The following is a 57,671-nucleotide window of genomic DNA, read 5'->3' as shown; positions in this document are numbered from 1 at the left end:
CGGGGTGGCGCAGCTGGGCCGCGCTGTTGGCGCAGTGGGTGGTGCCGGTGTCGTGGCCGTGGGCCCGCAGGGCTTCCAGGGTGCGCACAAACAGGGCGTGCTGTTCCTCGGTGTAGCTTTCGTCGTCGGGCTCGGTGCTGTCCGCCACCGCAAAGTGCTGGAACACCCCGGTGATGTGCAGCCCGGGCAGAGCGTAGCAGCGCTCCATCTCTTCCAGAGCCTGTTCAAAGCCCGACCGCACCGCAAAGCCGATGCGTCCCATGCCGGTGTCCACCTTCAGGTGGCAATCCACCGTCACCCCGGCATCCACCGCCGCCTGGGACAAGGCAACGGCGTATTCATGGGAGAACAGCGCCTGGGTGATGTGGCTGTTTGCCAGGTCGGCGGCAAAGGCCGGGGAGGTGTAGCCCAGGATCATCACCGGGCGGGTGATGCCGTGGCGGCGCAGATGCCGGGCCTCGCCCAGGCAGCTCACCGCAAAACCCGCCACCCCGGCGGGTTCCAGGGCCCGGGCTACGGCCACGGCGCCGTGGCCGTAGGCGTCGGCCTTGACCACCGCGCACACCGGTCCGCCCACCTGACGGTGGATATATTCATAGTTGGCCCGCAGGGCGTCGAGGTCGATCTCGGCCCAGCAGTGCTTTTCAAAACGATCTGTGTTCAACCCTACCACCTCGATATCATCGGGATGCCTGTTTCTGGCCATATACCTTACTATTATATCACATACCGCCCCGTTTGAGAAGTGTGCGGACAGGCAGCTGCAAACCCGAAAATGCCATAAAAGAAAACAGGAGAAAACGAGAGTAAACAAGAGAAAACAAGAGCTACAAAGGAATAAATGAAAAAACGGATCAAAAACCGTTGACTTGCGTCCCCAGGTCTGTTATAATCACTCTTGCGCTAAAAAACGTCCGTCTGGACGTTCCCGATACTCCCTGCGGACCACAAAAGCCAAAGGGCGCGTGAATATACAGTATGGAGGATTCAGTATTATGAGTACTACGCTCGCTAAGCCCGCTGAGATGGCTGACCGCAAGTGGTATGTGATCGACGCTGCCGGCAAGCCCCTGGGCCGCGTTGCCGCCCAGGCCGCCGTTATTCTGCGCGGCAAGAACAAGCCCACCTTCACCCCCAACGTTGACTGCGGTGACCATGTCATCATCATCAACTGCGACGAGGCTGTCCTGACCGGCAAGAAGCTGGAAAAGAAGTTCCATCGCACCCATTCCGGCTGGATCGGCGGTCTGAAGGAAACCCAGTACAAGAACCTGATGGCCGAGGCCAGCGACAAGGCCATGACCTACGCTGTCAAGGGCATGGTGCCCTCCAACACCCTGGGCGCCAAGGCTATGACCCGCCTGCACTGCTACAAGACCGCAGAACACAACCACACCGCCCAGAAGCCTGAAGCGGTCGAATTCTAAGCAAGGAGGCAGCGAATATGTACGAGACTAAAGAATATTTCTACGGCACCGGCCGTCGTAAGCATTCCGTTGCCCGCGTCCGCGTGTACAACGGCACCGGCAAGTTCACCGTCAATGGCCGTGAGCTGGACAACTACTTCGGCCTGGACACCCTGAAGCTGCTGGCTCGCAGCCCCATGGTTCTGACCGGCACCGAAGGCCAGTTTGACGTTGTCGTCAACGTGGTCGGCGGCGGCTACTCCGGCCAGGCCGGCGCTATCCGCCATGGCCTGTCCCGCGCCCTACTGCAGTTCAACCCCGAGCTGCGCACCACCCTGAAGAAGGCTGGCTTCCTGACCCGCGATCCTCGTATGAAGGAACGTAAGAAGTACGGCCTCAAGGCCGCCCGTCGCGCTCCGCAGTTCAGCAAGCGCTGATTTCAGTTCAAAACAGCTCAAAAACCCCGAAACCATGCGGTTTTCGGGGTTTTTCCTTTTCAGATTGTTTGGCCTGTTTTGGCATGGTCTGACCTGTTTTGAACCAATTTTTATGGGTTAAATAAAGGACAACCACCCCTAAAATGAGGGCTAATGGGTTAAATTATAGGACAACTTTTTTGCCCCTGCACCCTCCCATGAGGTCATTTTTGCATTTTTGCCCCTCCGAATTTTTATGCAAAATCGGTTTGGCAGAGTTTGACCAAATCTGAACAAATGAATATGATTTTATTGCGAAAGCGCTCAGTGTTCCTGCTGGGCGCTTTTTGTATTTCCGGGGACTAATGTTCCGGGATCAGAAAAAGCCGTCACTCTTTTTTCAAGAAAGTAGTGGCGGCTTTTTCTATTTCCAGAACCAAACACGACAAACAGAAACGAGGTGAAATACGATGAACCCACAAATCATCGCCGTCGCCAACCAGAAGGGCGGCGTCGGCAAAACGACCACCTGCGCGAACTTGGGCATCGGGCTGGCCCAGGCCGGGAAGAAGGTGCTGCTGCTGGACGCCGATCCCCAGGCCAGCCTTACCATCAGCCTGGGCAACCCGCAGCCGGACAAGCTGCCCTTTACCCTGTCTGACGCGATGGGCCGTATCCTGATGGACGAGCCGCTGCGCCCCGGCGAGGGCATCCTGCACCACCCGGAGGGCGTGGACCTCATGCCCGCCGACATCCAGCTGTCCGGCATGGAGGTATCGCTGGTGAACGCCATGAGCCGAGAAACCGTCCTGCGGCAGTATCTGGACAGCGTGAAGGGACAGTATTCCCATATCCTGATTGACTGCCAGCCCTCCCTGGGGATGCTCACAGTCAACGCCCTGGCCGCCGCCAACAGGATCATAGTCCCCGTTCAGGCGGAGTATCTGCCTGCCAAGGGCCTGGAACAGCTGCTGTCCACCATCAGCAAGGTCAAGCGGCAGCTGAACCCTAAACTCCAGATCGACGGCATCCTGCTGACGATGGTGGACAGCCGAACCAATTTTGCGAAAGAAATCGCCGCCCTGCTGCGGGAGACCTACGGCAGCAAAATCAAGGTGTTCGGCACCGAGATTCCACATTCAGTCCGGGCCAAGGAGATCAGCGCCGAGGGCAAGAGCATCTTCGCCCATGACCCCGGCGGCAAGGTGGCCGAGGGCTACCGCAATCTGACAAAGGAGGTGTTGAAACTTGAAAAGCAGCGCGAAAAAAGTAGAGCTGGCCTCGGTAGATGACTTGTTCTCCACAGAGGAAAGCCGGGCCGACGCCCAGCGGGAGAAGGTTCTGGAAATTCCCTTGTCGGAGCTGCACCCCTTCAAGGACCACCCCTTTAAGGTCAAGGACGATGAGGCCATGATGGAGACCGCCGACAGCATCCGGCAGTACGGCGTGCTGGTTCCTGCCATCGCCCGCCCGGACCCGAACGGCGGCTATGAGCTGGTCGCCGGACACCGGCGTCACCGGGCCAGCGAACTGGCTGGCAAGGATACCATGCCGGTCATTGTCCGTGACCTGGATGACGATCAGGCCACTATCATCATGGTTGACAGCAATTTGCAGCGGGAAAGCCTGCTCCCCAGCGAGCGAGCTTTTGCTTATAAGATGAAGCTGGAGGCCATCAAGCACCAGGGGGCCAGAACAGACCTGACTTCTGTTCAAGTTGAACAGAAGTTAAGCGCCCGTGACCGCGTGGCGAAAGATGCAGGTGAGCGCAGCGGCATACAGGTTATGCGCTACATCCGCCTTACCGAGTTAATTCCCGAACTGCTGGACATGGTGGATGAGAAGAAAATTGCCTTCAACCCGGCCTATGAGCTGTCTTTCCTCAAAAAAGAGGAACAGACGCAGCTTCTGGACGCGATGGACAGCGAACAGGCTACGCCGTCGCTCTCCCAGGCCCAGCGGCTGAAAAAGTACAGCCAGGAGGGCCACCTGACCCTCGACATGATGCGCGTCATCATGGGGGAAGAAAAGAAAAGCGACCTGGATAAGATCACCTTCACCAGCGACACCCTGCGCAAGTATTTTCCCAGGAGCTACACCCCCGCCCGGATGCAGGAGACCATTATCAAGCTGCTGGAAGCGTGGCAGCGCAAGCGCCAGAGAGACCAGGAGCGATGAAAGGAGCGCCTATGAGGGATATTTCAGCCCGTGAGCTGAAAGGACACAACATTCTTGCCGTGGAGCGGTTTCGGGACAATACCCGCTGGATGATCGAGTTTTCCGTCCTGCGCCCCGGTTCCTACGGCAGCCCCGGCGATGAGGTGCGGCTGTTTCTCACCGAGGACGGCTATCAGGCCGCCTTACTCAGCCAGCAGCGCCGGGAGCTCAAAATCAAAAAGTGCGCCCATGTGGTTGAGGGGCACGTCCTGTATGTAAAGAAAAAACGGAGGAAATGAGATGTTCAGAGAAAAAGAAATCTGTAATGCCATTCGGACAGCGTATCTGCACCTGTTTCCTGATAAAAAGGAACGGAAACGGGCGCTTTCCAGATTGGACCTGGAGCTTGTGGCGCAGGGTGTGCGCTATCGTGGGGAAAGCGTCCTTGCCTACCAGACTTCTGGCAGCCATGCGTGCGCCCTGGACTATTACGGGCCGGAATTGTTTCCCCAGCGGGGGTGCTGTATTTACCAAAAAACGGTCCAAAGTCATTCCACCCAGGTGGATGCCGCCTGTATCCGGGAACTGTGGTTTCTGGAGGATGGACGGTTTGTGGAGGTGTCCGGCGTGACTACAAAATACCGTTCGGCATACGAGCGGTTTTCTACCTGCTACCGCACGGTACACCATATCGTCAAGGGCCGGGACTGGCAGGACTATCCGCCAGAGGAGATTGCCGATGCCTTTGAGGACATCAACGACCATCCTTTTGACGGGATGCCCGGAGTTTTCTATGAAGTTTGAGCCGCGTCATAACTGACAGCGGCTTTTTTCATGCCATAAATGCCGAGAGGAGTGATGAAATGGCCGTTTTTCGTATTGAACGGACCCGTGATTATACCGTTATGAGTAACCATCACCTGCGCGACAAGGCGTTGTCGCTGAAATCCAAGGGGCTTTTGTCCATGATGCTGTCCTTGCCGGAGGACTGGAACTACACCACCAGAGGACTTGCGAAAATCTGCAAGGAGGGCGTGGACGCCATCGGCGGGGCACTGCGGGAGCTGGAAAGCGCCGGGTACATCGTCCGCCACCAGCTGCGGGACCGTCAGGGCCGCATCAGCGACACCGAGTACGTCATCTATGAGCAGCCCCAGCCCAAAGCGCCGGATACGCCCCAGCCGGATACGGTTTCACCAGATACGGAAAACCCGTATCTGGCTGACCCGGATACGGAAAAGCCCGCTGAATTAAATATAGAGAAATCAAGGACCCAAAAATTAAATACTCAGGGATCAAGTACCGATTCCATTCCCTTCCGGGGCTTTGCGGCAGCGCAGCTGCCGGAACGGAAAGGACGGGATGCGATGTCGGTGAAAGAAATGCAGAGTTATCGGGATTTGGTGTTGGAGAACATCGAGTACGACCATCTGTGCCGGGAGTTTACCACCTACCGAGAGGATTTGGATGAGATCGTGGAGCTGATCGTGGAGACGGTCTGCGCCAAACGCAAGACCACCCGGATCGCCGGGGCGGACTTCCCCCATGAGGTGGTGCGGTCCCGGTTCTTGAAGTTGGACAGCTCCCACATCGAGTTCGTCATGGAGTGCCTGCACAACAACACCACCGAGGTCCGCAATATGAAGCAGTACCTGCTGACCGTGCTGTTCAACGCGCCTACCACCATGAACAACCACTACACGGCCCAGGTCAACCACGATATGCACGCAGGCGGCTGGTAATGGCCGCCTTTTCTGCTGCACCGCCCAAGGAGGCACGATATGAACCAGATGGAAATTTTCAAAAACCCGGAGTTTGGAAGCATCCGCACTTTTGAGCAGGACGGCAAGGTGCTGTTCTGCGGAACGGATGTAGCAACTGCTTTGGGATATGCCAATCCCCGTAAGGCCGTCCGCGACCACACCCGCTGTGGAACGAAATGTTCCATAGGGGTCCAGACCGGGAAAAAGGCGGATGGCACACCCGCCGTGCAGATGGTGGAAATGCTCTTTATCCCCGAAGGCGACGTTTACCGCCTCATTGTCCACAGCAAGCTGCCCTCGGCGGAGCGATTTGAACGCTGGGTGTTCGATGAAGTCTTGCCCACCATCCGCCAGCACGGGGCTTACCTCACCAGAGAAAAGCTGTGGGAGGTCGCCACCTCGCCGGAGGCGCTGCTGAAGCTCTGTTCCGACCTGCTGGCCGAGCGCGAGAAAAATGCGGCGCTGCGGGAGGACAACGCCCGGCTGCAAGGCAAGGCCGTCTACTATGACCTGTTCATCGACCTGCGACACAGTACCAACCTGCGCACCACCGCCAAGGAGCTGGACGTGCCGGAACGGCGGTTCGTCCGCTTTCTGCTGGAACGCCGGTACGTCTACCGCACTCCGTCGGGCTGTGTGCTGCCCTACGCCAAAGGCAGCAACGAGGGCCTGTTCTGTGTCAAGGATTTTTGCCGCAACGGCCACACCGGCTCCTACACGCTGGTGACGCCAAAGGGCAAGCTGCACTTTGCGGAACTTCGGTCCCTGATTTTGGTGACGGTATGACGGGCCGCCACCTGTTACGGCGGCTGGTGGTCCCGCCTTAGTACCCAAGACCGCTTTCTGCATAACCGACGAAGGGAGGCGAGAAAAATGCAGGAGGAAGTGGAAAACAGGACTTTGACGCTGGTAGTCAGCGGCACAAAGTTCACCGGGCGGCTGTTCAAGGCCGCCATATCCAAGTACATGGCCCACCGCAGGGAGAAGAAGCTGGAAAAGCAGCGCAGCCGGGATTCCCCCGTCACCCCCAAGGGCAAACAGACGGTGAAACAGCTCATCGGGCAGAACCAGGGCGTTTCCAACATTGAGATCAACGACCCGTCCATCCGGGACTTTGAGCGTATCGCCCGCAAGTACGGCGTGGACTATGCGGTGAAAAAGGACCGCAGCACTTCGCCGCCCAAGTACCTGATCTTCTTCAAGGGCCGGGACGCCGACGCGCTGACCGCTGCTTTTTCTGAATACACCCAGAAAAAGGTCAAGAAGGCGGAGCGCAGCGAGTGTCCGTCCGTGCTGGAGAAGCTGGCTCAGTTCAAAGAGCTGGTAAAAAGCGCCGTGGTGGACCGCGCCCACAGGAAGGAGCCGGAGCGATGAAGCAGCTGAATGTGAAAAAGCTGGTCCTTTTGAACCTGCCCTATATCCTGCTGGGCCTGTTTGCCACCAACCTGGGGGAAGCCTGGCGGCTGGCAACCGGAGCGGACGCTTCGGCCAAGATGCTCTCGTTTTTCTCCACCCTGCCGGTGGCGCTGGGGAGCTGGTGGCCCAGCCTGCACCCGCTGGACCTGGCCGTGGGGCTTTGCTGCGGTGCTGCGCTGCGGCTGGCGGTGTACCTGAAAGGCAAAAACGCCAAGAAGTACCGCCACAACATGGAGTACGGCTCGGCCAGATGGGGCACCCATGACGATATTGCCCCCTACATCGACCCGGTGTTCCAGAACAACGTCATTCTGACCCAGACCGAACGCCTCACCATGTCCAGCCGCCCCAAGAACCCCAAGTATGCCCGCAATAAAAACGTGCTGGTCATCGGCGGTTCCGGCAGCGGCAAGACCCGTTTCTGGCTCAAGCCCAACCTGATGCAGATGCACAGCTCCTACGTCGTTACCGACCCCAAGGGCACCATCCTGGTGGAGTGCGGCAAAATGCTCCAGCGGGGCGCACCCAAGCTGGGCAAGGACGGCAAGCCCATGAAGGACAAGCACGGAAAGGTCATTTACGAGCCGTACCAGATCAAGGTGCTGAACACCATCAATTTCAAAAAGTCGATGCACTATAACCCCTTCAGCTATATCCATAGCGAAAAGGACATCTTAAAGCTGGTAACAACGCTGATCGCCAACACCAAGGGCGAGGGCAAGGCCGGGGACGATTTCTGGGTCAAGGCGGAAACGCTGCTGTACTGTGCGCTCATCGGCTACATCCACTATGAGGCCCCGGTGGAGGAACAGAATTTCTCCACCCTCATCGAGTTCATCAACGCGATGGAGGTGCGGGAGGATGACGAGGAGTTCAAAAATCAGGTGGACCTGATGTTCGACGAGCTGGAAGCCAGAAGCCCCAACCACTTTGCGGTGCGGCAATACAAGAAATACAAGCTGGCGGCGGGCAAAACCGCCAAGTCGATTTTGATTTCCTGCGGGGCACGGCTTGCCGTGTTCGATATTGCCGAGCTGCGGGAGATCACCTCTTACGATGAGCTGGAGCTGGATACCCTGGGAGACCGGCGGACGGCCCTGTTCCTCATTATGAGTGATACCGACGATAGCTTTAACTTCCTGATCTCCATGTGCTACACCCAGCTGTTCAACCTATTGTGCGAGAAAGCCGACGATGTGTACGGCGGGCGGCTGCCGGTCCATGTGCGGTGCCTCATCGACGAGTGCGCCAACATCGGCCAGATCCCCAAGCTGGAAAAGCTGGTGGCTACCATCCGCAGCCGGGAGATTTCCGCCTGCCTGGTCTTGCAGGCACAGAGCCAACTCAAGGCCATCTACAAGGACAACGCCGACACCATCATCGGCAATATGGACAGTTCCATCTTCCTGGGCGGCAAGGAGCCGACCACATTGAAGGAGCTGGCCGCCGTGCTGGGCAAGGAGACCATCGACACCTACAACACCGGCGAGAGCCGAGGGCGGGAAACTTCCCACTCGCTCAACTACCAGAAGCTCGGCAAAGAGCTGATGAGCCAGGATGAGCTGGCCGTCATGGACGGTGGCAAGTGCATCCTCCAGCTGCGCGGGGTGCGGCCGTTTCTGTCGGACAAGTACGACATCACCCAGCACCCCAACTACAAGTACACCGCCGACGCCGACCCGAAAAATGCGTTCAGCATTGAAGATTTCCTGCGGGCCAGGTTGAAGCTGAAACCCAACCAGGTCTGCGACGTGTATGAGATCGACGCCGCAGCCGACGATTGATGCTCCGCTATGAAAGGAGGGGTCCTATCTACCCGCCACAACCGCCCCGGACGGGGCCATTGGCGTACAAAGCGGACGATCTCTATCAAAAAATGAAAAAGGAGGAAGGCCGGAATCAAGCCCCCGGAAAGCGGGCGGCGATCATCCGGCTTTTGTATGCCTATGAACCATGACTAAATCAAACTTTTCAAACTGATTCCGGCCAACTTTATTTATGGAATTTTTCAATCAGGCAATCACCGTTCTCCAGACCCTCGTTATCGCCCTCGGTGCCGGTCTCGGCGTATGGGGCGTCATCAACCTGCTGGAAGGTTACGGCAACGACAACCCCGGCGCGAAGTCGCAGGGCATGAAACAGCTGATGGCCGGCGCGGGCGTCGCCATCGTGGGCATGGTCCTTGTACCGCTGCTGTCCGGCCTGTTCACCGTCTGATCGTACCCCGCTGAAATCCTCGCCCCCTCCCGCGCACAGCGGGAGGGGCTGAAAGGAGGTTTGACACCGTATGGATTTCTTATTGGATGCCCTTACCAACTGGCTGAAAGAGATGCTGGTGGGCGGCATCATGGGAAACTTATCGGGGATGTTCGACAGCGTAAATCAGCAGGTCGCGGATATATCCGTACAGGTGGGCCAGACCCCGCAGGGGTGGAACGGCAGCATTTTCAGTATGATCCAGAACCTCTCCAACTCCATCATGGTGCCGATTGCTGGCGTGATCCTGGCTATCGTGATGACGCTGGAGCTGATCCAGATGATTACCGACCGCAACAACCTGCATGACGTGGACACCTGGATGATCTTCAAATGGGTGTTCAAATCCGCCGCCGCGATTTTGCTCGTCACCAACACCTGGAACCTCGTCATGGCCGTGTTCGACATGGCCCAAAGCGTGGTGGCCCAGGCGTCCGGCATCATCGGTTCGGACGCTTCCATCGACATCTCCGCTGTTATGACCGATATGGAGTCCCGGCTGATGGATATGGACCTGGGGCCGTTGTTCGGCCTGTGGTTCCAGTCGCTCTTTATCGGCATTACCATGTGGGCGCTGTATATCTGCATTTTCATCGTCATTTATGGCCGTATGATCGAAATTTACCTTGTCACGTCGGTGGCCCCCATCCCGATGGCGACCATGATGGGCAAGGAATGGGGCGGCATGGGCCAGAACTACCTGCGCAGCCTGCTGGCTCTGGGCTTCCAGGCATTTTTGATTATCGTCTGTGTAGCGATCTACGCCGTACTGGTGCAGAACATCGCCACCGAGGAGGACATCATCATGGCGATCTGGAGCTGTGTGGGCTATACCGTGCTGCTGTGTTTTACGCTGTTCAAGACCGGCAGCCTGTCCAAAGCCGTATTCAACGCACATTGACCCGGAAGGAGGGAATTTACCAATGGCTTATGTACCCGTACCCAAAGACCTGACGAAAGTCAAAACCAAGGTCGCGTTCAACTTAACCAAGAGACAGCTTGTCTGCTTCGGCTGCGGGGCGCTCATCGGCGTGCCGCTTTTCTTTTTGCTCCGGGGTCCTGCTGGCAACAGCGTGGCGGCCATGTGCATGATGCTCGTCATGCTGCCCTTCTTCATGCTGGCGATGTATGAAAAACACGGCCAGCCCCTGGAAAAGATCATCGGCAACATCCTCAAGGTGGCCGTCATCCGGCCCAAGCAGCGCCCCTACCGCACCAACAACTTCTATGCCGTGTTGGAGCGGCAGGCAAATCTCGACAAGGAGGTGTATGACATTGTTCGCGGCAAAGACAAAGCGGCAGGCTGAACCGGCAGAGCCGCAGACCAAACCCCGGCGTAAGCTGACCCGCGCCGAACGCAAACAGATCGAGGCAGCGATTGCCCGCGCCAACCGCACGGGCAAAAAGGAACAGTCCGCCCAGGACAGCATCCCCTATGAGCGGATGTGGCCGGACGGCATCTGCAAGGTGGCGGATGGCCGCTACACCAAGACCATCCAGTTCCAGGACATCAACTACCAGCTCAGCCAGAACGAGGACAAGACCGCCATCTTTGAAGGCTGGTGCGATTTCCTCAACTATTTTGACAGCTCCATCCGTTTCCAGCTGTCCTTTTTGAACCTGGCAGCGTCCCAGGAGACCTTCGCCAACAGCATCACCATCCCGGCTCAGGGAGATGACTTTGACCCCATCCGGGTGGAGTACACGCAGATGCTGCAAAACCAGCTGGCGCGGGGCAACAACGGCCTCATCAAGACCAAGTACCTGACCTTTTCCATCGAGGCCGACAGCATCCGCTCCGCCAAGCCCCGTCTGGAGCGTATCGAGACCGATGTGCTGAACAACTTCAAGCGGCTGGGCGTGGCCGCCGAGGTCCTGGACGGCAAAGCTCGGCTGGCCCAGCTCCACGCCATCTTCCACATGGACGAGCAGGCACCGTTCCAGTTCGAGTGGGACTGGCTGGCTCCCAGCGGCCTTTCCACCAAAGACTTTATCGCTCCGTCCGGCTTCGAGTTCCGCACCGGCAAGCAGTTCCGCATGGGAAAGAAGTACGGGGCCGTCAGCTTCGTGCAGATTCTGGCCCCGGAGCTGAATGACCGTATGCTGGCGGATTTTCTCGATATGGAAAGTTCCCTCATCGTCAACCTGCACATCCAGTCGGTGGACCAGGTGAAGGCCATCAAGACGGTGAAGCGCAAGATCACCGACCTGGACCGCAGCAAGATCGAGGAACAGAAAAAGGCCGTCCGCGCCGGGTATGACATGGACATCATCCCGTCCGACCTTGCTACCTACGGGGCCGAGGCCAAGAAGCTGTTGCAGGACCTGCAAAGCCGCAACGAGCGGATGTTCCTGGTGACGTTTTTGGTGCTGAACACCGCGGACAATCCCCGCCAGCTGGGCAACAACATCTTCCAGGCGAGCTCCATCGCGCAGAAGTACAACTGCCAGCTGACCCGGCTGGACTTCCAGCAGGAAGAAGGCTTGATGTCCTCTCTGCCGCTGGGGCTGAACCAGGTGGAGATCCAGCGCGGGCTGACTACCAGCTCTACCGCCATCTTCGTGCCATTCACCACCCAGGAGCTTTTTCAGAATGGCAAAGAGGCGCTGTACTACGGCATCAACGCCCTGTCCAATAACCTCATCATGGTGGACCGCAAGCTGCTGAAAAACCCCAACGGCCTGATTTTAGGCACGCCGGGCAGCGGCAAATCGTTCAGCGCCAAGCGTGAGATCGCTAACTGCTTCCTGCTCACCAGCGATGATGTCATCATCTGTGACCCGGAGGCCGAGTACGCGCCGCTGGTGGAGCGCCTGCACGGGCAGGTCATCAAAATCTCGCCCACCTCCACCAACTATATCAACCCGATGGACCTGAACCTGGACTATTCGGACGATGAAAGCCCGCTGTCGCTGAAATCCGACTTCATCTTGTCGCTGTGCGAGCTGATCGTGGGCGGCAAGGACGGATTGCAGCCGGTACAGAAAACCATTATTGACCGCTGTGTGCGGCTGGTGTATCAGGACTACCTCAACGATCCGCGCCCGGAGAATATGCCCATTCTGGAGGATCTGTACGACCTGCTGCGGGCGCAGGACGAGAAAGAGGCGCAGTACATCGCCACGGCGCTGGAAATCTACGTCACCGGCTCCCTCAACGTGTTCAACCACCGCAGCAACGTGGACATCAACAACCGCATTGTCTGCTACGACATCAAGGAGCTGGGCAAGCAGCTGAAAAAGATCGGTATGCTGGTGGTGCAGGACCAGGTGTGGAACCGCGTCACCATCAACCGGGCGGCCCGCAAGTCCACCCGCTACTACATCGACGAGATGCACCTGCTCTTGAAAGAGGAACAGACCGCCGCCTATACGGTGGAGATTTGGAAGCGGTTCCGTAAGTGGGGCGGCATTCCCACGGGCATCACGCAGAATGTCAAAGACCTTTTGAGCAGCCGCGAGGTGGAAAACATCTTTGAAAACTCCGACTTCGTGTATATGCTCAACCAGGCGGGCGGTGACCGGCAGATTTTGGCCCGGCAGCTGGGCATTTCCCCGCACCAGCTGTCCTATGTGACCCACTCCGGCGAGGGCGAGGGGCTGCTGTTCTACGGCTCCACCATCCTGCCCTTTGTGGACCACTTCCCCAAGAATACCGAACTGTATCGCATTATGACGACCAAACCCCAGGAAATGAAGGAGGCTGATGGACGATGAAACCCGAAATTCTGCATAACGACCACATGATGTTTCTGGACCGGGCGCTGGAAACCCAGCGCACCGCGCTCCTGACGGCGATGGCGGATGCCGTTTCCGAGTGCCGCACGGCGGCGGACCAGGCCGCTGAACTGACCGAGACCGGCGAGACCGGCCTGCTGCGGCTGGTGGAGATTCTGTGCGCCGCCAAGGTCCAGCGCGGGCAGGCCGGTGAGACTGTGCTGGAGGGCACCGAGGTCCAGATTTTGGCCGACGTGGTGGCCCAGCTCTACGCCTGCCTGACCGAGTGCCGCTTTGTGGGTCCGCTGGGGCTGGCGGCCTATGCGGAGCTTTCCAGCATGGCGGCCTCCCTCATGCTGGGGGAATGGTTTGATTAAGGAACCGCGCCTGCGCTTCACGGAGGAAGAACGGGCAGACCCGGCGCTGGAAAAGCCCATCCGCAAGGCGGAAAAGGCCGCCGCCAAAGCGGACAAGGCGCAGGCAAAAATCCCGAAAAAGCAGGTCAAGCGGGCCGAGGTGGACCCAAAGACCGGCAAGGTCACGACCAAGCTGGTGCTGGAGGATAAGCCCCGGCCGCCCTCCAAACTGTCCCATACGGTGCGGGACGCGCCGGGCAACGCGGTGGCGGGTAAGCTCCATCAGGAGATCCGCAAGACCGAGGACGATAACGTGGGCGTGGAAAGCGCCCACAAGTCCGAGGAAGCCGTGGAGACCGGCGTGCATCTGGTCCGGGAGGGCTACCGCAGCCACAAGCTGAAACCCTACCGCAAGGCCGCCCAGGCCGAGCGGAAGTTGGAAAAGACCAACATCGAGGCGCTGTTCCAGAAATCCGTCTATGAAAACCCTGCGGCGGCCAGCAACCCGCTGTCCCGCTGGCAGCAGAAACAGCAGATCAAGAAGCAGTACGCCGCCGCCAAACGGGCCGCACAGTCTGGCGGGACCGCCGCCGGTGCCGCCCAAAAGACCGGCAAGGCGGCCAAGACGGTCAAGGAAAAAGCCCAGCAAGCCGGGGCCTATGTGATGCGCCACAAAAAGGGCTTTGGCATCGCCCTGGGCCTATTTTTAATCGTCTGCTTGCTGCTCAACACCATGTCCTCCTGCTCTATGATGGCGCAGAGCATCGGTTCGGCGATCTCCGGCACCACCTATCCTTCGGATGACCCGGAGCTGGTGGCGGTGGAAGCCGACTACGCCGCCAAGGAGGCCGCGCTGCAAGCCGAGATCGACAACATCGAGAGCAGCCACCCCGGCTATGACGAATACCGCTATGACCTGGATATGATTGGCCACGACCCCCACGAGCTGGCGGCCTACCTGTCCGCTGTGCTGCAAGGCTACACGCGGGCAAGCGCCCAGGCGGAGCTGGAACGCATCTTTGCGGCCCAATACCAGCTGACGCTGACCGAGGAAGTGGAGGTGCGCTACCGCACCGAGACCCGGACGGACAGCGAGGGCAACGAGTATGACGTGGAAGTGCCCTACAACTACTACATCTTAAATGTGACCCTCACCAGCAAGCCCATCTCCTCCGTGGCGTCGGAACTGCTGACGCCGGACCAGCTGGAAATGTACCAGGTGTACCGGCAGACGCTGGGCAACAAGCCCCTGATCTTCGGCGGCGGGTCCGCCGACACCAGCGATTCTGAAAGTTTGGCCGGTGTGGAGTTTGTAAACGGCACCCGCCCCGGCAATCAGGCGGTGGTGGACATCGCCAAAAGCCAGGTGGGCAACGTGGGCGGCCAGCCCTATTGGAGCTGGTACGGCTTTAATTCCCGCGTGGAGTGGTGTGCTTGCTTCGTGTCCTGGTGTTACGGCCAGATGGGCCTTTCCGAGCCGCGCTTTGCCGCCTGCCAGTCCCAGGGCATCCCCTGGTTCCAGTCGCATGGACAATGGGGCGGGCGGGATTACGCCAACATCGCCCCCGGCGACGCTATCTTCTTCGATTGGGACCTGGATGGCAGCGCCGACCATGTGGGCATTGTTGTCGGCACCGATGGCAGCCGGGTTTACACCGTGGAAGGCAATTCCGGCGACGCCTGCAAGATCAAGAGTTATTCCCTTGATTATCAGTGTATCAAAGGCTATGGCTTGATGAACTGGTGACAAATTTTTATGAAGAATAGGAGTGATTTGACTATGGCTAAAAACAAAATTGAGCGCATCGACCAGGAGATCGCCAAGACCCGCGAGAAGATCGCGGAACAGCAGGAAAAGCTGAAAGACCTGGAAGCGCAGAAAACCGAGGCGGAGAACCTGGAGATCGTCCAGATGGTGCGTGCCCTGCGTATGACACCGGCCCAGCTGTCCGCCATGCTGTCTGGCGGCATGGTGTCCGGCCGGGCGGTGGGTCCCGCCGATTCTGAACAGGAGGAAATGACCCATGAAGAATAAAAAGATTTTGAGAACTTTTGCCGCCCTTTGCACCTGTCTGATGCTGATGGGCGGCTTCTCTGTGACCGCCTTTGCCCAGGGCGCTGACCCTGCGCCTACGGCCACACCGGCGGCGGATGCCACCAACGACAGCAACGTGGTGGTGGAGGAAACCGAGGACAGTCCCGCCCTGACTCCGGAGGGCAACGCCGCCCTGGTGGATGACTACGGCGGCAACAAGCAGCTCATCACCGTCACCACCAAGGCGGGCAACTACTTCTATATCCTCATTGACCGCGCCAACGAGGACAAGGAGACCGCCGTCCACTTTTTGAACCAGGTGGACGAGGCCGACCTAGAGGCGCTGATGGAGGACAGTGAGACGGCGGAGGAAACGCCCGCTGTCTGCAACTGTACGGAAAAGTGCGCCGCCGGTGCGGTGAACACGGCCTGCCCTGTCTGCGCTGTGAATATGGCGGAGTGTACGGGCCAGGAGCCGGAACCCACGCCCGCCCCGGAAACAGACCCGGAGCCGGAACAGGAACCGGCAGGGTTGAACCCGGCGATGCTGCTGGTGGTGCTGGCTGTGCTGGGCGGCATCGGTGCGCTGGTCTACTTCAAATTCATCAAGCAGAAGCCCAAGACCAAGGGCAGCGACAACCTGGATGATTACGACTACGGCGAGGACGATACCGAACAGGAGGATGCGGACCCCTGGGAGACCGAGGAATCCGACGAGCCGGAGGACGCCGGCGGGGGCGGCGATGAGGAAAGCGAGAACCCGGCCCAATGACCCGGTTCACCGACAGCCCCTATGAACCCATGATGACGCGCAGGCCGGAGGGCGGGAAGGCAGCTTCCCGTCCTCCCTCTTTATCTTCCGGCCACCCCTGCTATGGCTGCGGAACCTACCGCCCCGGCCAGCCCTGTGTGGGTTTCTGCCACAAAGAGCTGACTGCGTGGCTGCGCGAAAGGAGGAAGCAAAAATGAAATTGGTAATTGCCGAGAAGCCCTCGGTGGCAAAATCCCTGGCCGCTGTGCTGGGGGCCACTTCCCGCAAAGACGGCTACCTGGAGGGCGGCGGCTGGCTGGTGAGCTGGTGCCTGGGGCATCTGGCCGGGCTGGCGGACGCCGCCACCTACAACCCCGACTACGCCAAGTGGCGCTATGATGACCTGCCCATTTTGCCGGAGTCCTGGCGCTTCACCATCGCCAAGGACAAGCGGGATCAGTTCGACGTGCTACGGACCCTGCTGCGGCGGGAGGACGTGACCGAGGTGGTGAACGCCTGCGACGCCGGGCGTGAGGGCGAGCTGATTTTCCGCACCGTCTACTGCCTGGCGGGCTGCCAGAAGCCCATGAAACGGCTGTGGATCAGCAGCATGGAGGATTCCGCCATCCGGGAGGGCTTTGCACACCTGCGCCCCGGCGCGGACTATGACGGGCTGCACCAGGCGGCCCTCTGCCGGGCCAAGGCCGACTGGCTGGTGGGCATCAACGCCACCCGGCTGTTCTCGGTGCTGTACCACCGCACCCTCAATATCGGGCGGGTCATGTCCCCGACGCTGGCCCTCATCGTCCAGCGGGAGGCCGAGATCGACGCCTTCAAGCCGGTGCCGTTCTATACCGTGGCGCTGGACCTGCCCGGTTTTACCGCTGCCAGTGCCCGGATGGACAAGAAAGCCGATGCCGAACAGTTGAAAAGTGCCTGTCAGGGCGGCACGGCCACGGTGAAAAAGGTGGAGCGCAGGGACAAATCCGAGAAGCCGCCTGCCCTCTATGACCTCACCACCCTCCAGCGGGACGCCAACCGCCTGCTGGGGTTCACGGCGCAGCAGACGTTGGACTATCTGCAAAACCTCTATGAAAAGAAGCTCTGCACCTATCCCCGGACGGACAGCCGTTACCTGACCTCCGATATGGCCGAGGGCCTGCCGGTGCTGGTGAATCTGGTCGCCAACGCCATGCCGTTCCGCAAAGGCATCGCCATCTCCTGCGATGTAGCAACGGTCATCAACGACAAGAAAGTGACCGACCACCATGCGGTGATCCCCACCCGCAACCTCCGGGAAGCGGACCTGTCCGCTCTGCCGGTGGGTGAACGGGCCATTCTGGAGCTGGTGGCCCTGCGGCTGCTGTGTGCGGTGGCCCAGCCCTATACCTACGCCGAGACCGCTATCACAGTAGAGTGCGCGGGAGCAACGTTCACCGCCAAAGGACGCACGGTGAAGCAGCCCGGCTGGCGGGCGCTGGACGCTGCCTACCGGGCCAGCATGAAAAGTGCGCCGGAACAGGACGGCAATTCCGAAGATAAGGCGTTGCCTGAACTGTCCGAGGGCCAGGAGCTGCCGGTCGCCGGTGCCGCCGTCAAGGAGGGCAAGACTACCCCGCCCAAGCATTTCACCGAGGACACCTTGCTCTCCGCGATGGAAACTGCCGGGAAAGACGATATGCCGGAGGATGCCGAGCGCAAAGGGCTGGGGACGTCTGCCACCCGTGCCGGGATTTTGGAGAAGCTGGTGTCCACCGGCTTTCTGGAACGGAAAAAGAGTAAGAAAACCGTACAGCTCCTGCCGTCCCACGATGCCATTTCCCTGATTACCGTCCTGCCGGAGCAGCTGCAATCCCCGCTGCTGACCGCCGAGTGGGAGTACCGTCTGGGCGAGATCGAGCGCGGCGAGCTGGCCCCGGAGGACTTCATGGCCGAGATCACCGCCATGCTGAAGGAGCTGGTGGAAACCTATCAGGTCATCAAGGGCAGCGAGTACCTGTTCACCCCGCCCCGTGAGGTAGTGGGCAGATGCCCCCGCTGCGGCGGTGAAATTGCAGAAATGCAAAAAGGCTTCTTCTGCCAGGACAAATCTTGCAAATTTGCAATCTGGAAGAACAGTAAGTGGTGGGCCGCCAAGCGCAAGCAGCCCACCAAGGCCATCGTGGAGGCGCTGCTGAAAGATGGCCGCGCCCATGTGGCGGGGCTGTACTCCGAGAAAAGCGGCAAGACCTACGACGCCACCGTGGTGCTGGAGGACACCGGCCAGTACGTCAACTTCAAGCTGGACTTTGACCGGCAGAAAGGCGGCGGCAAATGAAACTGAGTTTGTATGAACAGGAAACGATTATCCTCTACAACCAGGCCGAGGCCACCGCCGAGGTCTATTCCCACGACCCGCGCCTGCTGGAAAAGCTGCGGCGGCTGGCCGAGAAGTACCCGGACCAGATCGTGAAAAAGGACCGCCAGACCTTCACGGTGCCCAAACGCTGCGTGTCGGTGCGGGAGCCGTACAGCGCCGAGCGCCGCAAGGCCGCCAGCGAGCGGGCCAAGGCTGCCGGGTATAAACCGCCCGTCCCGAAAGCGGGCGGCAAGTAAGCATGGGCGAAAATCTCTTTGAAGTCGTAAAACAGTCCGTCACCGTCCGGGAGGCGGCGGAACTGTACGGCATCGAGGTCAGCCGGAGCGGCATGGCCTGCTGCCCCTTCCACGATGACCGGCACCCCAGTCTGAAGCTGAACGAGGACTATTTCTACTGTTTTGGCTGCGGGGCCACCGGCGACGTGATTGACTTCACCGCCCGGCTGTATAACCTGTCCCCGAAAGAGGCCGCCGAAAAGCTGGTCCAGGATTTTGGCCTTTCCTATGACAGAAAAGCCCCCATCCGGCGAAACTATGTCCGGCAGAAATCCGAGGTGCAGCTGCGGAAAGAAAAACGCGAACACGCCTGGCGCGTGCTGGCGGACTACTACCACCTGCTCCGAAAATGGGAAACCGACTTTTCCCCCAGAACGCCGGACGAGGACCCGCACCCGCGCTTTTTGGAGTCTGTTCAGAAAAAAGAGTACATGGGCTATCTGCTGGATACCTTTCTTGACAGCAGCAACGAGGAACGGGACCAGTGGATTGCTGAACACACCGCTGAAATTTCGGCCATAGAAAGGAGAGTGAACCTCATGGCTGACAAACCCACCAACCGGGAACGGCTGCAACAGATCACGGCGGGCATCGAACAGGGCATTAAAGATCTGTTCGAGAGCGAAAAGTATATGCGCTACCTGTCCGTGATGTCACGGTTCCACCGCTACTCCGTCAACAACACCATGCTCATCTATATGCAGAAGCCGGACGCCACGCTGGTGGCCGGGTACAACAAGTGGAAAAATCAGTTTGAGCGCCATGTGAAGCGCGGTGAACACGGCATCACCATCATCGCGCCCACGCCATTCAAGAAAAAGATCGAGGAACAAAAGCTGGACCCGGACACCAAAGCCCCCATGCTGGACGCAGAGGGCAAGGTTATCATGGAGGAACGGGAAGTTGAGATTCCCATGTTCCGCCCGGTGAAGGTGTTCGATGTGAGCCAGACGGACGGCAAGCCCCTGCCGGAGCTGGCGTCCTCCCTGTCTGGGAGCGTCCAGAACTACGAGATTTTCATGGAGGCCCTGCGCCGGTCCGCGCCGGTGCCGCTCTCCGTGGAGCCGATGGCCGCCAACATGGACGGGTATTTCTCGCCGGACCAGCAGCGCATCGCCATCCGGGCAGGCATGAGCGAGGTGCAGACCGTTTCCGCTGCCGTCCATGAGATCGCCCACAGTAAACTGCACAACTACGCCAAGGCCCAGGAGGAAGCGGCCAGGGCCGGTGACAAGGAGCCGCCCAAGAAGAAAGACCGCAACACCGAGGAGGTGGAGGCCGAGAGCATTTCCTACGCGGTTTGCCAGTATTACGGTATCCAGACCGGCGAGAACAGCTTCGGCTACATCGCCAACTGGAGCCAGGGTAAGGAGCTGCCGGAGCTGCGGGCCAGTTTAGAGACCATCAACAAGGCGGCCGGGGAACTGATCGCGGACATTGACCGGCATTATAAGATTATCTGCAAGGAGCGCGGCATTGACCTGACTGCTGCCCCGGAACCGCAACGGGACCCTATCGAGCAGCTGGCAGCCGACATCGACCAGTTTTCTTTTGACTACGATACCTATGAATACCGGGATCAGGTGGATAATCGTGAGGATGCGCTGCGGGAACTGACCGCTGCGCTCCGCGGCGGGGATGTCAACAGTGTTCGGGACTGGCTCCAGGAATTTGCCGATGAAAATGAACGTGGAGAAGCGGCCACAAAAGCTGCCGAGCTGTTGGATCGTCTGGAGCAACTGGTGCCGGAACCTGACCCCAACCTTGTGAAAATGGCAGATGAAGCGATGGCGATGGGCGTAGATACTGCGTGGAACTCCGATAAGGAATTCCCGGTATCCTTCGATACTGAAAGCACCCAGCCCAGCGCCGAGTACCGCGAGGCCCTGCTGGTGCTGGACGATACCACCTATCTTCATGTTCAGCCCTGCGACACCGGCTGGGACTACACGCTCTACGACGCCGTCACCAGGAAGCAGCTGGACGGCGGCCAGCTGGATGCGCCGGAGCTGCCCCTGTCCACCGCCGCGCTGAAAATCTGCGAGATGCACGGGATGGGCGGCCAGACCGTTCAGTATACGCCCCTTGCCATGATTGAAACTTTGCAGGAGGCGGCCTACCAGCAGATGCAGGAGGCAACGGCCCAGGCCACCGTCCCGGAAAGTACCATGCTACCGGATGCCCCGGAGCAGCATCTGGATGAATACCCCATGCCGGACCCCACGCTGACCCAGGACGATTTGGAAAAGTGCGGCTATCTGGATGGGGACCTTCTGCCCCTTTCCAAAGAACGCGCCTATGAGCTGATGGAGCGCGACCTGACCGTTTACATCGTTCAGCAGGGCGAGAACCCGGCGATGGCCTTTGATACCACTGACCTGGACGCCCACGACGGGATCTTCGCCGTCACCCGCGAGGAATGGGAGGAAAGCCCGGCTTTTGAGGCCCAGGTCAAGGAGCGCATGGACCACCAGCAGGAACGGGAGCAGGCGTTCCTCGACCACAAGGGCGATTGCTTCGCCATCTATCAGGTGAAGCACACCGACGAGCTGCGGGACATCCGCTATGAGGGGCTGGAATGGATCAAGTCCATCGGGCAGACGGTGCAGCGGGACAATTATGATCTGGTCTACACCGCGCCGCTGGCCCCTGGCGACCTGAAAGGCAGCGTGCTGGACAATCTTGAATACCGCTTCAACAACGAACACCCCGCCGACTACCGCCACCCGTCCATGAGCGTCAGCGACATCGTTGCCATCAAGCGGGACGGCAAGGTATCCTGTCATTACTGCGACAGCTTTGGCTTTGCCGAGGTTCCCGGCTTCCTGCCGGACAACCCGTTGAAAAATACGGAGATGGCCGTGGAGGATGACTACGGCATGATCGACGGTATCATCAACAACGGCCCCAAGGAGCAGACGGTGGCCCAGCTGGAACAGCAGGCCCGCAGCGGCCAGCCCATTTCCCTAATGGACCTGGCTGCCGCCGCCCACCGGGAGGACCGGGACAAGAAGAAATCCGTCGTGGAGCAGCTGAAAAGCCAGCCCAAACCCGAACATAAAAAGACAGCGCCCAAAAAGAGCGCGGAAAGGGAGATTTGATATGAACGCTTTGACCTTTGAGGAAACCAACCTGCTGTGCATCTACAACCCCGGCATCCGCCAGGGGGCCATCGAGGCTCTGACCGAGATGCGCGGCCACTTGCAGGCGGATGAGGCCGAGCTGCTGGCTCTGACCGACAGCACCCTCGCCAAGCTGCGCGCTATGACCGACGCCGAGTTTGATGAGCTGGAACTGTACCCGGATTTTGACGAGTAACCCCCTGTTTTAACCAGCCGGGGCGGCCGTCGTGCCGCCCCATTTTCATATCCGAAGGAAGGGAGGATAGAACCCCATGCCAACCAAAGCAGAACAATATGCGAAGATGGCCGATCAGGTGGCGCGGCAGCTCACCGGCAGCTGGCAGGAGTGGGCGGGCTTTCTCACCACCGCCGCCCGGCTTTACAAATACCCGTTCCATGAGCAGCTGATGATCTACGCCCAGCGCCCGGACGCCACCGCCTGCGCCGAGTACGACCTGTGGAATGACCGCATGGGCCGGTATGTGCGGCGCGGGTCCAAGGGCATCGCCCTGGTGGACGATTCCGGGGACCGGCCCCGGCTGCGGTATGTGTTTGACATTTCCGACACCGGCACCCGTGAACACTCCCGCACCCCCTGGCTGTGGACGATGAACGAGGAACACACCATGCCGGTCATGGCGATGCTGGAGGGCAACTACGGTGTGGGCGGCGAAGAACTGCCCCAGCAGCTGGCCGATGTGGCCGCCGGTCTGGCAGAAGAATACTGGACGGATCACCGGCAGGACATTCTCTATATCGTTGACGGTTCCTTTTTGGAGGAGTACGATGAGTACAACATCGAAGTCCAGTTCAAATCCGCCGCCGCTGTCAGCATCACCTACGCCCTGATGTCCCGCTGCGGGCTGGAGCCGGAGCAGTATTTCAGCCATGAGGATTTCATGGCGATCTTCGACTTCAACACCCCCGCCACCGTGGGGGCGCTGGGCACGGCGGTCAGCCAGATAAACCAGCAGGTGCTGCGGCAGATCGGTGTCACCATTCAGAACTATGAGCGCGCCAAGAGCGCGGAAAGGAGTGCCACACATGGAGAACAACCTGACTTACACGAGGAACGGCGATTACCTGATCCCCGACCTGAAGCTGTCCGAACAGCCGGAGAAACCCCTGGGCAAGTACGGCAGGATGAGGAAAGCGTATCTGAAAGAACACCGGCCCATCCTGTACAATCAGCTGCTGATGACCGAGAAGCTGTACCCGCACCTTCGGGAGATCGACGAGACCGCGAACATCCGTCTGGAGCAGATGATGTCCCAGCTGGCGAAAGACGTGGGCGCGACGGAGGCGCTGAAAGCCGGCGACCCGATGGCCTGGGTGGGCCTGATGAACACCTGCAAGGCCCAGGCGGAGGAGATCCTGCTGGCGGAACTTATCAACAGCTGACCTTAAACCTGTTCCTCTCCGAAGCGGAACAAATCCATAAAATCGACGAAGCAGAGAGTGTGAAAACGCCCTCTGCTTTTTCTATGCCCGAACCGGCTGCGCAGGCGGAACCTGTGCGCCGGGCGCTGACCCAGGCGGAGATCGACGCCGCCATCCAGGAATGGAACGGCAATATCGAGAGCAAGCACGCGGTTGTCCGCCACATGAAGGACCACGCCCGTGAAAAGGACACCGCCGCCTGGCTGCGGCAGGAGTACGGCGATGACCTCCCGGCCCTGCCTGTGACGGTGGACGGCGCGGCGGGCGACGTACCCTGGCCCAAGGTGCAGCGCCGGATCGCCCAGCTTATCAAGGAAGATCGGTTCTACACTGAGGCGGAGCAGGACCGATTTGACAACATCGACCCCATCGCCATCCGGGAGGCCCTGGCCGAGCGCGGGATCGTGAACGGCCAGGTGGTGGACCCGGAAAAGCTGGACAATGACCCGTTCATCCAGCAGGTCATGCGGGATGTGGAGGCCGTCGCGGCAGAAGAACAGGCCGAGACGGCGGCAAAACCGCCTTTGCCGGACTTATCCGGCCAGCCCATCACCCGCGAGGGCGACACCCTCACCATCGGCAGCGGCGAACCCACCCGCGAGATCGACATCACGGTGTCGGATGAGGAATATGCCGCCATCCGGGGCACCATCCCGGAGCGCACCGCCTATGACCCGTCCGCCCCGGTCTACAACGTGGGCGATACCGTCTACCTGGATGACCGCGCCCACCAGATCACCGAACTGCGGGAAGATACGGTGCAGCTGCTGCCCACCGGCATGAGCTATCCCATCTACCGGGCCGAGAGCCGGGATCGGTTCGAGCAGCTTCTGCGGGCAGACAACCGCAACGACTTTTACACCGAGTTCCTGCCCGTCAACCCCGACACGGCGGATCAGGACCTGCGGGACGTGCTGACCCACGGCCTCATCGGTGCGCCGGACAAGGCGGAGCTTTCCGAACTGCTGCGCACCGGCAAGAGCAACCGGGAAGTCGCCCTGTGGCTGAGCCGGGCCTATCCCGACATCATCGAGACGATGGAGCTGGAGACCGGCGACACCGCCGACTACCGCACCATACCCGAAGGCATTGAGCTGGAAGTGCTGGACGCGGACGAGAAGCGGCTGGCCATGCTGTTCTTCCGCTGGGATGAGGTCGCGCCGCTGCTGCGCGGGTTGTATGCCCGCCAGCTGGACGGCTTTGTGCAGGAGCAGGATGAACCGTATATGGAAGCCCCTGCCGACGTGGAAGAACCTGCCGAAGCCGCCAAGCCCATTGAAGAAGCTGCCGAGGCACCGGCGTTCCACTCCGAGACGGTAGCCGTCTACCCCGGTGACAAAAACGGACTTCCCTATGACGTGGTGGTGGAACGGCTGCACGTTGACCGGCCGGAACCCACGCCGCCCGAACCAACGCCGGACACGGAGCCGGAGGAAAAGCCGGACCACCCGGTTTCTATCCCGGTCAACGGCGAGTGGCAGACTTTCCCCAACCAGAGGGCAGCCGAGCAGGCGGCCTATCAGGAATACCGGGACAATCTGCGCCGTAACGCCGAGAACTTCCACATCACCGATGACCATCTGGGCGAGGGCGGCCCCAAGGCCAAGTACCAGGCCAATGTGGCGGCGATCAAGCTGCTGAAATACCTGGAGGAAACCACCGGGCAGGCCACGCCGGCGCAGCAGGAAGTGCTGTCCCGCTATGTGGGCTGGGGCGGCGTGCCGGATGCCTTTGACCCGGACAAACCCGCGTGGGCCGCCGAGTATGCGGAGCTGAAGGAGCTGCTGACCCCGGAGGAATATGAGGCGGCGCGGGCCTCCACCCTCAACGCCCACTACACCAGCCCCACCGTCATCCGCGCCATTTACGACGCGGTAGAACAGATGGGCTTCCGTACCGGCAACATTCTGGAGCCGTCCTGCGGCGTGGGCAACTTCTTCGGGATGCTGCCGGAGAGCATGGCCGGCAGCCGTCTGTACGGCGTGGAACTGGATTCCATCAGCGGCCGGATTGCCAAGCAACTCTACCCCAAGGCCGACATCACGGTGGCAGGATTTGAAACCACCGACCGGCGAGACTTCTATGACCTCGCCATCGGCAACGTGCCCTTCGGCCAGTACCAGGTGAACGACAAAGCCTACAACAAGCTGGGCTTCAACATTCACAATTATTTCTTCGCCAAGGCGCTGGACCAGGTGCGGCCGGGCGGCGTAGTGGCCTTTGTGACCTCCCGTTATACAATGGACGCCAAGGATTCCACCGTGCGCCGGTATCTGGCCCAGCGGGCCGAGCTGCTGGGGGCCATCCGCCTGCCAAACAATGCGTTCAAGGCAAATGCCGGAACTGAGGTCGTTTCGGATATTCTCTTCCTGCAAAAGCGGGACCGTCCGGTGGACATTACCCCGGACTGGACGCAGACCGGCCGGACCGAAGATGGCTTCACTGTCAACCAGTATTTTCTCGACCACCCGGAGATGGTGCTGGGGCAGCCCACCGCCGAAAGCACCCAATATGGCAAGCAGGACTACACCGTGGTCCCCATCGAGGGGCCGGAGCTGGCCGATCAGCTGCACGACGCCATACAGCACATTCATGGCACCTACCAGGAGGCCGCGCTGCCGGAGCTGGGCGAAGGCGAGGACATCGACGATTCCCTTCCGGCTGACCCCAACGTGAAGAATTACTCCTACACGGTGGTGGACGGGGCGGTGTACTTCCGGGAAAACAGCCGCATGGTGCGCCCTGACCTGAACGCCACCGCCGAGGCCCGTGTCAAAGGGCTGGTGGGGCTGCGGGATTGTGTGCAACGGCTCATCGACCTGGAGATGGACGCCGCCGCGCCGGATGCCGACATCCGGGCGCAGATGGCCGAGTTGAACCGCCGCTATGACGATTTCTCCGCCAAGTACGGCCTTATCAACGACCGGGCGAACCGGCTGGCCTTTTCCGATGACAGCAGCTACTATCTGCTCTGTGCCCTGGAGGTGCTGGACGAGGATGGCCGGTTGGAGCGTAAGGCGGATATGTTCACCAAACGGACCATTAAGCCCCATGAGGCCGTCACCACCGTGGACACCGCCTCCGAGGCCCTGGCAGTCTCCATTTCTGAAAAAGCCTGCGTGGACATGGCCTACATGGAACAGCTCACCGGCAAAACCGGCGAGGAACTGGCCGCTGAACTGCGGGGCGTGATTTTCCGCCTGCCCGGCCCGGTGCCGGAGGGCGAACGGCCCCAATACGTCACGGCGGACGAGTACCTGTCCGGCAACGTGCGCCGGAAACTGCGCCAGGCCCAACGGGCTGCGGAGCAGGACCCGGCCTTTGCGGTCAACGTGGAGGCCCTGACCGCTGCCCAGCCCAAAGACCTGGACGCTTCCGAGATCGAGGTGCGGCTGGGGGCAACATGGATCGACAAGGAGTACATCCAGCAATTCATGTACGAGACCTTCGACACGCCTTTTTACCTCCAGCGCAGCATTGAAGTCCACTACACCCCCTTTACGGCGGAGTGGCAGATCTCCGGCAAAAATGTCGTGGGGCAAAACAACGTGGCCGCCTACTCGACCTACGGGACCGGCCGCGCCAACGCCTATAAAATCCTTGAAGATTCCCTCAATCTGCGGGACGTGCGTATCTACGACACCGTGGAGGACGCAGACGGCAAGGAGCGCCGGGTGCTGAACGCCAAGGAAACCACCCTGGCCGCCCAAAAGCAGCAGGCCATCCGAGAGGCGTTCAAGGACTGGATTTGGCGCGACCCGGAACGTCGGCAGGCGCTGGTACGCCAGTACAACGAGGAAATGAACGCCACCCGGCCCCGCGAGTATGATGGCAGCCATATCGTTTTCGGCGGTATGAACCCGGCCATCACCCTGCGGGAACATCAGAAAAATGCCATCGCCCATGTACTGTACGGCGGCAATACCTTGTTGGCCCATGAGGTGGGCGCGGGTAAGACCTTTGAAATGGTGGGGGCCGCGATGGAGGCCAAGCGCCTGGGCCTGTGCCAGAAATCCCTCTTTGTGGTGCCAAATCACCTGACCGAACAGTGGGCTTCGGAGTTCCTGCGTCTGTACCCGTCCGCGAACATCCTGGTAACGACCAAAAAGGACTTCGAGAAGCATAACCGCAAGAAATTCTGTGCCCGCATCGCCACAGGCGACTACGACGCCATCATCATGGGACACTCCCAGTTCGAGAAGATCCCCATCAGCAAGGAACGCCAGGAGCGGCTGCTGCATGAGCAGATTTGGGAAATCACCGAGGGCATCGCCGAGGTGGAGGCCAGCGGCGGGGAGCGGTTCACCGTCAAGCAGTTGGAACGCACGAAAAAGTCTTTGGAAGCAAGGCTGGAAAAGCTGCAAGCCGAGGGCCGCAAGGACGATGTGGTGACGTTTGAACAGCTGGGCGTAGACCGGCTGTTCGTGGACGAGGCGCACAATTACAAGAACCTCTTTCTCTACACAAAAATGCGCAACGTGGCGGGCCTCTCCACCACGGATGCGCAGAAATCTTCGGATATGTTCGCCAAGTGCCGCTACATGGACGAGATCACCGGCAGCCGGGGCGTCATCTTTGCCACCGGCACGCCTGTGTCCAACTCCATGACCGAGCTTTACACCATGCAGCGTTATCTCCAGTATGACCGCCTGCAAGAGCTGGGCATGACCCACTTTGACTGCTGGGCGTCCCGGTTTGGCGAGACCGTGACCGCGCTGGAGCTGGCCCCGGAGGGCACCGGCTACCGGGCAAGAACAAGATTCAGCAAATTTTTCAACTTGCCGGAGCTGATGAATCTCTTTAAGGAGATCGCGGACATCAAAACCGCCGACCAGCTGCACCTGCCCACGCCCCAGGTGGAGTACCACAACATCGTGGCCCAGCCCACCGAACAGCAGCAGGAAATGGTGAAGGCGCTTTCAGAACGCGCTTCCCTGGTACACAGCGGTACGGTGGACCCGTCCCAGGACAATATGCTCAAGATCACCAGCGACGGGCGCAAGCTGGGGCTGGACCAGCGGATCATCAACCAGCTGCTGCCGGATGAGCCGGGCACCAAGGTCAACCAGTGCGTGGACAATATCATGCAAATCTGGCGGGATGGCGAGGCCGACAAGCTGACCCAGCTGGTGTTCTGCGACATTTCCACGCCCCAGGCCCGGCCTGCCAAAAAGGTGGCGAAGGCGCTGGACAACCCGACCCTCCACGCTTTGGAGGACGCGGTGCCGCTGGACGAGCCGGAACCGGCTTTTACTGTGTACGAGGACATCCGGCAGAAGCTCATCGCTAAAGGCGTGCCCGCCGAGCAGATCGCCTTTATCCATGAGGCCAACACCGAGGTGCGCAAAAAGGAGCTGTTCTCCAAGGTCCGCACCGGCCAGGTGCGCGTCCTGCTGGGCAGCACGGCCAAAATGGGCGCGGGCACCAACGTGCAGGACCGCCTGGTGGCGCTGCATGACCTGGACTGTCCGTGGCGGCCCGGCGACCTGGCCCAGCGAAAGGGGCGCATCGAGCGCCAGGGCAACCAGAACGAGACCGTCCATGTGTACCGTTATGTCACCGAGGGGACTTTCGATGCCTACCTCTGGCAGACGGTGGAAAACAAACAGAAATTCATCAGCCAGATCATGACTTCTAAATCGCCAGTGCGAAGCTGCGACGATGTGGACGAAACGGCGCTTTCCTTTGCCGAGATCAAGGCGCTGTGCGCCGGAGACCCGCGCATCAAGGAGCGTATGGACCTGGATGTGGACGTGGCGCGGTTAAAGCTGATGAAGGCCGACCACCAGAGCAAGCAGTACCGCCTGGAGGACCAGCTGCTGAAAACCTTCCCGGAGGAGATCGAGAAAAACAAGGGCTTTATCGCCGGGCTGGAAGCGGATATGGCGACCCTGGCCGCTCATCCTCACCCGGAGGACGGCTTTGCCGGGATGGAAGTCCGTGGCGACACCCTCACCGACAAGGAGAACGCCGGGGCGGCGCTGCTGGACGCCTGCAAGGAGGTCAAAGGGACCGACCCGGTGCCGGTGGGCGGTTACCGGGGCTTCGCTATGTCGGTGTCGTTTGACGCTTTCCGGCAGGAGTATATGCTCCTGCTGAAAGGCCAGATGACCCACCGGGCGACGCTGGGCATAGACCCCCGTGGCAACCTCACCCGTATCGACAATGCGCTCAGTCAGATGCCCCAGCGGCTGGAGGCGGTGAAGAACCAGCTGGACAATCTCTACCAGCAGCAGGCCGCCGCCAAGGCGGAGGTGGGCAAGCCCTTCCCCTTTGAGGATGATTTGCGGGTAAAGTCCGCCCGGCTGACCGAGCTGGATGTACTGCTGAACATGGACGGCCGGAGCCGCCCTGCGCCGGAGGCGGTGCTTGCCAAGAGCAGCCGCCCCTCGGTGCTGGAGGGCCTGAAACGCCCGGTGCCGCGCAATCCCGAAAAGAAACCCAAACACCACGAACAGGAGGTGCGATAACATGAATACCGATAAAAACACGGCCCTCTATGAGAAGATGGCCGCCGAACAGGACAAGTTCCGGGACTGGCTGAAAAGCCAGCCCCCGGAGGAAATTCTAAAGCATACCTATGAGTACACGGTCCGGGAGGACATCCTGATGGCGATGGAGGAGCTGGACCTGCCCCAAAGCCGGGCCGCCGCGCTGCTGGCGTCGCCGTCCCCGCTGGCCGATGTCTACAAGGAGTTTTCTGACCGGGAGACTTCCTACATGGATGTGGTGCGGGACAGCATTGAGCAGCGGGCCGAGGCGGCGCTGGACGCCCTGCGGGAACTGCCGCTCTACCGGCACGACGCCGCCTATGCCCGCGAACAGGGCGACCTGGATTTGTACCGGGCGTCCCGCCGCGCCAACATCGCCTGCAAGGAGGCTATTGAGGTGTCCATTTCAGAACATTACCGGGACAACCGGCTGGACAAGGACGCGGTGCCCCAGGTGATCGAGCAGTTCGGCTACACCCGCACCCTCTATGTGCTGGCAAACACCGTGCAGCAGAAAGATTGGGATGAGCGGTTCAGCCCGGCCAACAAGGCGTGGGCCAAAACGGTGGACATCCCGCCCAACCCGGACGGCTTTGGCGGTGAGCGCAACCTGGACTTCGTGGTGGACGGCCACCCCGGCCTGGTCGATCTGTTTTTGAGCCAGGCGCGGCAGGATTATCTGCGTCTCCAACCGCTGACGCCGGAGGAGATTCACGCCGAGGCCGCCCGGCTGTTGCAGGAGCTTCGTGCGCCGGATACGCCCAACAGCCCCCACGGCACCCATTACATGGCCCGCGTCTCGCCGGACTTTCTGGCCCGCGCCGGCACCCAGGCCCATGACCAGCTGATGGCTCTGCTGCCGTTCCGCAGCCTGGCGATCACCGGCATGAAGGACCTGCCCGGCACCTATGTTACCATCCTGGCCAGTGAGGACCGCTCCAAGGAGCTGCGCCAGCGCCGCCCCTCGGTCCGCCGCCAGCTGAAACAGGAGCCGCGCCCCGCTGAAAAGAAAGCTCACATCCATAAGAAAAAGGAGCCGGAGCGGTGAGCGGCCCCAAGCGCAAACGGGAGGTGCAGCTGAACTTCCGGGTCTCGCCGGAGGAACTGGCGCTGATTGAGCAGAAGATGGCCCAGCTGGGGACAAAGAACCGGGAAGCCTACCTGCGCAAGATGGCCCTGGACGGCTATGTGGTGCGCCTGGAACTGCCGGAGCTGAAGGAGCTTGTCTCTCTGATGCGCTATTCCAGCAACAACTTGAACCAGCTGGCCCGCCGCGTGAATGAAACCGGGCGCATTTACGACGCTGACCTGGAGGATATATCCCGGCGGCAAGAGGCTTTGTGGGATGGGGTGCATCAGGTATTGACCCAGCTGGCAAAGCTGACGTGACAGGGGCATACGCCCCGGCTGTGAGGGAGGTCCGGTGCGTGCAGGCTGCATCGCCGGGCCTCCCTCTTTTTTTCTTTGCCGGTATCGTTGCGTTTTGGCGGGTTGTGCTTGATAATGGAGTCAGAAACGAGGTGATGGCTGATGTTGACGTTTGAAAACGTCTTAAAGATTTTTCAAGAGTACCTGCTGCGCGACCCGGAGGAAGAAGTTCTCCCTTGTAAACGCGGCTATGTCCGATTGACCTGGGACAAGGATTCCCGCTACTGCGTGGACGGCATTCTCTGCCGGACCCCGGAGGAACTGTTCGATATACTTCTTTCGGATTTTCAGGACTTTGCCATGATCTGCCGGACGCGGGGACGCCGGGAGGTCACAGAGGCGGACGAAAAGGCCGTAGAGGAACTGTGCCAGCCATACCTGGACTGGCGGAAGGAGGCGCTGAAATGAGAGCGGTACTGTTTATTTTGAAATTGGGGCTGAAAATCCTTGCCGCGCCGGTGGTGCTGGCGCTGATGCTGTTCACCTGGCTGTGCTTCGGGCTGCTGTATGTGTCCAGCTTTATCTTCGGCCTGGCCTCCGCAGTGGTGGCGCTGCTGGGGATCGCGGTGCTTGTGACCTACTCGCCGCAAAACGGCCTGATCCTGCTGGTGATTGCCTTCCTGGTCAGCCCGCTGGGCCTGCCGATGGCCGCTGCCTGGCTGGTGGGTAAGGTGCAGGACCTGCGGTATGCGATTCAGGACGCGGTGTACGGCTGAATAGGAAGCGAAGAATTGCCGGGAGTGATTGCCCGGCAATTTTTTGACTTTACTTTCGTGCTAATTTCGCGTATAATATTAGCATGAAAGGAAGGTGAAGAACGTGAGCCAATTTCAACAGCTGGACCAGCTGATGGAACGCCAGGACGGGATGCTGCGCACCGGGCAGGCCCTCGCGGCCGGGATCTCAAAACCTGTTTTTTATCAATTCGTGCAGTCTCGTGGACTGGAACAGGCGGCGCATGGGATTTATCTTTCCAAAGACGCCTGGGTGGACGCCATGTATCTGCTGCATCTTCGCTGTCCGCAGGCAGTTTTTTCCCATGAAACGGCGCTGTTTTTCCACGACCTGACCGACCGGGAGCCGCTGGCCTATTCCATTACGGTCAAGACGGGCTACAACCCCACCCGGCTTAAAAGTGAGGGCGTTCAGGTCTTTACCATCAAGGCGGAGCTGTATGAGGTCGGCCTGTCAACCGCACAGACCCCCTTCGGCCACGATGTGCCGGTCTATGATATGGAACGGACGATCTGCGATGTGCTGCGCAGCCGGAGCCACATCGAGATGCAGACATTTCAGGACGCTTTGAAAGCGTATGCCCGCCGGAAAGACAAGGACCTGCGGACGCTGGTGCGCTATGCTAAACTGTTCCGGGTCGAGAAGATTTTACGCCAGTATTTGGAGGTACTGTTATGATAAAGACAGCCAGGCAGCTGAAAGATTTGATCCGCAACCTGTCAAAGAAAAACGCTGCGGACGCGCAGATTTTGATGCGCAACTATATGATGGAGCGGTTTCTGGAACGCATTTCTCTCTCGTCCTACCGGGACAAATTTATCCTCAAGGGCGGGATGCTGGTGGCCGCGATGGTCGGCCTGGACGCCCGCTCCACGATGGACCTGGACGCAACAGTCAAGGGGGCCAACGTCAGCGTGGAGGATGTGGAGAACATGATGGCCGAGATCATCGCGGTTCCCATTGACGATGGCGTTACCTTCCAGGTGAAAAGCATTTCGGAAATCATGGATGAAGCGGAATATCCCGGCATCCGGGTGACGATGACAACGCTTTTTGACGGGGTACGCACCCCGCTGAAAATCGACATCTCCACCGGCGACGCCATCACCCCTAAAGAGGTGCGGTACAGCTTCAAGCTCATGCTGGAGGACCGCTCCATCGACGTTTGGGCCTATAACCTGGAAACTGTGCTGGCTGAAAAGCTGGAAACCATCATCACCCGGACCACGACCAACACCCGCATGAGAGATTTTTACGACATCGCCATCCTGCAACAACTCTATGGCAGCACTCTGGACCCGCACATTCTCCATGACGCGCTGCTGGCGACAGCCCACAAGCGCGGCACCGAGCGCCATCTGGCCGAGGCCGCCGAAGTCTTTGATGAAGTGGAGAACAGCCCGGTCATGCAGGACCTGTGGGCGGCCTATCAGAAAAAGTTCTCCTATGCGTCCGACCTTGGCTGGGATACGGTCATGGCTGCGGTGCGGCAGCTGTTCGCTCGTTGCGAGGGCACGGCATGAAAAAAAGTGGACATTACTGCAAGGTATGTGGCGAGTATAAGGCAAACGAAAAGTTTTCCGGCAAAGGCCATGCCGCGCACATTTGTAAAACCTGCGCCGCCCTCCCGCCAGAAAAGCAGGCAGAAGAAATGACGCTTACCCGCCTTGTCAACCTTCCCTGGCGATTATCCAAAGAACAACTTTCGTGGTTGAAGAAACGGATGAAAGACAGGCGGGATGCCGTGCGGGCCTTGGCAACGGAGCAGTATGAAATGCGGTTCCCGCCCAGGATAGAACTGGATGAATTGGAAGATGACTTTGAAGAAGATTTCGATTTTTATATGGACGAGGAAACTGATATAGAGTAAACCGATGCGGTCTGTGATGAGCAGGCCGCTTATTTTTTGGAAAGGAGGCGGACCCCACATGGCCACCACCCGCATCATGCCGCTGCACGCCGGCAAGGGCCGCACGGTCGGCAAGGCAATCAGCGACATTATCGACTATGTAAAAAATCCAGACAAGACCGACCACGGTAGGCTCATCACCAGCTACCAGTGCGACAGCCGCGTGGCCGATGCTCAGTTCCTGCTGGACAAGCAGACCTACGCCGCCCGCACCGGCCGGGTGCGCGGTGCGGACGACGTGATCGCCTACCACCTGCGGCAGTCCTTTGTGCCGGGCGAGATCACGCCGGAGGAAGCCAACCGCCTGGGCGTGGAGCTGGCCCGGCGCTTCACCAAGGGCAAGCACGCTTTCATCGTCTGCACCCACATCGACAAGGCTCACGTCCACAACCATATTATATGGAACTCCACCACGCTGGAGTGCGACCGCAAGTTCCGCAACTTTTGGGGCAGCACCCGCGCCGTCCACCGTCTGAGCGACACCATCTGCATCGAGAACGGCTATTCCATCGTGGAGGCTCCCAAGCGGCGCGGCCAGAGCTACAACAAATGGCTGGGCGATGCGGCCAAGCCCTCCCATAAGGAGCAGCTGCGCCAGGCCATCGACCGGGCGCTGGCGCAGAAACCGGCCAGCCTGGAGGAGCTGCTGCGCCTGCTGGAACAGGACGGCTTCACCGTTCACCGGCGCGGCAAAACCATCTCCATCAGCGCAGAGGGCTGGGGCAACAACGTCCGCTTTGACCGGCTGGGAGACGGCTACACGCTGGACGATCTGTTGGCGGTCCTCTCCGGCCAGAAAGAGCATACGACCCGCAAGCAAGCCGTCCCGCAGGCCGCCCCGCCCAGGGTCAATCTGCTGGTGGACATTCAGGCAAAACTCCAGGCTGGGAAAGGTGCCGGATACGCCCGCTGGGCTAAGGTGTTCAATCTCAAGCAGATGGCCAAGACTATGAATTATCTGACCGAACACGGGCTGTTGGAGTATGCAGACCTGGATGCCCGCACAGCAGAAGCGACGGAACACTATCACGCTCTTTCCGATCAGATAAAGGCAGCCGAAAAACGCATGGCCGAGATCGCTGTGCTGCGTACTCACATCGTCAATTATGCGAAAACCCGTGATGTCTATGTAGCGTATCGCAAAGCCGGATACTCGAAAAAGTTCCTGGCTGAACACGAAGCGGATATTCTGCTCCACAAAGCAGCCAAGAACGCCTTTAACGAGTTGAATGTTAAGAAGCTGCCCACCATCAAGAGCTTGCAGGCCGAGTATGCCGAATTACTGGCCGAAAAGAAAAAAGCCTACGGTGAATACCGGAAGGCCCGCGAGGAGATGCGGGAGCTACAAACGGTCAAGGCAAATGTGGATCGTGTTATGGGATTTGAGGATGAAAAGCGGGTTGAGAAAGAACGTGATCAAGAGCAGAAGCGTTGACTTGCTTCAGCATAGCAAAGTACCAGAAATACCATTATCAGAATTTCCTACGCATTTAGAAGCCCTCTCCAGCGGGGGGAGATAATCTGTCCTGCCTTCCCGTCGACCACTCTTGGGGGCCTTAAAATGGCATCCTTATCAGCAATCTAAATGAGTAAAAGTAAACAGCAAGTTTCTTTCTCCCTGTTATTCAGCCTCTTTCTGCTTATAAATTGTTTTTGAATGTGACATATACTTACACTTTATCATTCACATTGCCTGGTTGTGCCGTTTTGGAGAATGAAATATAATAAATGTTGCCTGCGTTGAGTTTATGTGGTGCATGACACTTAAAGAGGAAAAGGAAATAAGTAAACAGTCTCGTGCAATCACGGTGCTTTAACGATGTCTATACTCTGAACCAATACAGAATTATGCTGAAAAACCTGTAGATGAACGAATAAAAGAGTTGACTTAGGAAAACCTTAATATTTTCTCATTTAATTGATAATAAACACAGCTTACCTATTTGTTACAATAAATATGAAACCCTCGGAAAGGAATGGTGTATATGTCTGAAAAAATACTCATCGTTGATGATGAAGCCGAAATTACTGATTTAATCGAAATGTATCTTCATAATGAAAATTATATTGTTTATAAAGCTTATACTGCACAAAAAGCATTAGAGTATATTAACGCTGAAGAATTTGATCTGGCAATTTTAGATGTTATGCTGCCGGGGATAGACGGTTTTCAGCTTTGTAAAAAAATTCGTGAAACATATACCTATCCCATTATCATGCTTACTGCAAGAGATGGGGAAATTGATACTATTACAGGTTTAACAATGGGGGCAGATGATTATGTTACAAAACCATTTAAGCCATTGGCTTTAATGGCAAGGGTAAAGGCTCAACTACGACGATATAAAAAATACAGTGGACCTACAGAATTATCTGATTCAAAAATGGTAGAAAACGTCATAACAACCACAAATGGTTTGGTAATGAACATCAGCGCCCATACCTGCATGGTTAATGATACCCTTCTGTCACTTACTCCAACTGAATTTAAGCTTTTACAAGCCCTCTGTGAAAAAAAAGGCAGGGTTGTTACATCAGAAGAATTATTTAAATATGTTTGGACTGATGAATATTACGATAAAAACAGCAATACAATCACAGTTCACATTCGCCATTTGCGTGAAAAAATGGGAGATGTCATAGATGAGCCACGCTACATTAAAACAATATGGGGGGTTGGGTACAAAATTGAGAGTTGAGAAAAATGATTATTCAAGAATGAAACGAAAAGTATTTATTCAACTTGTGTGTATGCTTTTTATTTCTGGAATTGCCGTATTACTTTTATATAATTTTCTCCGAGGGAAAATCGGTGTATGGATAATAGGTTTGTTTTCTGTCCTTCCGGGTTTTGATTATGACAAAGCATACACTACTTACGAAGCCATTTTTCGTGGACATTGGGGTGAATTTATGTTCCTTGCAATGGCTCTTGTATTTTTAATGCTATTCCATTTTTCTCTCACATGGTTTGGAAAATACTTTGACGCTATCAATAAGGGAATCAATGCACTTTTGAACGAGAATTGCGAGCCTATTACAATGCCAAAAGAAATGCGGTTCGTTGAAGAAAACCTGAAAACTGTCCAGCGAACACTTGAACAACAGCGCAGAGAAGCTGAACTTTCCGAACAGAAAAAGGACGAGCTTATCCTATATTTGGCACATGATATAAAAACACCGCTGACCTCTGTTATTGGTTATTTGAGTATTCTTGATGAAAACAAAGAAATGGATCAAGTTCAAAGAGAAAAATGTATTCATGTTGGATTGGAAAAGGCAATGCGCCTTGAAAAACTGATTAACGAATTTTTTGAAATTACACGTTTCCGGCAAGATGATTTTGCCCTTTTAAAAACAAAAATTGATTTACATTATATGCTGATACAGCTTGCAGATGAATTTACTCCGGCTCTGCAAGCGGCTCAAGTTGAAATTCAGATAAATATGCCGAAAGATATTTACATCTATGGGGACGCAAATTATCTCGCAAGGGCGTTTCAAAATATTCTTAAAAATGCAGTAGCGTATAGCGAGACTAATACAGTCATTGCTATTTCTGCGTTATATCAAATGGATAAGGTGATAATCTCCATTACAAATACAGGTGATACCATTTCACCAGAGCAACAAGCTCATATCTTTGAAAAGTTTTATCGTGCAGATGATGCAAGACAAGGAAATACAGGAGGAGCTGGTCTTGGATTGGCAATTGCCCAAAATATTATTACTTTGCACGGAGGAACGATTACGGTGAAAAGTGAAAATCGAAAAACAACATTCTACATCACCTTGCCGGATGTAACTACCCAGCACAAAGGAAATTCTCACGAAAATCTTTAGTTTTTCTTAGGAAATTATCGTTTAGGACTTAATACAAAGCCTGATGCTTTTCGGTACAATAATACCAAAAGCGATCAGGCTTTTTGCATGAAAGGAGATTTTATATGGAATTATCTATTGAAGGATTATCCAAACGTTTTGGCTCAAAAGTTGCAGTGGATAATATTTCTGTCACTTTGCAGCCAGGTGTCTATGGACTTCTGGGTGCGAACGGAGCCGGTAAGACAACCCTAATGCGTATGGTCTGCGATATTCTAAAACCTACCTCTGGAAAAATTTTTTATGACGGAAAAGAGATTGAGGAATTAGGAGAAACCTATCGCAACTATCTCGGATACTTGCCGCAGGATTTTGGATATTATCCAGATTTTACTGCAAAAGAGTATTTAGAATTTATTGCAGCAGTTAAGGGACTTAATACTGCAAAGACAAAAAAGAAAGTTTCGGAGATTTTGGAAACGGTTAATCTGTCAGATGTAGCAGGGAAAAAAATCCGTACCTTTTCAGGTGGCATGAAACAGCGCCTTGGAATTGCACAGGCAGTTATCAATGACCCTCGCATTCTTGTCCTAGACGAACCAACAGCGGGACTTGACCCGAAAGAACGAATGAGGTTCCGTAATTTAATTGCGGAGCTTGCAAAGGATAAAATTGTAATTCTGTCAACACATATTGTTTCGGATGTTGATTATATTGCAGACGATATTCTGATGATGAAAAATGGCACTTTAATTATGAATTGTTCCACTGACAATGCAATTCACAGCATGGAAGGAAAAGTTTGGAAGTGCAAACTTCAACAAACTCAGCTTGAGGAAATAAGCGAGCGTTTTCGTGTTGTAAATTTGCATCACGAACAGGGGAACGAAGTCTTGCTGCGTATCGTGAATGATACACAACCGATCCGCGGGGCGATCAATGTTCCTCCATCACTTGATGATCTGTATTTGTATCATTTTCAAGACGAGAAAGTTAGGGGGGATAAGTAATGAAAACGCTGTTTGTACTGGAACTAAAAAAACTTGCAAAAAAGAGAATGAACATCATTGTAATTGCAGTATGTCTATTGCTGATCGGAGTATTGTTTTATCTTCCGGTAAGTCAATATATTGTACTTGATACTGATGGTAATCAGGTTAATGGCCTTTCTGCAATTGCTATGGAAAAAGAATATGCTAATACCTATGCAGGTAAACTGACAGATGAAAAAATCAAGACCGATATTGCGGCATATCAAGCCCTGTTTGATGATCCTGCCAATGTTTCCAAAGACACAGAACAAAAGGCACTAACTGATAGTGCATACTACAAATATTTCTTTCCATATTCAGATTATTGGAAGTTAATAAATGGAAACTATGTTGCTCCTTCTACTTATGATTCTACTTTTTCAGCAATTACTAATATGGATTTGGAGAATGGCATAGACTTTTATGCTGCCCGTGACGAAAAAATTAACACGTTGTTAAATCAGGAATATGTGGATTGGAATTTTTCAAACAGCGAAAAAGCATTTTGGTTAGATCGGGTTTCCTCCATTACAACACCGTATGAATACAGCTATCACGCCGGTTGGGAAATGCTACTTAGTTGTTTGGAATTGTTCGTCATAGGCATTATTGGAATTTGTATTTGTGTATCGGGTACATTCTGTGGCGAATATAAGTCTGGTGCAGACAGTATTATTCTTTCGTCCCGATATGGAAAATCAAAGCTCATTACAGCAAAGATTTTAGCTGCATTTGTATATAGTTTATTAGTATTTACTCTCTTTATATTGACGGGTTGCGGGATTCAGCTTCTCGCATTTGGCTTTGACGGTTGGAATTTACCTGTTCAAGTGTTGGATACGATTACCCCCTATAATTTGTCATTGATGGGAGCAACATTACTTGGAGTAGCAACTTTATATCTTATTTTGATTGGTATGGTAGCTTTTACACTCCTTTTGTCGGCTAAACTAAAATCTTCTGTTCCTGTTTTAGCGCTTATTGTACTTGCCATAATGTTACCGATGTTTTTAGGCGTCAGCGAAACAAACGGTATTTGGAACAGGATTCTTGCATTATTGCCATACAACGCAACACAAACTGTATTTTCTGACGAATTTTTTGGCTATTTTGACTATCCGTTTGGCAAAGTAATTTTTGATGTAGTAATAATGCGGATGATTGTTTATACGATAATTGCCCTTATTTGCATTCCTTTTGTACGAAGGGAATGGAAACGACATCAAGTATCGTAAAACATAAAACAAAAGAATATAGTAATTATCTGCCGGACGACGGCAAAAGAAAAAAGCCGTCGTTCGACAGACACTATACATGCTTATTTATCGCTGCGGCGGCTTTGAACAAATCAAGGCCGCCGTTCTTTATGCCCTCATAGGAGTGACACTTCTTTGCTGGCAGACTGGCAGTTTGCAAAGGAGAATAATCATGCGAAAAATTGAAATCATAGCGCGCATTACCGGAGATGATGCACAGGTTGAAGAAGAAACACTAATGACTTGGACTGATACTGGACATTGGTATCCGCGCCTGTTTTCCGCCAATGTTCTTCTCTATCCTGATCTGGAGATTCGGCTACATCAGCGCCGGGTTTTGAAAGATGGAAAAGACGTTCACTTGTCCAGATATGAATATGGCGTGTTGATATTCCTGGCCCAACATCCTGGGACCCTGTTCAGTAAAGAACAGATCTATGAGGAAGTCTGGCATGAAAGTAGTGAAAGTTGCCTGAGTGCTATTTCAAATACTGTGAGCCGTATTTGGAAGAAAATCGAAACGGACAAAGACAACCCTGTATATATCAAAACAATCTCCAACCTGGGCTATGTGTTCGCTGCAGAGCCGCTTGACGAAAAAGAGTAATGCAAAAAAGACCCTGGCCAACATAGAAATGGCCAGGGTTAAAAGCGTTCGTAGAACGCGCAGCCGCAGAATGAAATTCTGCGTTCAAAGGGGGCTTGGGGGTATCCCTCAACAAGCGCGTGGGGCTATCTGGATAGCCACAGGCATTGCTTGCCGGTCACTCCCGTCCTTATCTTACAATATTACAAAGTCTGATTTTATGTGCGTTTTACTGTACTTATTAACTTTGTCCTCGACCATCGCTCGTAGAACAAGGGTTTGTGCAGGGCCATGCGAATCCCGGCAAAGAATAGCCAGAACAAATACCCGCCGACCAGTAATCCGTGAAGTACAAGAGATGCCAGGCTGTCCAGGTGTAGTACATTCATCAGAATAAACAGCAGCCGGTTCAACCAGTATGGAACCCCGACCAGACCAGTTATCAGCAGGCCATACCGAAGAAAATATTGATACCAATGCGCTGTGTCGCTGTTCGCTTGCACGATTTTCATTCGTGTCAGCCGCTTACCTGGGGTCTGCCCGTGACAAAAAGCAGGAAGCAGCCCAAAGTATAGAAGAAATAGAACCGGCAGCCATTGAATGGAAAGGGTGATTCCAAACGGAACTACGAACACGGCCAGGATGCACGATGCAAAGGTCAGGCAAGCTATATCGGCCAGAAATGAGAAAACACGCCGCGTAAAGGAGATGGATGCACCCCGCCGGAAACTGACGGTATCCAATTCTTGTCGGGTAGGCAGCAGACGGCTCACTGGTCCAGCCAAGGCAAATCCAATCATGCTGCCCGCAGTGTTGACGATCAGGTCGTCTACGTCAAATAGGCGGTAGCTGCCTGGATAGACAAAATACAGGCCGCTGAGTTGGGTCAGCTCGAAAAACAGAGAGAGCAAAAAAGATAGTCGCAAAGTTTTGCGCCAATTATAGCAGAAGTAGTAACGCAGATAGACACCGAAAGGCATTGTCATAAACAGATTGAATACGGTGGTCCAGAAGGCACTGCCGGTGAAAATGCTAAGCCAACTTGCAGGCTGTCCAGGCTGGATCTGCGCTTGTTTGGCTATATCAGCTACGAAAGAAAAAGGGACAAGCTGTGCTTTATGTCCATGCAGCGTAGCAGCTTTCTCCGGCGTAGGTAATGGAAGAATGACCAGGCAGTAAACGCAGAGAAGATATAGGATAAAGCTGTACACAATCAGCACTCGTAAACTGAGAACTGACCCATATTTGTGATAGCTCCATGCGATGTATGGCACCGTGAACAGAATCACGATTATCGGAAAGATGAACATGGCTTGTTGTAATGCTTCTAAATATTGGCTCATCCATTTTTCCTTCCTGCTCTTTTAGCAATTTATCCTCTTGTTGGGCTTACCCGAAAGGATAAGGTAGTTTGGCATCCCTGATTTGAAATACTATCCATTCTCATAGATCCGCCATGCGCCTCAACGATTTGGCGCACAAGCAAAAGCCCTAACCCGTGCCGCAAATCGAGCCGTTCATCGGTGCTTTCCATATAGTGTGGCTTTTCTTCTAATTCTTGCAGCTTTTCAGGGGTAAGCCCTACACCATTGTCTGCAACAATTAGACTAAGTGCCTCGCCGGTGCTTTTAAGGGAAAGCTGGATTTTGCAGCCTTGCGGATTATGCTTGATACTGTTCTGGACAAGGTTGTTGACCGCCCGTGAAATCAATCGAGCATCACATTCCAACATGGCGTTTTCCGCTTCGGGTGCTACATCAATTTCAATCGTATAGGCATCAGAAAGCCCGGAGTTGAGCAATTCGGCCACATAGGAACGAATGAGTTTAGACAGGCGTATTTTTTCCTTGTGAAGCGGCTGCATTTCATATTCCAGTTGGGATACTAAATTCAAATCCTGCACAAGTTCTTTGATTTTGACGCTTTGTTTTCGCACGATTTCTGCCTGCTCCCTAACTGTATCACTGGTTGCTTCGTTTGCAGCAATCCGGCCAGCATACCCCATAATCATAGAAAGCGGTGTGCGGATGTCATGGGAGACGCCGCTGATCCAGTTGGCGCGGGCTTCGTTCTGTCTGCTTATTATCTGAGATGCTTTATTTACACTGCCTGCAATCTCAGACAACTCACCTTCAACATGAAGCGAAGCAGGTTTGCCATCAGCCAATGTTTCAATGGCATCTACAATCGGCTCTGTATTCTGGATGATCCTGCGTTTTGAAAAATAATAGGCCAAAAACAGACACAGTGCATCCATGCCTACCATTCCTATCACATAGAGAGGAATTTTTTGAATTGCCTCAATGGAATAGTAGTTGCTGGTGAGCTTCATGTAGCTATTCTTTGGATACCCTAAAACTAACAATCCCTCATCCGTATTCCAGACAAAAACGGGATAATCTTCCAGATAGCCTTTTGAAAATAGGGCTACATCCTGAATGTTATAGTTTTGCGGCACTTCTTCCGGCAGATCGAGCGTCCAAAAGCATTTGCCTGTTGGCGTCAGATACATGGCCCAAATATTGTACTGGCGCAATTTCTGTACCGCGTTATCGGGCAAGCCTTCGGTGGTTGCCGCAGTAGAGGTCATCTCAAGCATAGCGCGTGGGGACGATTCTCCGTAATCCTCTGAAACCGTGTGATAAAAGGTCATGCCAAACAGAATGATGTTGACGATCACCAGTATTAGGAGAAATACAGCGAAAGACGCCAAATGCTTTGAAATATATGTTCCAAAAGATTTCATGGCGTCACTTCCTTGTAATCAATTTATAGCCCAGCCCCTTAATCGTAATCAAGGAAACAGGCTTTGAGGGATCGGCTTCAATTTTTTCCCGAACACGCCGCACATGGGCGTTCAAGCTGTTTTCATAGCCGAAAGGATTGTCACCCCATAATGCTTCACAAAGGGCGTCAACCGTAACAATCTTTCCTTCGTTGCGAGCCAGCGTTTCCAATAGAGTATGTTCTTTTGCGGTCAGGGGGATAATCTTGCCGCCTTTGTTGACCTCTGCCCGGCTAAAATCAATCGTGCATCCATCCAGGACAACCAGAGGGCTGTCCTCTTTGTAAGTGCGGCGCAAGACAGCATAGACACGCAGCAATAGCTCCTGTGGCATAAATGGCTTTGAAATGTAATCATCTGCACCAAGGCCAAGACCGGCCAGTTTGTCAGCCGCTTCGTCTTTTGCAGTCAGAAAGATAACCGGCACATCAGTAAAAGTGCGGAGCTGCTCCATCAGGGAAAAGCCGTCTCCATCCGGCAGCATGACATCCAATATCATCAAATCAGGTTTTTCCTGTTTTGCCGCCATGACAGCTTCTTTTACTAATCCGGCAGTAAGAACAGTTTCAAAACCAGCATCTTTCAAAATATCTGATACCATTTTCAGCAGCTCCGGCTCGTCATCTACAAGCAGGAGCTTTTTTCGATGCAGAAAAGAGTTGTCCATAGCGTCACCTCCTGAAATTATTATAGCACAGGATGCCAACCTGTGACGGGTATTCCGAAAAAGTAAGGTAAAAGTAAGGACGCGAGAATGTAGAAGTCAGGTTGATGTTCTATGATGAAGTCAATGAAAGGAGATGTTCTTATGGATTACATGATTACTACGGAACAGTTGACGAAGAAATATAAGAACTTCACTTCTGTCAACCATGTTTCGCTTCATATCCGCAAAGGCAGTATTTATGGCTTTCTCGGCCCGAACGGAGCAGGCAAATCTACCACTATGAAAATGCTGCTGGGTTTGACCGCCCCCACAAAAGGCAGCTTTACCATTGATGGAAAGCAATTCCCGGCTGACCGTATTGCGATTTTGAAGGAAGTCGGCTCGTTCATTGAGTCACCTTCGTTTTACGCAAACCTGACGGGCCGGGAAAATCTCGATGTCATCCGCAGGATTTTGGGACTTCCGAAAAGTGCTGTAGAGGATGCATTGGACCTTGTTGGCTTGACGGAGTTTGGCGATCGGCTGGCAAAAAAATATTCGTTGGGAATGAAACAGCGGCTCGGCCTCGCCGGTGCGCTACTGGGCAGGCCCCCTATCCTTATTTTGGATGAGCCGACAAATGGGCTTGACCCTTCAGGCATCCATGAGATCCGCAACCTGGTGAAGTCCCTGCCAGATCTGTACGACTGCACCATCCTGATCTCGTCCCATATGCTGTCCGAGATCGAACTGATAGCGGATGACATCGGTATTCTCAATCATGGGCGGCTTCTGTTTGAAGGAAGTCTGAATGAGCTTCGCCAAAGTGCTTTACGGGCAGGTTTTGCAGCGGACAATCTGGAGGATATGTTCCTCTCGATGGTGGAGAAAGATAACGCGGCCAGAAAGCAGAGGGCGCAGCTATGAATGTACTGTCAATCGAACTTCGGAAAGAAAAGCGAACCGGCGTTATTCCTGTATTGCTGGCCGTTGGCGTGTTAGGAGCCGCATACGCATTTGTGAACTTCCTCGTGCGAAAAGACACGCTTCTCAATTTGCCGCTGGCCCCGATGGATGTTCTGCTCACCCAGCTTTACGGTGTGATTATGATCCTGAACCTGTTCGGTATTGTAGTTGCCACCTGCATGATCTACAACATGGAGTTTAAGGGCAGCGCCATTAAGAAGATGTATATGCTCCCTATGAGTGTTCCGGCTATGTACCTGTGCAAATTTCTGATTCTGACGGTGCTGTTTTTGATTGCAATCGTACTGCAAAATTTAGCACTTATGCAGATTGGCATAACAGACTTGCCGGACGGGACATTTGAAATGGGAACACTGGTGCGCTTTGCCGGATATTCTTTCCTCACATCCATGCCGGTGTTGTCGTTCATGCTGCTGATTTCTTCACGCTTTGAAAATATGTGGATACCGCTCGGCGTTGGAGTCGCAGGATTTTTAAGCGGTATGGCGCTGGCCAGTTCAAATCTTGCTGTCCTGATGGTTCATCCTTTTGTGCTTATGCTGAAACCGGCAGTTGCCATGAGCGCCCAGCCTGATATGGCTGTGACCGTGGTATCTCTGGTAGAGACTGTTTTGTTCCTTGCTATTGCACTGTGGCTGGCAAAAAGCAAACGCTATGAGTAAGGAGGGATTGAAGAAATGAGTTTTTTGGAATTGCTCAAAATTGAGTTTATGAAGGTAAAACGCTCAAAGATTGTACCGCTGATCTTTATCGCACCTTTGCTGGTGGTTGCCTCCGGGGTTGCAAGCCTGAGCCGCTATTTTACCCCGGAATATACAAACGCATGGCCTGCCATGTTCATTCAGAGCGCACTGGTTTATGCGTATTACCTGTTGCCGTTCAGTATGATTGTTGTCTGTGTAATGATTGCAGGCCGGGAAACCGGTAACAATGGCATCTTAAAAATGCTGGCGTTGCCGGTCAGCCGATACGCGCTTTCGATTGCCAAGTTCTGTGTGCTGGCATTTTACCTGTTCATGGAAATGGTGGTGTTTCTTGCAGTGTTTGTAATTGCGGGATTGATTGCGACACAGACGATGGGAGTAACAGAAACCTTGCCGATCCTGTATCTGCTGAAATGGTGCCTGGGGCTGTTCCTGACAATGCTGCCGTGTATTGCGGCTATGTGGGCAATCACGGTTCTGTTTGAAAAGCCGCTTCTTTCCGTTGGGTTGAATTTGCTGCTTGTAATTCCCGGTATCTTGGTTGCGAATACGCCGCTGTGGATTGTTTATCCGTACTGTTACAGTGGCTATCTCGTTTCCTGCTCTCTCCATGACTTTACAGCAGAAACCTCCGATGCCGCTTTTTCGCTGTTTCCGTTCCTGCCATGTGCGATCATCGTGTTCGGTCTGCTTTTCGCGCTGGCTGTCACCCGCTTTGGGAAAAAAGAAATGAGGTAAATCTATGGAAAAGAAAAAACTTCAATCAATCAGTGTTGCTGCGCTCATTGTGAGCATCCTGCCGCTGGCAGCCCTTGTCCCGTCCTTTCTGCACCTCTCGCTGTCGGACGGCATCCGAACTGTTTGGGCCGGAGCCAATATCGTCTTTGTCCTGCTGGGCCTGATTCTTTCGGTAGTTTGTGTGCGGAACAGGGAAAGCCGCAGTGTTATCAATATCGTATCAACAGCAGTCAGTGCTTTTTGGTTGTTGCTGATGGTAGGAATTGTCGCACTCGCTTTGTTCCTTTCTTTCGTTCAGTGAGGAAATGGTTATGCGTAAAATCGGAAAAATTTTTGGGTGCTGTCTGATTACTCTTTCTTTACTATCCTGTACTGCCTGCTCCGGCCTCGAAAGATTAAGTGATAATTTGAAGGACGGGGCAGAGCAACTCAGTGACGATGTGGTAATTGGGAAAAGCAACGCACTTATAACACCTTATCAGTCCTTTGAGGGCAGCCGTACTTCGGACAGCGATGCTTTTCAAGCTACTTATGACGCTTCTGTAATGGGCTTCGATGGACAGGATATTTTGGTAGCAGATACCGACCTCAAAGAAAATGAGTGCCGGGAAATCACCATCCAGTATAGTTTTGATGTTCAATCTGGGAACTGCCAGCTCATCTATATTTCCCCTGAATTAGAGGAAAAAGTGCTTGCTGAATCCGGCAACGGGAGCGTTACCGTTCAACTTCAAGCAGGAGCTAACTATATCGGTATCAGCGGAACCGACTATTCAGGCTATATTCAGATCGCAATAGAATAAGGGTAAACAATGTCTCTGCCGAACGACGGCAAAAGAAAAAAAGCCGTCGTTCAGCAGGCAATCGCCATGCCCTAAACACACTTACGGCGGCTTTGACAAAATCAAGGCCGCCGTTCCTTATGCCCAAAGAGTGACGACCCTGTTTCAACGGTGACGGCGGCTTTAGGAGGGAGCCGCCGTGAAGCAAAGACTGCTTCGACATAATTCGGCAGGGATTTACCTGTCAAAAAAAGCCTGACCGTCAATCGGCCTCCATCTGCTTATGAACAGGCACTATCGTGGCTGGTTCATAAGCGTCATAAGTCCTCTTTTAGCAGCGCCAGCCGCCGTTCTTCGGATGCTGGCGCTTTTGCTTGTCGTTTTTTCGGGAATTTCCCCGAAAGGTGTCGCCCACCGCCTTCGTTTCGGTTCACCCGTCAACCCGTGAATCGAAATGGAGGTACATAATGCAGAAGATCAATCTTCGGGAGCTGTATCCCGATGTGTATAAAACCGATGTCTTTGTGGATGTAGCCGAGGAAGTCCTGGCCGCGATCCGAGGCCAGGAGCAGGACGATGCCGCCTACGAACGCCGGAAGTTCCGGCACAAGGCCCATTACTCTCTGAACCGGGAGGATGGCATTGAAAACGATGCCCTCAACCGGCCGCTCACCCCGGAGGAAATCCTGGAGCAGAAGCAGCTGCGGGAGGAAGTGTACGCCGCGCTGATGCAGCTGACAGCCATCCAGGCCCGGCGTATCTACGCCCGGTTTTACCTGGGCATGACGGTGGCGGAGATCGCCCGAATCGAAGGCGCTGACCGCCGCCGCGTGTGGGAGAGCATTCGGCGCGGGCTGAAGAAGCTGGCGCGGTTGCTGGACACAGCCCGATAATATGATCGCCGCATAGCGGCAAAAAAGTAGCCGGTGGGGGATTTTTATTCCTCCACCGGCTTACTTATCCTCTAAATGTTCATCTGGATCAACCCCGGCCGTCTGCACCATCTCTTTTAGCTCATCAGCCAACGCACGGGTCGAGTTTAACAGCACTTTTCTGGCAGCCGGAGGGCACGAAAGGTAGAGCTGCCGCATATCGTTGGCGGATTGTTCATCTTCGGGCAGATCGAGATTCATCAAGGAATCTAAAGATAAATTCAAGACTTTGCAAAAAGCGCGTAGAACCTCAAAAGAAGGGTTCTTCACCCCTCTTTCGCAGCCTTGAACGTGCTTCAGAGAAACATGGCTCAGATCTGCGAGTTCCTGCTGCGTCAAACCTTTTTCCTTGCGCGCTTTTTGTATCCTTCGTCCCAGCTCTTTTATCAATTCCATAGGCACTATCGTCTCCTTAATCATATTTTATCGTGCCCATTTCCTTGCAGGAAGAACCTTATAAAAGGTGTTTTTAAGTACGATAGTACCTATTTTATTGTGCTTGCTGTATGCTTGCCTCGCCCGCAGCTCTTATGAAGCGGCAAGGCAAAAATATTTTTCAAAAAAATCGCATTACAGGCAGGACAAATCGCCTGTTTTTGTCATGGTTATCAAGAAGGGGATTTTTCCTTCGCTGATCTTTGACAACTGAATACACGGCAGAACAGGTACATAACCCGCGTATGAGCGAGTGCAGGACGCCGCGAAGATGGAGCAGCCAGGAGGTGATGGACAAGCTGTTTCGGAGCGATCAACGGCCCTGTGACCCGGATGGTGGCATATCCGGCGCGATGACTGCGCGGGGGCTTAAAGATACTTCCTCACGGCCCGCCAAAGACTTGGGGGGAACCCTGCGGCGCACGCTATGAACGACGCTGCGGAGTTATGACAGCCGCGCCAGCGGAGACCTGTCCTGTCCCCTGCGTCAGGGGTGCGTGGCAAATGTGGCGTAACACAAAAAAGAATTTCAAAATTAGATACCATGCGCTGGCAGGCAAAACCGCCAGCGCATTCATGTGATTTTGAAAGCCACAACCATATCCTTGACAAAGAAGGGAGAGATTATATGGAAAAGTTATTTACAAGGAAAGAAGCGGCCAAAATCCTGGGAATCAGTATTGCAACACTGGACACGGCCCGCAACAATGGCCTGATTTCCTATGTTCAGTATGTGCAGAACGGCTGCGTCTATTTCACAGACGCAAGCCTTCAGGAGTACATCGCAAAATTCACGCATCGGGCGAAGCCGGTGGAAAAGTGCGCCACATACCGCAAAGTGCGAAGTGCCGAGGCGTGAGCTAATCCGTATCCTTGCTGAAATAAGTGGTGTCTGGTAAAACAAAGATACAGCGCTGAATATGATTCTTGAGAGGTAACGGTATTGGCAAAAAGAAAACGACTAATTCCAGATTATAGTACGGTCACGCTGAATGGCGTAGAGTATTACAGGACCCGAATCGAGGATGCCGATGGCAAGCGGGTCGCCCTTTATGCGAGAACCCCCGAAGGACTGTATGACAAAGAAACGGAGGCGTTGGAGCAGATCGGTCATGCCCGGTTTCATCGGAAATCGCCAACGGTAGCAGAATACTGTGAGAAATGGCTGCTGATGCAGTCGGTCCATGTGCGGCAGACCACCTTGACAGATTACACCTCCAAGGTGAGGCGGCATATCATTAAGGAATTGGGAGAGATGCGGATGGCAGATGTAACTCTGGATGACATCCAGCTCGCTCTTGTCCCGGTTTCCAAAAAATCGGCATCGGTTTACAAGTCCGTGGTGATCCTTTATAAATCCATCTTTCGGGCGGCAAAGGAAAGCCATGTGATTGAAGTGAATCCGACGCTCCATCTAAACGCAAAAGGCGGCGGTATCCCGCAGGAGGACCGCCAGGCGTTGACGGATGAACAGGTCGAGCAACTTTTAGACGCAATCCGGGACTTGCCACCCTATGTGTTTGTAATGATTGGTTTGTATGCCGGTTTGCGGAGAGAAGAAATCCTCGCGCTCCAATGGGATTCGGTGTATTTGGACGCGGAGGCCCCTTATCTGACAGTCCGGCGGGCATGGCACACGGAGCATAATCGGCCAGTCATTCTCACCGAACTAAAGACCAAGGCGGCAGAGCGGAATATCCCGCTCCCGACCTGCCTGGCAGAGTGTTTGAGGGAGGCGAAGAAAACATCTACCTCTGATTATGTGGTGGCGAATCGGGATGGCGGCCCGCTGTCCTACACACAGTTTAAGCGGCTGTGGCAATACATTGTGACAAGGACCGCCAGACCGAGAGTGGCAAAGAAGCTGGTAGACGGGAAATATGTGAAGTATATCCTCTACCCGCAGCTGGGAGAGAAGGCCCGGAACAACGGTCACTGTGTTTACAGCCTGGATTTCGAGGTCACTCCCCACCAACTCAGACACACCTACATAACCAACCTGATTCATTCTTCGGTGGACCCCAAAACGGTGCAGTACCTGGCGGGCCATGAGAGCAGCAAAATTACGATGGATATTTACGCCAAAGTCAAATACAATCAGCCAGATCAGGTCGTCAAAGCGATGGACGGCGCATTTGCCCAATGGGATGCCATGTGGGCATAGAACAGAAAATACAGTAGGAGCGAGGCAGGAACGCCTCGCTCTTTGCTTTTCCTAATCCGTATCTTTGATTCAATCCGGCGTTTCTGATAAAAAAGGAGTGAAGGAATCAATTTGATTTGCGCATAAGAAAGGAAATTATCTATGGCTAAGAAAAAAACAATTCCCCAGTACACCAGCGTAGAGCGAAAAGGAATCCAGTATTACCGCACGCGGATTCTGGACGCCGATGGAAAGCAGGTCAGCCTGTACGCGACAACCTGCGAGGAACTTTACGAGAAGCAATTAGCGGCGAGACGCCAAGTGCAGGAGATCCTCTTTCACCGCCAGCACCCGACCGTTGCGGAGTATTGCGAGAAATGGCTGGTGATGCAGTCTGCAAAAGTTTCGGCAGCCACTTTGAAAGGATACGCCTCCAACATGAGGAACTACGTCATCAAGCCGATGGGCGATATGTATATGGAGGAAGTGACGGCGGATGACATCCGGCTGGCGCTGGTGCCGCTGTCCAGGAAGTCAGAGGGCCTGTATAACAAAGTGAATATGCTCATCAAGTGCGTTTTCTATTCGGCGGAGCGCAGCCAGCTTCTTGAAGATAACCCCTGCGCGGGAATATCGGGTAAGGGCGGGAAGCCGGCACAGAAGAAGGAGGCCCTGAGCGACCAGCAGGTGGCGGTACTTTTGGAGACCATCAAAGGATTGCCGCCATATCTCTTTGTGATGATCGGCTTATACGCTGGCCTGCGTCGGGAAGAAGCCCTTGCCCTCCAATGGGACTGTGTGTTTCTGGATGTTCCCACCCCGTACATTTCGGTACGGCGGGCATGGCGGGCAGAACACAACCGCCCGGTGGTCTCTACGGTTCTAAAGACCAAGGCGGCCAGGAGAGACATCCCTATCCCCAAGTGTCTGGCTGACTGTCTGCGGGAAGCGAAAGCAACCTCTACGTCTGACTATGTGATTGCCGACAGTGAGGGACAGCCCTTGTCTTACTCACAGTTCAAGCGAGTGTGGCAGTACATTGTTGTCCGCTCCACCAAGGAGCGCACCTATTATAAGTATGTGAACGGACAGAGCATTAAGTACACGGTAAAGCCGACGCTGGGAACCAGCCAGAAAAACAACCCCAGGATTGTCTATACCCTGGATTTTGAAGTGACACCCCATCAGCTCCGGCGTACCTACATTACAAATTTGCTTTATGCGGGCGTTGACCCAAAGACGGTTCAGTACCTTGCTGGACATGAAAATAGCAAAACAACTATGGACATTTATGCAAAGGTCAAGTACAATAAGCCCGAAGAACTTTTTGGCGTTGTGAATCAGGCGCTTCACCCATCCGGCACCGCGGATAATGCTGCCGGTTGATTGGGTTAAGGGGTAGGACAACCAAGGGATGCAACCTCAAAAAAGCCCGTAAAATCAAGGAAAAACGGCGCTAAAACGATAGCAGTACGGCCTCAAGGCAGCCCGTCGCGCTCCGCAGTTCAGCAAGCGCTGATTGTCCGCACTACTTGCGAACTTTTCAGTACGCTTCACGACTTTTTTGCACGATTGTGTGCAGAAAATCGGATGCGCCTGACGTGGTGGAATGCAGCAAATCGCCTTGGAACCTGCTGAAAAAGCAGCAGGTAAGAAGCGAGTATGCAGCAGACCTTACAAAAGCAAATTGCCTATTGCAGGAGACGTTTTCCGCAAGGAGAACGTCTCCTGCTTTTTTGTTTGCAAAAAAGAAAGACCTTATGGTTTGCAAATCATGTTGATACCGTCGATGAGGGTCTGGATATCCAGATGAGTGTACACACGCTCGGTCAGGCTCATGGCACCGGAATGACCGGCAATCTTCTTCTGGATGGTGGGATTTACACCGGCATCAGCCATCATGGAAATACAGGTGTGTCGGGTGTCGTGGGGCTTGTGCTTCATCCCGTATTCTTCCATCAAAGGGTCCCAGTAGGTGTCGCAGTAATTGAAGTAGTCCAGATGCTTGCCGTCGGTGGTGCAGAGCAGATACTCGCAAGGGGAGCGCTCCATCCATCCTTTGTAAAAAGGCAGCATCTTGTCTGCAATGGGCACCTTCCGGATACCATTTTCGGTTTTGCTTTCCACCACATCAAAATACTGTTTTTCCAGATGGACGTTCTCCTTCTTCAGATCCAGGAACTCCGAAATGCGGCAGGCATTGTAATTGAGCATGAGCAAAATCTGACAATAGGGATTGGCTTTGTGCGCCCACAGGGTTGCCAGCTCTTCTTTTGTGAAGATATTGCGGTCACGCCGGTTGGGATTCTTGTCCCGGTAACCTGCCAGATCGACAAATTGGGAATAGTCCTTGTTGCAGATGTCGTTTTTCATGGCATAGGCATACATCTGGTTGAACAGACCCTTTAGCTTTTTCAGCGTAGGATAGTTCTTGCCGCAGGTTTCAATGACAAGCTGCAAGTCGCACAATTTGATCTCACGGAAGGCTTTATCGTACAAAAATCCGCAGACTTTGTAAGACGCCTCATACCCCTTTACATTGGAATGTGAGATGGTGGGATACTTGGATTTGGACCAGCGCTCGTACACTTCGGCGAAGGTGACTTTGGCGGTATCGACATCATAAGGGTTCTGATTGTATTCGGCCAGCATTTTCAGACCTTCGGCTCTGGTTTCAGTATAGCCGATGATGATGAAATCTTGAACCTGTCTGCCTTTTCCTTTATCCAAATGCCAGCCGATGGTTTTGCGTACCATATAGGGTTTCCTGCGTTTTCCGGACATTTTGACTACGCTGCCGTAGCCATTGGGTAATTTCATGTTTTTATCAAACTCCCTTTCGCTCAGGCAGATTTTATGATAAAGAGGAAAACCTCTTATCAACGTTATTTCAGATTTTCCAGCTGCTCCTTGGTCATTGCTTTCAGCTCGGCAAGGCTATATTTGCTGAGATCGGCGGAGTAGAGGGGTTTGTCTGTCAAGGGCGTTCCGGCATATTGGGCCGTATTCTCCTGCATCCAGCTTTTCATTTGTTTGGGATTGTGCCAGTACTCTTCGGACCATGTGCGTGCGGAGGAGAAGTTCTCCAGAAGGTAGCAAAGCGTTCCATTCAGACTGGCATCGGGATTGTCAGCACGAAAAATCAGGGAAGCGGTGAAATTCCCATCATCGTTTTGCTCGTGTTTGATGTCCACATCAAAATGTAGCTCTTTCTTTTTATTGAGCTCATAGAGTACTGCTATGACGTCGGATAGAGAGTTCAGTTGCATTTGTGGCTCTTCAAACCCCAACAGGTAGGAAGGGGTTACGCCCAAAAAGTTTGCAATGCTGCATACGGTGTCAAAGAAAATCCTGCTTTCACCACTTTCGTAGCTCTGCACGGTACGCAGGCTTTTCCCCAAAAACTTCGCAAGTTGAGTCTGTGTAATATTTTTTTCTGTGCGGACTTCTTTGATGCGCTGTCCGATTTGTTCGTTTGTAAGATTCATGGCTTCTCACCTCGTCTTAATACTATCATAGGAATGCGAAGAAATCAAGCATCTTAGGCAAATTATATGAAAATTAAATTCATATACAAGATTGACATACGCGATAAAACTGCGTATAATGAAATTGCTGAAAAGCAATCACAAGCAGAAGGAGGTGGAAAGCATGGGAGAAAGTCAGAACTACGGAAAGATGCCGCCGTTTACGGGGAGAAATGTGCCGGTAACGGAAATTGCAAGGGCAATGCACAAGGACGCGCAGTATGTACGAGTGGGCCTGCAACAGGGAATTTTCAAGTTCGGTTACGCAGTCAAGCTGGAAGGTTCCAACGAGTATAACTACTACTGTCCTGACCGCAAGGTATGGGAGGAAATCGGCTATTTTAACCCGGAGAGTCATGTTGGGTAACAAAAAAGAGCGCTTACCCGTGCAGGGGTAAACGCTCCGATGAAAGACAGTTCCAACAGCGGCTGCTGTGTGTAACTATCAGGCACCACTGATATTTTACCACAGCAGCCGCCATTTTTGAAGAAAAAATGGGAGGCTTTATGGAAAATGAGAGTACTGTAAAATTGATTTCCCTGGATACAATTCCCGTACGAGAAGTGGAGTGGCTGGTATATCCATTCATTCCCTGCGGGAAAATCACCATCATTCAGGGCGATCCCGGCGAAGGGAAAACCACCTTTATTCTGCAGCTGATTGCGCGCCTGACCACCGGCAGACCCGCATGGGACGGAATGCCGCCCATGGCACCCGGCAATGTGATCTACCAGACGGCCGAGGATGGTTTGCCGGATACCATTAAGCCACGTCTCGTCGCCGCCGGTGCCGCCTGTGACAAGGTGCTGGTGATCGACGACAGCGATAGGGCGCTGACACTGGAGGATGACCGGCTGGAACAGGCCATTGTGCAGACCCACGCACGGTTGGTTGTGCTTGACCCGATTCAAGGCTACATCGGGGCCGGGGTGGATATGCACCGCGCCAACGAGATCAGACCACTGATGCACAGGGTCGGTGTCTTGGCTGAAAAGCATCACTGTGCCATCGTCCTGATCGGACACATGAACAAGAACAGTGGGGAAAAATCCAGTTACCGGGGGCTCGGCTCCATCGACTTTCAGGCAGCTGCCAGAAGTGTTCTGGTGGTAGGCCGTATCAAAGATGACCCGACGCTGCGGGTTGTCTGCCCCACCAAAAGTTCCCTGGCTCCGGAAGGAAAGGCTATCGCCTTTCGCCTCGACCCGGAGCAGGGCTTTCAATGGGCAGGTGAATATGACATCAGCGCAGAAGATTTGCTTTCAGGCAACAGCCGAGGGCACAAGCTGCGGGAAGCACAGAATTTCCTGCAGGAAGTGCTGGCGGAAGGGGCTCTGCCGCAAACTGAAATAGAGGCAGCTGCGGAGCAAAAAGGCATCAAGCCCAAAACGCTGCGCAGTGCCCGGTACGAGTTGGGCATTACCTCCCGCAAGGTGGGAAAACGATGGTTGTGGGAATTGCCACAAAAATAATGCAAGGAGGCAAGATGACCCTATCTATAAGAACAGGGCATCTTGCCTTCTTGAAAACAGGAGCTTGCTTTTCAGCTAGGTAGCCCCGCAGGGCGCAAAGGCGCTTTTGATGCGAAGTGTCAAAAGTGCTTTTGCGTTACTCTTGGCAAGAGTAACAGAACCCGCCGGCTTGCGCCGGAGAAAGGAGAAATTTTGAAAAGGACAATCAGCGCCATGGTTGGTAAAGGCTCCCTCAATCATAACAGCCGTGAGTTTTACGCCCCCAATGTAGACCCGTCCCGCAGCCATCTGAACGTGGAATTCTGCAAGGAAGATATCCGAACAGTGTACCATGAACTGTTTGACGCAGCACAGCAGCGTTACAATGCAAAGCAGACACGCAGCGACCGCCGTATCGCAGATTATTATGAAAAAATCGCTTCCTCCAGACAGGAAAAGCCCTTCCACGAGATTGTGCTGCAAATCGGAAACAAGGACGATACCGGTATCGGCTCGGAAACAGCGGAACTCGCCCGGCAATGTCTGGAAGCGTATGTCCGTGGCTTTCAAGCACGAAACCGCACATTGCGTATGTTCTCCGCCCATTTGCACATGGACGAAGCAACGCCCCATGTCCATATTGATTTTGTGCCCTATATCACCGGCAGCAAACGAGGAATGGATACCCGTGTATCCCTCAAACAGGCGCTGGCGCAGATGGGCTTTGTGGGCGGAACACGCAGCGCCACAGAGTGGAATCTCTGGGTGCAGCGGGAAAAGCAGATGTTAGCGGATATCATGCAGGAGCATGGCATCGAATGGGAGCAACTCGGCACCCACGAAGAGCACTTGTCGGTACTGGAGTACAAAAAGCAGGAACGCAGCAAGGAGGTCAAGGAGCTGGATTCGGCCATTGCGCAGAAACGTACCGAAGTGGAAAAGATAGAGGACACCTTGCAGGCGGTCCAGAAGCAGGCGGTGGACCTTGATAAGATCGAGGCCGTCAGTGCGAAAAAGGCGCTTTTGAGTGACCGGGTAACGCTGCCGCGCAGTGACTTTGAAAACCTGCTCCATGCAGCCAAACAGTATGTGGTGTACCGCCGTCAGGATGAACAGCTGCAGAAACTGCTGGATGCCGCCCAGGAGAAAATCCGACAGCTGGAAAGTGTGCTGAACAGTCTGAAAGAGAAAGTGAATAATCTGACCAACAGACTGGGAGAGCAGACTGCCCAGTATCGTCAGGCACTTATGGGGGAAAGAGCACGGCGAATGCAGATGGAAAAAGAAAACGCACGCCTCAAACGGGAAAAGGCAGGCATGGCGGCGCTTCTGCGTAAACATGGAATTGCATGGAAGGAAAATCTGTTCACTGAACGAAACGAGAGATAATAATGTAGATCTTATATTTTATAGAAAAGATAAGCCGACCGGAATTGCTCTCGGTCGGCTTTTTCATTATGAGGGCGATAGATGTGGAAATATCAACTAAGATATAGTATTATTAAAAAGTATATACTTTGTATTTGTCCTAAAAGAAATAAGTAGGCTTTTTTGGTGAGAATTTGGAGATATGAGGTCAAATTCAAAAATACATCCGATCATCAAGTGTGTTCCCTTCCTCGTAAAAAATAGTGGATGTGGGAATATTGGTGAGATACCGCTAAGTCCTAAAATAGATCAACGGAAAGAGGGTTTCTAATTTGGCTGAAAAACTCACGAATGAAGAAAAGCTGAGCAAAAACGTCGCCATCCAGACTGCGCCGCAGATCCGGTTGATCCAGAGCAACGATAAAATGCCGGCAGATAAAATTCA

The 57,671-nt window shown here is 54.7% G+C and carries 55 protein-coding genes (1 of these 55 running past the window's edge); 48 read left to right on the top strand and 7 right to left on the bottom strand.

Annotated elements, in window-relative coordinates; genetic code table 11:
- A protein-coding gene (gene alr, locus H6B15_RS08755) for an alanine racemase (protein ID WP_204647610.1) crosses the window boundary here: on the bottom strand, nt 1–706 show its 5' portion. It extends 524 nt beyond the left edge of the window; 706 of the gene's 1,230 nt are visible here — the first part of the coding sequence; it begins with the start codon at nt 704–706; its stop codon lies off the left edge, out of view.
- 289 nt (nt 707–995) lie between these two features.
- Here alr and rplM point away from each other — a divergent pair, with 289 nt between their 5' ends.
- The 36 genes from rplM (at nt 996) to H6B15_RS08575 (ending at nt 40,748) form a co-directional block, all read left to right on the top strand.
- Nucleotides 996–1,427: a 50S ribosomal protein L13 gene (gene rplM, locus H6B15_RS08750; protein WP_204647609.1), complete on the top strand. Its 432-nt coding sequence runs from the start codon at nt 996–998 to the stop codon at nt 1,425–1,427.
- A gap of 17 nt (nt 1,428–1,444) precedes the next feature.
- On the top strand, nt 1,445–1,843 hold the full coding sequence (gene rpsI, locus H6B15_RS08745) for a 30S ribosomal protein S9 (protein ID WP_204647608.1): 399 nt from the start codon (nt 1,445–1,447) through the stop codon (nt 1,841–1,843).
- A 449-nt stretch (nt 1,844–2,292) separates the two neighbouring features.
- Entirely contained in the window at nt 2,293–3,114 is an 822-nt protein-coding gene (locus H6B15_RS08740) for a ParA family protein (protein WP_204647607.1), read from the top strand.
- Nucleotides 3,071–4,000 carry a ParB/RepB/Spo0J family partition protein gene (locus H6B15_RS08735; protein ID WP_204647606.1) on the top strand — a complete coding sequence of 310 codons (930 nt, stop codon included), beginning with the start codon at nt 3,071–3,073 and terminating at the stop codon, nt 3,998–4,000. Before H6B15_RS08740 ends, H6B15_RS08735 begins: the two co-directional genes overlap by 44 nt.
- Before the next feature lie 11 nt (nt 4,001–4,011).
- Nucleotides 4,012–4,278, top strand: a complete 267-nt coding sequence (locus H6B15_RS08730; RefSeq protein ID WP_204647605.1) for a DUF5720 family protein — start codon at nt 4,012–4,014, stop codon at nt 4,276–4,278.
- Between the two features lie 94 nt (nt 4,279–4,372).
- Nucleotides 4,373–4,783, top strand: coding sequence for a hypothetical protein (locus tag H6B15_RS08725; protein WP_243424346.1), 411 nt, complete (start codon nt 4,373–4,375; stop codon nt 4,781–4,783).
- A gap of 59 nt (nt 4,784–4,842) precedes the next feature.
- On the top strand, nt 4,843–5,721 hold the full coding sequence (locus H6B15_RS08720; protein WP_204647603.1) for a DUF6017 domain-containing protein: 879 nt from the start codon (nt 4,843–4,845) through the stop codon (nt 5,719–5,721).
- A 39-nt stretch (nt 5,722–5,760) separates the two neighbouring features.
- Complete coding sequence (locus H6B15_RS08715; RefSeq protein ID WP_204647602.1) at nt 5,761–6,528, top strand: BRO family protein; 768 nt, start codon at nt 5,761–5,763, stop codon at nt 6,526–6,528.
- 87 nt (nt 6,529–6,615) lie between these two features.
- Complete coding sequence (locus tag H6B15_RS08710) at nt 6,616–7,116, top strand: PcfB family protein (RefSeq protein WP_204647601.1); 501 nt, start codon at nt 6,616–6,618, stop codon at nt 7,114–7,116.
- Complete coding sequence (locus tag H6B15_RS08705) at nt 7,113–8,942, top strand: VirD4-like conjugal transfer protein, CD1115 family (protein WP_204647600.1); 1,830 nt, start codon at nt 7,113–7,115, stop codon at nt 8,940–8,942. The genes H6B15_RS08710 and H6B15_RS08705 overlap by 4 nt, the downstream gene beginning before the upstream one ends.
- Before the next feature lie 214 nt (nt 8,943–9,156).
- Nucleotides 9,157–9,375, top strand: a complete 219-nt coding sequence (locus H6B15_RS08700; RefSeq protein WP_007045882.1) for a Maff2 family mobile element protein — start codon at nt 9,157–9,159, stop codon at nt 9,373–9,375.
- Nucleotides 9,376–9,445: 70 nt separating this feature from the next.
- A complete protein-coding gene (locus H6B15_RS08695; RefSeq protein ID WP_204647599.1) occupies nt 9,446–10,315 on the top strand; it encodes a VirB6/TrbL-like conjugal transfer protein, CD1112 family in 870 nt (289 codons plus the stop codon).
- A 22-nt stretch (nt 10,316–10,337) separates the two neighbouring features.
- The gene (locus H6B15_RS08690; RefSeq protein ID WP_015573033.1) at nt 10,338–10,721 is read left to right on the top strand and encodes a PrgI family protein; all 384 of its coding nucleotides are present in this window, start codon (nt 10,338–10,340) and stop codon (nt 10,719–10,721) included.
- Nucleotides 10,684–13,131 carry a VirB4-like conjugal transfer ATPase, CD1110 family gene (locus H6B15_RS08685; protein WP_243424345.1) on the top strand — a complete coding sequence of 816 codons (2,448 nt, stop codon included), beginning with the start codon at nt 10,684–10,686 and terminating at the stop codon, nt 13,129–13,131. Before H6B15_RS08690 ends, H6B15_RS08685 begins: the two co-directional genes overlap by 38 nt.
- A complete protein-coding gene (locus H6B15_RS08680; protein WP_002576347.1) occupies nt 13,128–13,508 on the top strand; it encodes a DUF3851 domain-containing protein in 381 nt (126 codons plus the stop codon). The genes H6B15_RS08685 and H6B15_RS08680 overlap by 4 nt, the downstream gene beginning before the upstream one ends.
- Nucleotides 13,501–15,234: a CHAP domain-containing protein gene (locus H6B15_RS08675; RefSeq protein WP_204647598.1), complete on the top strand. Its 1,734-nt coding sequence runs from the start codon at nt 13,501–13,503 to the stop codon at nt 15,232–15,234. The genes H6B15_RS08680 and H6B15_RS08675 overlap by 8 nt, the downstream gene beginning before the upstream one ends.
- A 33-nt stretch (nt 15,235–15,267) precedes the next feature.
- Nucleotides 15,268–15,522, top strand: a complete 255-nt coding sequence (locus H6B15_RS08670; protein ID WP_147565968.1) for a DUF4315 family protein — start codon at nt 15,268–15,270, stop codon at nt 15,520–15,522.
- Nucleotides 15,512–16,294, top strand: coding sequence for a DUF4366 domain-containing protein (locus H6B15_RS08665; protein ID WP_204647597.1), 783 nt, complete (start codon nt 15,512–15,514; stop codon nt 16,292–16,294). The genes H6B15_RS08670 and H6B15_RS08665 overlap by 11 nt, the downstream gene beginning before the upstream one ends.
- A gap of 193 nt (nt 16,295–16,487) precedes the next feature.
- The gene (locus tag H6B15_RS08660) at nt 16,488–18,590 is read left to right on the top strand and encodes a type IA DNA topoisomerase (protein ID WP_204647596.1); all 2,103 of its coding nucleotides are present in this window, start codon (nt 16,488–16,490) and stop codon (nt 18,588–18,590) included.
- Nucleotides 18,587–18,868, top strand: coding sequence for a hypothetical protein (locus tag H6B15_RS08655; protein WP_054334841.1), 282 nt, complete (start codon nt 18,587–18,589; stop codon nt 18,866–18,868). Before H6B15_RS08660 ends, H6B15_RS08655 begins: the two co-directional genes overlap by 4 nt.
- A gap of 2 nt (nt 18,869–18,870) precedes the next feature.
- Nucleotides 18,871–22,008 carry an LPD16 domain-containing protein gene (locus H6B15_RS08650; RefSeq protein WP_204647595.1) on the top strand — a complete coding sequence of 1,046 codons (3,138 nt, stop codon included), beginning with the start codon at nt 18,871–18,873 and terminating at the stop codon, nt 22,006–22,008.
- A gap of 1 nt (nt 22,009) precedes the next feature.
- Nucleotides 22,010–22,225: a transposon-transfer assisting family protein gene (locus H6B15_RS08645; protein ID WP_204647594.1), complete on the top strand. Its 216-nt coding sequence runs from the start codon at nt 22,010–22,012 to the stop codon at nt 22,223–22,225.
- Nucleotides 22,226–22,301: 76 nt separating this feature from the next.
- Nucleotides 22,302–29,939 carry an SNF2-related protein gene (locus tag H6B15_RS08640; protein WP_204647593.1) on the top strand — a complete coding sequence of 2,546 codons (7,638 nt, stop codon included), beginning with the start codon at nt 22,302–22,304 and terminating at the stop codon, nt 29,937–29,939.
- Nucleotide 29,940: 1 nt separating this feature from the next.
- A complete protein-coding gene (locus tag H6B15_RS08635; RefSeq protein WP_204647592.1) occupies nt 29,941–31,008 on the top strand; it encodes a DUF3849 domain-containing protein in 1,068 nt (355 codons plus the stop codon).
- Entirely contained in the window at nt 31,005–31,349 is a 345-nt protein-coding gene (locus H6B15_RS08630; protein ID WP_204614571.1) for a plasmid mobilization protein, read from the top strand. Before H6B15_RS08635 ends, H6B15_RS08630 begins: the two co-directional genes overlap by 4 nt.
- A 141-nt stretch (nt 31,350–31,490) precedes the next feature.
- Nucleotides 31,491–31,796: a hypothetical protein gene (locus tag H6B15_RS08625; RefSeq protein WP_204647591.1), complete on the top strand. Its 306-nt coding sequence runs from the start codon at nt 31,491–31,493 to the stop codon at nt 31,794–31,796.
- The gene (locus tag H6B15_RS08620) at nt 31,793–32,104 is read left to right on the top strand and encodes a CD1845 family protein (protein WP_204647590.1); all 312 of its coding nucleotides are present in this window, start codon (nt 31,793–31,795) and stop codon (nt 32,102–32,104) included. Before H6B15_RS08625 ends, H6B15_RS08620 begins: the two co-directional genes overlap by 4 nt.
- Nucleotides 32,105–32,207: 103 nt before the next feature.
- Nucleotides 32,208–32,801, top strand: coding sequence for a type IV toxin-antitoxin system AbiEi family antitoxin domain-containing protein (locus tag H6B15_RS08615; RefSeq protein WP_118637888.1), 594 nt, complete (start codon nt 32,208–32,210; stop codon nt 32,799–32,801).
- Complete coding sequence (locus H6B15_RS08610; RefSeq protein ID WP_204647589.1) at nt 32,798–33,646, top strand: nucleotidyl transferase AbiEii/AbiGii toxin family protein; 849 nt, start codon at nt 32,798–32,800, stop codon at nt 33,644–33,646. The genes H6B15_RS08615 and H6B15_RS08610 overlap by 4 nt, the downstream gene beginning before the upstream one ends.
- Nucleotides 33,643–33,993, top strand: coding sequence for a hypothetical protein (locus H6B15_RS08605; protein WP_204647588.1), 351 nt, complete (start codon nt 33,643–33,645; stop codon nt 33,991–33,993). Before H6B15_RS08610 ends, H6B15_RS08605 begins: the two co-directional genes overlap by 4 nt.
- A 58-nt stretch (nt 33,994–34,051) precedes the next feature.
- A complete protein-coding gene (locus H6B15_RS08600; RefSeq protein WP_204647587.1) occupies nt 34,052–35,467 on the top strand; it encodes a relaxase/mobilization nuclease domain-containing protein in 1,416 nt (471 codons plus the stop codon).
- A 550-nt stretch (nt 35,468–36,017) separates the two neighbouring features.
- The gene (locus H6B15_RS08595) at nt 36,018–36,731 is read left to right on the top strand and encodes a response regulator transcription factor (protein ID WP_204647586.1); all 714 of its coding nucleotides are present in this window, start codon (nt 36,018–36,020) and stop codon (nt 36,729–36,731) included.
- A complete protein-coding gene (locus H6B15_RS08590; protein ID WP_204647585.1) occupies nt 36,676–37,875 on the top strand; it encodes a sensor histidine kinase in 1,200 nt (399 codons plus the stop codon). Before H6B15_RS08595 ends, H6B15_RS08590 begins: the two co-directional genes overlap by 56 nt.
- Nucleotides 37,876–37,979: 104 nt before the next feature.
- Nucleotides 37,980–38,864 (top strand): ABC transporter ATP-binding protein, encoded by an 885-nt coding sequence (locus H6B15_RS08585; RefSeq protein ID WP_204647584.1) that lies wholly within the window; start codon nt 37,980–37,982, stop codon nt 38,862–38,864.
- Complete coding sequence (locus H6B15_RS08580) at nt 38,864–40,120, top strand: ABC transporter permease (protein WP_204647583.1); 1,257 nt, start codon at nt 38,864–38,866, stop codon at nt 40,118–40,120. The genes H6B15_RS08585 and H6B15_RS08580 overlap by 1 nt, the downstream gene beginning before the upstream one ends.
- A gap of 79 nt (nt 40,121–40,199) precedes the next feature.
- Nucleotides 40,200–40,748 carry a winged helix-turn-helix domain-containing protein gene (locus tag H6B15_RS08575; protein WP_243424341.1) on the top strand — a complete coding sequence of 183 codons (549 nt, stop codon included), beginning with the start codon at nt 40,200–40,202 and terminating at the stop codon, nt 40,746–40,748.
- Between the two features lie 197 nt (nt 40,749–40,945).
- Here the strand turns inward: H6B15_RS08575 and H6B15_RS08570 are convergent, their stop codons facing one another.
- Genes H6B15_RS08570 through H6B15_RS08560 form a run of 3 tightly spaced genes read right to left on the bottom strand, consistent with a single transcriptional unit; the run spans nt 40,946 to nt 44,179 of the window.
- Nucleotides 40,946–42,070, bottom strand: a complete 1,125-nt coding sequence (locus H6B15_RS08570) for a VanZ family protein (protein WP_204647582.1) — start codon at nt 42,068–42,070, stop codon at nt 40,946–40,948.
- A 29-nt stretch (nt 42,071–42,099) separates the two neighbouring features.
- Nucleotides 42,100–43,473, bottom strand: a complete 1,374-nt coding sequence (locus H6B15_RS08565; RefSeq protein ID WP_007045912.1) for a sensor histidine kinase — start codon at nt 43,471–43,473, stop codon at nt 42,100–42,102.
- Between the two features lie 4 nt (nt 43,474–43,477).
- Complete coding sequence (locus H6B15_RS08560; protein WP_204647581.1) at nt 43,478–44,179, bottom strand: response regulator transcription factor; 702 nt, start codon at nt 44,177–44,179, stop codon at nt 43,478–43,480.
- A 141-nt stretch (nt 44,180–44,320) separates the two neighbouring features.
- On the opposite strand from H6B15_RS08560, the gene H6B15_RS08555 reads away from it, so the two are divergent.
- From H6B15_RS08555 to H6B15_RS08530, 6 genes are all read left to right on the top strand, one after another.
- Nucleotides 44,321–45,085, top strand: a complete 765-nt coding sequence (locus H6B15_RS08555; RefSeq protein ID WP_204647580.1) for an ABC transporter ATP-binding protein — start codon at nt 44,321–44,323, stop codon at nt 45,083–45,085.
- On the top strand, nt 45,082–45,807 hold the full coding sequence (locus tag H6B15_RS08550) for an ABC transporter permease (protein ID WP_204647579.1): 726 nt from the start codon (nt 45,082–45,084) through the stop codon (nt 45,805–45,807). Before H6B15_RS08555 ends, H6B15_RS08550 begins: the two co-directional genes overlap by 4 nt.
- A gap of 15 nt (nt 45,808–45,822) precedes the next feature.
- Nucleotides 45,823–46,587: an ABC transporter permease gene (locus tag H6B15_RS08545; RefSeq protein WP_007045916.1), complete on the top strand. Its 765-nt coding sequence runs from the start codon at nt 45,823–45,825 to the stop codon at nt 46,585–46,587.
- A gap of 4 nt (nt 46,588–46,591) precedes the next feature.
- Nucleotides 46,592–46,888 (top strand): hypothetical protein, encoded by a 297-nt coding sequence (locus H6B15_RS08540; protein ID WP_204647578.1) that lies wholly within the window; start codon nt 46,592–46,594, stop codon nt 46,886–46,888.
- Between the two features lie 10 nt (nt 46,889–46,898).
- The gene (locus tag H6B15_RS08535) at nt 46,899–47,390 is read left to right on the top strand and encodes a hypothetical protein (RefSeq protein ID WP_040917446.1); all 492 of its coding nucleotides are present in this window, start codon (nt 46,899–46,901) and stop codon (nt 47,388–47,390) included.
- A 446-nt stretch (nt 47,391–47,836) separates the two neighbouring features.
- Complete coding sequence (locus H6B15_RS08530; RefSeq protein WP_204647577.1) at nt 47,837–48,262, top strand: RNA polymerase sigma factor; 426 nt, start codon at nt 47,837–47,839, stop codon at nt 48,260–48,262.
- Nucleotides 48,263–48,322: 60 nt separating this feature from the next.
- Here H6B15_RS08530 and H6B15_RS08525 read toward each other — a convergent pair whose 3' ends face one another.
- Nucleotides 48,323–48,697, bottom strand: coding sequence for a helix-turn-helix domain-containing protein (locus H6B15_RS08525; protein WP_204647576.1), 375 nt, complete (start codon nt 48,695–48,697; stop codon nt 48,323–48,325).
- A gap of 583 nt (nt 48,698–49,280) precedes the next feature.
- Here H6B15_RS08525 and H6B15_RS08520 point away from each other — a divergent pair.
- The 3 genes from H6B15_RS08520 to H6B15_RS08510 all read left to right on the top strand — a co-directional run bounded on the left by H6B15_RS08520 (nt 49,281) and on the right by H6B15_RS08510 (nt 52,265).
- Nucleotides 49,281–49,595: a helix-turn-helix domain-containing protein gene (locus H6B15_RS08520; protein WP_430661837.1), complete on the top strand. Its 315-nt coding sequence runs from the start codon at nt 49,281–49,283 to the stop codon at nt 49,593–49,595.
- Nucleotides 49,596–49,679: 84 nt separating this feature from the next.
- A complete protein-coding gene (locus tag H6B15_RS08515) occupies nt 49,680–50,900 on the top strand; it encodes a tyrosine-type recombinase/integrase (protein ID WP_204647575.1) in 1,221 nt (406 codons plus the stop codon).
- A gap of 141 nt (nt 50,901–51,041) precedes the next feature.
- A complete protein-coding gene (locus tag H6B15_RS08510) occupies nt 51,042–52,265 on the top strand; it encodes a tyrosine-type recombinase/integrase (protein ID WP_204647574.1) in 1,224 nt (407 codons plus the stop codon).
- A gap of 372 nt (nt 52,266–52,637) precedes the next feature.
- Here H6B15_RS08510 and H6B15_RS08505 read toward each other — a convergent pair whose 3' ends face one another.
- Both H6B15_RS08505 and H6B15_RS08500 read right to left on the bottom strand, forming a co-directional pair.
- Nucleotides 52,638–53,636, bottom strand: coding sequence for a tyrosine-type recombinase/integrase (locus H6B15_RS08505; RefSeq protein WP_345941964.1), 999 nt, complete (start codon nt 53,634–53,636; stop codon nt 52,638–52,640).
- Nucleotides 53,637–53,764: 128 nt separating this feature from the next.
- Complete coding sequence (locus tag H6B15_RS08500) at nt 53,765–54,367, bottom strand: helix-turn-helix domain-containing protein (protein ID WP_204647572.1); 603 nt, start codon at nt 54,365–54,367, stop codon at nt 53,765–53,767.
- A gap of 118 nt (nt 54,368–54,485) precedes the next feature.
- Here H6B15_RS08500 and H6B15_RS08495 point away from each other — a divergent pair, with 118 nt between their 5' ends.
- The 3 genes from H6B15_RS08495 to H6B15_RS08485 all read left to right on the top strand — a co-directional run bounded on the left by H6B15_RS08495 (nt 54,486) and on the right by H6B15_RS08485 (nt 57,247).
- On the top strand, nt 54,486–54,773 hold the full coding sequence (locus H6B15_RS08495; protein ID WP_345941963.1) for a hypothetical protein: 288 nt from the start codon (nt 54,486–54,488) through the stop codon (nt 54,771–54,773).
- A gap of 140 nt (nt 54,774–54,913) precedes the next feature.
- A complete protein-coding gene (locus H6B15_RS08490; protein WP_243424340.1) occupies nt 54,914–55,879 on the top strand; it encodes an AAA family ATPase in 966 nt (321 codons plus the stop codon).
- Between the two features lie 213 nt (nt 55,880–56,092).
- The gene (locus tag H6B15_RS08485; protein WP_204647570.1) at nt 56,093–57,247 is read left to right on the top strand and encodes a plasmid recombination protein; all 1,155 of its coding nucleotides are present in this window, start codon (nt 56,093–56,095) and stop codon (nt 57,245–57,247) included.
- Nucleotides 57,248–57,671 lie beyond the last annotated feature (424 nt).

It is taken from the genome of Gemmiger formicilis (assembly GCF_016900095.1).
Lineage (GTDB): Bacteria > Bacillota > Clostridia > Oscillospirales > Ruminococcaceae > Gemmiger > Gemmiger formicilis_A.
The sequence above is the reverse complement of the archived record's forward strand: the minus strand, read 5'-3'. Positions and strand labels throughout refer to the sequence as shown.

What these genes read in the sequence shown, in the direction of transcription:
- H6B15_RS08730 (WP_204647605.1), top strand. Translation starts at nt 4,012, where the DNA reads ATGAGGGATATTTCAGCCCGTGAGCTGAAAGGACACAACATTCTTGCC.
- rplM (WP_204647609.1), top strand. Translation starts at nt 996, where the DNA reads ATGAGTACTACGCTCGCTAAGCCCGCTGAGATGGCTGACCGCAAGTGG.
- H6B15_RS08510 (WP_204647574.1), top strand. Translation starts at nt 51,042, where the DNA reads ATGGCTAAGAAAAAAACAATTCCCCAGTACACCAGCGTAGAGCGAAAA.
- H6B15_RS08590 (WP_204647585.1), top strand. Translation starts at nt 36,676, where the DNA reads ATGAGCCACGCTACATTAAAACAATATGGGGGGTTGGGTACAAAATTG.
- H6B15_RS08595 (WP_204647586.1), top strand. Translation starts at nt 36,018, where the DNA reads ATGTCTGAAAAAATACTCATCGTTGATGATGAAGCCGAAATTACTGAT.
- H6B15_RS08550 (WP_204647579.1), top strand. Translation starts at nt 45,082, where the DNA reads ATGAATGTACTGTCAATCGAACTTCGGAAAGAAAAGCGAACCGGCGTT.
- H6B15_RS08560 (WP_204647581.1), bottom strand. Translation starts at nt 44,179, where the DNA reads ATGGACAACTCTTTTCTGCATCGAAAAAAGCTCCTGCTTGTAGATGAC.
- H6B15_RS08640 (WP_204647593.1), top strand. Translation starts at nt 22,302, where the DNA reads ATGCCAACCAAAGCAGAACAATATGCGAAGATGGCCGATCAGGTGGCG.
- H6B15_RS08620 (WP_204647590.1), top strand. Translation starts at nt 31,793, where the DNA reads ATGAGAGCGGTACTGTTTATTTTGAAATTGGGGCTGAAAATCCTTGCC.
- H6B15_RS08705 (WP_204647600.1), top strand. Translation starts at nt 7,113, where the DNA reads ATGAAGCAGCTGAATGTGAAAAAGCTGGTCCTTTTGAACCTGCCCTAT.
- H6B15_RS08700 (WP_007045882.1), top strand. Translation starts at nt 9,157, where the DNA reads ATGGAATTTTTCAATCAGGCAATCACCGTTCTCCAGACCCTCGTTATC.
- H6B15_RS08565 (WP_007045912.1), bottom strand. Translation starts at nt 43,473, where the DNA reads ATGAAATCTTTTGGAACATATATTTCAAAGCATTTGGCGTCTTTCGCT.
- H6B15_RS08545 (WP_007045916.1), top strand. Translation starts at nt 45,823, where the DNA reads ATGAGTTTTTTGGAATTGCTCAAAATTGAGTTTATGAAGGTAAAACGC.
- H6B15_RS08575 (WP_243424341.1), top strand. Translation starts at nt 40,200, where the DNA reads ATGCTTATTTATCGCTGCGGCGGCTTTGAACAAATCAAGGCCGCCGTT.
- H6B15_RS08695 (WP_204647599.1), top strand. Translation starts at nt 9,446, where the DNA reads ATGGATTTCTTATTGGATGCCCTTACCAACTGGCTGAAAGAGATGCTG.
- H6B15_RS08740 (WP_204647607.1), top strand. Translation starts at nt 2,293, where the DNA reads ATGAACCCACAAATCATCGCCGTCGCCAACCAGAAGGGCGGCGTCGGC.
- rpsI (WP_204647608.1), top strand. Translation starts at nt 1,445, where the DNA reads ATGTACGAGACTAAAGAATATTTCTACGGCACCGGCCGTCGTAAGCAT.
- H6B15_RS08660 (WP_204647596.1), top strand. Translation starts at nt 16,488, where the DNA reads ATGAAATTGGTAATTGCCGAGAAGCCCTCGGTGGCAAAATCCCTGGCC.
- H6B15_RS08600 (WP_204647587.1), top strand. Translation starts at nt 34,052, where the DNA reads ATGGCCACCACCCGCATCATGCCGCTGCACGCCGGCAAGGGCCGCACG.
- H6B15_RS08625 (WP_204647591.1), top strand. Translation starts at nt 31,491, where the DNA reads ATGTTGACGTTTGAAAACGTCTTAAAGATTTTTCAAGAGTACCTGCTG.
- H6B15_RS08645 (WP_204647594.1), top strand. Translation starts at nt 22,010, where the DNA reads ATGAACGCTTTGACCTTTGAGGAAACCAACCTGCTGTGCATCTACAAC.
- H6B15_RS08495 (WP_345941963.1), top strand. Translation starts at nt 54,486, where the DNA reads ATGAAATTGCTGAAAAGCAATCACAAGCAGAAGGAGGTGGAAAGCATG.
- H6B15_RS08670 (WP_147565968.1), top strand. Translation starts at nt 15,268, where the DNA reads ATGGCTAAAAACAAAATTGAGCGCATCGACCAGGAGATCGCCAAGACC.
- H6B15_RS08520 (WP_430661837.1), top strand. Translation starts at nt 49,281, where the DNA reads ATGCGCTGGCAGGCAAAACCGCCAGCGCATTCATGTGATTTTGAAAGC.
- H6B15_RS08490 (WP_243424340.1), top strand. Translation starts at nt 54,914, where the DNA reads ATGGAAAATGAGAGTACTGTAAAATTGATTTCCCTGGATACAATTCCC.
- H6B15_RS08635 (WP_204647592.1), top strand. Translation starts at nt 29,941, where the DNA reads ATGAATACCGATAAAAACACGGCCCTCTATGAGAAGATGGCCGCCGAA.
- H6B15_RS08720 (WP_204647603.1), top strand. Translation starts at nt 4,843, where the DNA reads ATGGCCGTTTTTCGTATTGAACGGACCCGTGATTATACCGTTATGAGT.
- H6B15_RS08540 (WP_204647578.1), top strand. Translation starts at nt 46,592, where the DNA reads ATGGAAAAGAAAAAACTTCAATCAATCAGTGTTGCTGCGCTCATTGTG.
- H6B15_RS08555 (WP_204647580.1), top strand. Translation starts at nt 44,321, where the DNA reads ATGGATTACATGATTACTACGGAACAGTTGACGAAGAAATATAAGAAC.
- H6B15_RS08715 (WP_204647602.1), top strand. Translation starts at nt 5,761, where the DNA reads ATGAACCAGATGGAAATTTTCAAAAACCCGGAGTTTGGAAGCATCCGC.
- H6B15_RS08690 (WP_015573033.1), top strand. Translation starts at nt 10,338, where the DNA reads ATGGCTTATGTACCCGTACCCAAAGACCTGACGAAAGTCAAAACCAAG.
- H6B15_RS08500 (WP_204647572.1), bottom strand. Translation starts at nt 54,367, where the DNA reads ATGAATCTTACAAACGAACAAATCGGACAGCGCATCAAAGAAGTCCGC.
- H6B15_RS08650 (WP_204647595.1), top strand. Translation starts at nt 18,871, where the DNA reads ATGGGCGAAAATCTCTTTGAAGTCGTAAAACAGTCCGTCACCGTCCGG.
- H6B15_RS08710 (WP_204647601.1), top strand. Translation starts at nt 6,616, where the DNA reads ATGCAGGAGGAAGTGGAAAACAGGACTTTGACGCTGGTAGTCAGCGGC.
- H6B15_RS08485 (WP_204647570.1), top strand. Translation starts at nt 56,093, where the DNA reads ATGGTTGGTAAAGGCTCCCTCAATCATAACAGCCGTGAGTTTTACGCC.
- H6B15_RS08655 (WP_054334841.1), top strand. Translation starts at nt 18,587, where the DNA reads ATGAAACTGAGTTTGTATGAACAGGAAACGATTATCCTCTACAACCAG.
- H6B15_RS08530 (WP_204647577.1), top strand. Translation starts at nt 47,837, where the DNA reads ATGCAGAAGATCAATCTTCGGGAGCTGTATCCCGATGTGTATAAAACC.
- H6B15_RS08580 (WP_204647583.1), top strand. Translation starts at nt 38,864, where the DNA reads ATGAAAACGCTGTTTGTACTGGAACTAAAAAAACTTGCAAAAAAGAGA.
- H6B15_RS08605 (WP_204647588.1), top strand. Translation starts at nt 33,643, where the DNA reads ATGAAAAAAAGTGGACATTACTGCAAGGTATGTGGCGAGTATAAGGCA.
- H6B15_RS08535 (WP_040917446.1), top strand. Translation starts at nt 46,899, where the DNA reads ATGCGTAAAATCGGAAAAATTTTTGGGTGCTGTCTGATTACTCTTTCT.
- H6B15_RS08585 (WP_204647584.1), top strand. Translation starts at nt 37,980, where the DNA reads ATGGAATTATCTATTGAAGGATTATCCAAACGTTTTGGCTCAAAAGTT.
- H6B15_RS08505 (WP_345941964.1), bottom strand. Translation starts at nt 53,636, where the DNA reads ATGGTACGCAAAACCATCGGCTGGCATTTGGATAAAGGAAAAGGCAGA.
- H6B15_RS08665 (WP_204647597.1), top strand. Translation starts at nt 15,512, where the DNA reads ATGAAGAATAAAAAGATTTTGAGAACTTTTGCCGCCCTTTGCACCTGT.
- H6B15_RS08685 (WP_243424345.1), top strand. Translation starts at nt 10,684, where the DNA reads ATGACATTGTTCGCGGCAAAGACAAAGCGGCAGGCTGAACCGGCAGAG.
- H6B15_RS08680 (WP_002576347.1), top strand. Translation starts at nt 13,128, where the DNA reads ATGAAACCCGAAATTCTGCATAACGACCACATGATGTTTCTGGACCGG.
- H6B15_RS08610 (WP_204647589.1), top strand. Translation starts at nt 32,798, where the DNA reads ATGATAAAGACAGCCAGGCAGCTGAAAGATTTGATCCGCAACCTGTCA.
- H6B15_RS08525 (WP_204647576.1), bottom strand. Translation starts at nt 48,697, where the DNA reads ATGGAATTGATAAAAGAGCTGGGACGAAGGATACAAAAAGCGCGCAAG.
- H6B15_RS08570 (WP_204647582.1), bottom strand. Translation starts at nt 42,070, where the DNA reads ATGAGCCAATATTTAGAAGCATTACAACAAGCCATGTTCATCTTTCCG.